The sequence below is a fragment of the Isoptericola sp. NPDC058082 genome (assembly GCF_042885055.1).
GTDB lineage: Bacteria > Actinomycetota > Actinomycetes > Actinomycetales > Cellulomonadaceae > Isoptericola.
On record NZ_JBHVSQ010000006.1, the window covers coordinates 74,347 to 129,026 of the forward strand.

The following is a 54,680-nucleotide window of genomic DNA, read 5'->3' on the forward strand; positions in this document are numbered from 1 at the left end:
GGCATCACCGTCCGCGGCGTCGCGGCGGGCGCGGGCGTCGTCGAGGTCGAGCACGTGCGCGCCCCCGACGCGTCGGCTGCGGGAGGGGCCGGACCCGTCGCGGTCGCCGTCGAGGGTCTCGTCGAGCACGTCGTCGAGCACCGCGCGGGCGGCGGCGAGCCGCTCGGGGTCGAGGGACGCGGTGGGGGCGAGGCGGGCGAGCCGCTCGTCGATACCGGTGGAGCTGCCTGCGGTGCTCATGCGGACCTCCTGGAGGACGCGGCGGAGCGGAGGGCGGTGGTCGCGGCGGCGGGGGCCGCGCCGGGGGCACCGTCGGCGTGGTCGGCGTCGGCGGCCAGCCGGCGTCGGGCGCGGTGCAGCCGGACGTGGAACGTCGCGGTGCTGCACCCGGCGACGTCGGCCGCGTCGGCGGGGGCGAGGCCGTCCCACGCGACGAGGAGGATCGCCTCCCGCTCGCGCTCGCCGAGGCGGGCGAGGCCGCGCAGCAGGGCGTCGCGCTCGACGGCGAGGGCCTCGGGCGCGGCCTCCGGCAGGGGCGCGGAGGCCGCGAGCGAAGCGAGCTCGTCGTCGAGCGTGCGGCGGCGCCGCGCGGCACGGTGGGCGTTGCGCACGAGGTTGCGGGCCACGACCAGCAGCCACGGCAGCGCCGGGTCGGGGACGTCGTCGAGGCGGCGCCACGCCACGAGGAACGTCTCGGAGAGCACGTCCTGCGCGGTGTCCGGGTCGGTGTGCCGCCACAGGTACGCCTGGACGCGGACGGCGTGCGCGCTCCACAGCGCGGACAGTCGTTCGCGCCGGTCGGCGGCGTCGTCGGGGGTGCTCACACGACGTAGTGTCCCGGCCGGGCGATGACTTACGCGCGAGTTCCGTCATCCGGTGCGAGATCGGTCCGGAGGTGGACCGAGCTCGCACCGGATGACCGATCTCAGGCCGTCAGGCGGGGCGTTCCCCGGGCTTCACGGCGAGCACGGGGCACTCGGCGGTGAGCAGGATGCGCTGCGCGACGGAGCCCATGAGCAGCTTGCCCACGGGGCTGCGGTGCCGCAGCCCGACGACGACGAGCCGGGCGGACAGCTCGGCCGCGACGTCGAGCACCTGCTCCGCGACGTCGCGCCCCATCTCCTGCCGCACGACGTGCGGCAGCCCGGTGCTCCGCAGCCGTTCGGCGAGGTCGGCGAGCCCGGCGGGGGCGGCGAACCGCTCGTCCACCAGGGCGTCGCCGCGGGTGCCGTTGACGACGGCGACGCCGCGCCCGCCCTCGGCGGCCCAGGCGATCGCGTGCTCCAGCGCGGCGGCACCGAACTCGTCGGGCGTCCAGGCCACCACCACCCAGCCGTCGGCGGGGGGCGGGGTCTGCTCCTGCCCCGGGGTCGTGGTCATCGGGCGCTCCCTTCGGTCACGGTCTCGTCGTCCGCCTCCTGCGTGTGCTCCGCCTCCGCGACGATCCGCGACTCCGTCCGCGACCGCCACCGCGACAGCAGCGGCCGGGTCAGCAGGACCAGTGCCAGCACCGCGTAGATGGCGATCGCCAGCGGCTCGCTCCACAGGATGGCGGGGTCGCCGCCGGAGATGGTGAGCGCCTCGCGCAGCTTGGTCTCCATGAGCGGGCCGAGGATGACGCCGAGGATGAGCGGCAGCACGGGGAGTCCGAACCGGCGCATCGCCATGCCGAGCAGGCCGAACACCAGCAGCAGGGCGATGTCGAACGGGTCGAGGTTGGTGGCGTAGGCGCCCAGGCAGGCGAAGAACAGGATGCCCGCGTACAGCTGGGGCCGCGGGATGCGCAGCAGCCGCGCCCACAGCGGTGCCAGCGGCAGGTTGAGCACGAGCAGCAGCAGGTTGCCGACCAGCAGGCTGGCGAGCAGCGTCCACACCATGTCCGCGTGCTCGGTCATGAGCTGCGGGCCGGGCTGGATGCCGTACCCCTGGAGCGCGGACAGCATCACCGACGCCGTCGCGGTCACGGGCAGGCCCAGCGCCAGCATCGGCACGAGCATGCCCGCGGCCGACGCGTTGTTCGCGGCCTCCGGCCCCGCGACGCCCTCGATGGCGCCCCGGCCGAACTCGTCCTTGGCGTCCGCCCTCCGGCGGGCGACGCCGCGCTTCGCCAGGCTGCGCTCGGTGACGAACGACAGGAACGTCGGCAGCTCGGCGCCGCCCGCGGGCAGCGCGCCGAACGGGAACCCGTACGCCGTGCCGCGCAGCCAGGGCTTCCAGGACCGGCGCAGGTCCTCGCGGCCCAGCCACGGCTGCCCGACCGGCACGACGCGCGCGGGCTTGCGACGCAGGTGCGCCGCGACCCACAGGGCCTCGCCGAGCGCGAAGATGCCGACGGCCACCACCACGATGTCGAGCCGGTCCACGAGCTGCGTGACGCCGAACGTCAGGCGCGGCTGCCCGGTGTTGAGGTCGAGGCCCACCAGGCCGATCGTCAGGCCCACGAACAGCGACATGAGGCCGCGCAGCGGGCTCGCGCCCAGCACCGTCGCCGTCATGACGAGCGCCAGCACCATGAGCGCGAAGTACGACGGCGCGCCGATCTCCACGGCGACGTCCGCCAGGGCCGGCGCGAACATCGCGACCAGCAGCGTGCCGATCGTGCCCGCGACGAACGACCCGACCGCGGCGGTCGCCAACGCCTGCGCGCCCCGCCCGGCCCGCGCCATGAGGTTGCCCTCGAGCGCCGTCATCACGGACGCGGACTCGCCGGGCGTGTTGAGCAGGATCGACGTCGTCGACCCGCCGTACATGCCGCCGTAGTACAGCCCGGCGAACATGATGAACGCCTGCGTGGGCTCCAGCCCGAACGTCACGGGGAGCAGCAGCGCGATCGCCATCGCCGGCCCGATGCCGGGCAGCACGCCGACGAAGGTGCCGAGCAGCACGCCCACCGCGGCGTACAGGAGGTTCATGGGGGTGAGGGCGGCGCCGAGGCCGTCCCACAGCAGTCCGAGGTTCTCCATCAGTCCCGCCCCCTCACAGGATCCCGTCGAGGACGCCGGGCGTGAGCGGGATGCCCAGCCCGACGACGAAGCCGTACCAGCTGGCCACGGCGAGCACGAGGCCCACCAGCACGTCGCGGATCACCGTGCGGCTGCCGAGCGCCCACGCCGACCCGGCGAAGAGGACGGCGCCCGCGAGCGCCCACCCGAGCCAGCTCACGGTGGCGACGGTCAGCAGGATGACTCCGACCAGCTTCAGCACCGTGGGCCAGTCGGCCGGGGTCGTGACGTCGACGTCCTCGCCCGCCTCCGGCTCGGGGCGCGAGCCGCGCGCCGTCGCGACGGCCAGCAGCACGCTCGTCACCGCCAGCCCCACGCCGATGACGAGCGGGAAGACGCGCGGCCCCACCGGGTCGGCGAAGCCCACCTCAAGCTGGATAGCGTCGTAGACGGTGTAGGCGCCGACGACGAGCAGCACGGCCGACAGCCCGTACTGGGCGGCGTCGACGCGTGGGGTGCCCGGGCCACGTGGATCCTCGCCGGCCGGCCCCGCGTCGGGGGTCTCCACCTCGGTGCTCACAGCAGGTTCAGCTCCTTCAGGGTGGTCGACACCCGCTCGTCCTGCTCGCGCAGGAACCGCTCGAAGTCGTCGCCGGTGGTGAAGGCGTCGGTCCAGCCGTTGTCGGCCAGGGCCTGGTCCCACTCGGGCGAGTCGTGCATGCGGGTGAGGTAGTCGATGAGCCGGTCGCGGGCCTCGTCGCTGATGCCGGGCGGGGCGACGACGCCGCGCCAGTTCGTGAAGACGAGGTCGATGCCGGACTCGGTGAGGGTCGGGACGTCGGCGAGGACGTCCCCGGCGACGCGCTCGTCGCCGGAGACGGCGAGCACGCGCAGCTCGCCCGCCTCGATCTGCCCCTCGAACTCGGCCAGGCCGGAGAACCCGACCTGGATCTTGTGCCCCAGCAGGGCGCTGGTCAGCGGGCCGCCGCCGTCGTACGACACGTACCGCAGGTCTTTCGGGTCCACGCCGGTCGCCTTGGCGAGCTGCATGGGGAACAGGTGGTCGGGGCCGCCGGGCGACGACCCGCCGCCCACGACCACGGAGCCCGGGTCGTCCTCCCACGCGGCGACGAGGTCGTCGATGGTCTCGAACGGCGAGTCCGCGGGGACCAGCACGCCCTCCTGCTCCTCGATGAGCTGGGCGATGGGGGTCGCGTCGTGCGGCCGGGCGTCCACTCCGAACGAGTAGGTGGAGCCCACGACGCCGAGCCCGAGCGTCATCAGGAGCCGCTCGTTGCCGGCCTCGCCCATGAGCCGCGACATGGCGACCGAGCCGCCCGCGCCGAGGATGTTGGTGACCTGGATGTCGCCGCCGGTGATGCCGTCGCGGTCCAGGACGCCGACGGCGGCGCGGCCGGTCTGGTCGTAGCCGCCGCCCGGGCTGTTGGGGATCCACATGTCGAGGTCGGTCGAGTCGTCGCCGCGCGTCACTCCGCACGCGGCGGAGACCGCCACGAGGGTCGCGGCGAGGGCGGCGGCGACGGCGGCGCGCACGCCACGTCGTCGGCGGGATGTCGTCGTCGACACCGGGTACTCCAGACTGTCGGTGCTGCGGGGCGGCTGTGCCCCGGGTGAGATCGTCACAGGTACGCGTGGGGCGCGTCATCATTGGGCAACCAAAGGAGGTTGTGGAACTTGCGGTCACGACGCTCGCAGGGCTCCCGGCGCCACCTGACGCTCGGCGGTCAGGTGCTGGCGCTGCAGCTCGCCGTGCTGCTCGTCGTCGTCGCCGCGGCCGCCGTCGTCTTCCTGGGACAGGCCGACGCCGAGTTCCGCGACGACCGCGCGGACCGGCTCGAGGTGGCGGCTGAGGGCCTGGCGGGCATCCCGGCGGTGCAGGCGTCGCTCGCCGCGGACGCGCCCGACACGCAGGCGCTCGCGTTCTACCTGCAGACCCGCGCGGCCTACGTCGACGCCCGCAACGCCTACCTCACCGACCCCGAGGGACGCATCCTCGTCGCCACGGACCCGACCCGCACCGGCGAGCGCCTCGACCTGCCCGACGACGCCGCCACGCGCGCCGGCAGCGGCGACGTCGCCGACGTGGCGGGGAGCTCGATCGCGGCGTGGGTGCCGGTCTACGGCGGCAGCGACCCGGTGCCGGAGCCGCGCGCGCCCGAGCCGGTGGCCGTCGTCGTGCTGGCCGACCCGTACCCGCCGCTGACGGAGCGGCTCTCGGACGCCGGCGGCGACGTGCTCGTGGTGCTGGGCATCGGCACCGCGCTCGCGGCCGCCGGGTCGTGGCTGCTGGCACGCCTGGTGAAGCGGCGCACGCGCGGCCTGGAGCCGGCGCAGATCGCGGCGCTCGCGGACCACCGCGAGGGCGTGCTGCGCTCGATCCGCGAGGGGGTCGTCGTCGTGGGGGACGACGGCGCCGTGAGCCTCATGAGCGACAGCGCCCGCGAGCTGCTCGGCCTCGTCGGGCCGGTCGCAGGGGCGGGCGACGCGCCCGACCCGACGGGCCGCCGCCTGGAGGACCTGGGCCTCGACCCCGCCGTCCTCGACCTGCTGCGCGGCACCGACGAGGTGCACGACGCGGTCCTGGTCGCGGGCGACACGGTGCTGGTGCTCAACCGCCGCCGCGTGCTGCACGACGGCCGCCCGGCCGGCACGGTGACCACGCTGCGCGACCGCACCGAGCTGCTGGCGCTGCAGAGCGAGCTGCACGCGCGCGAGAGCGTCACCGAGACGCTGCGCGCGCAGACGCACGAGTTCAGCAACCAGCTGCACACCGTCTCGGGGCTCATCGAGCTGGGGGAGTACGACGAGGTGGGGCGGTTCGTCGAGCGCCTCACGCGGCGCCGGGCCGACCTGAGCGACGTCGTGACGGCGCGCGTCGCCGACCCGGCGGTGGCGGCGCTGCTCATCGCGAAGGCGACGCTCGCGGACGAGCGGCACGTGGAGCTCGTCGTCGACCCGGGCAGCGCGCTGCCCCGACTGGACCCGGACCTGTCCGCGGACGTGGGGACCGTGCTCGGCAACCTCGTGGACAACGCCGTCGACGCCGCGGCGTGGGCCGCGGGCCCGGACGTGCACGGCGTCGCGGCGCCCGCCATGGTCCGGGTGCGCCTGGCGCTGGACGGGCCCGCGCACGACGTCCTCGTCGAGGTCGCGGACACCGGGCGGGGCGTGCCGCCCGAGCAGGCGGACGAGATCTTCCGGCGCGGGTGGAGCACGAAGCCGCACGGCGCGACCGGCCGGGGCGTGGGCCTCGCCCTGGTGCACGTGCTGGCGCAGCGCCGCGGCGGGAGGGTGACGGTGCACAATGGCGACGCCCGTGCCGGGGAGGGCGGTGCCGTGTTCATCGCCCGGCTGCCGCAGTCGGTCGCGGGCACCGGACGGGCCGACCAGGAGGTGCAGCAGGCGTGAGCCTCGACGTGCTGGTGGTGGAGGACGACTTCATGGTCGCGTCCATCCACCGCCGCTTCGTGGAGCGGGTCCCGGGGTTCCGCGTGGTCGGGGAGGCCCACTCGGGCGCCGACGCGATCGCCGCCGTCGAGGCGCTGCGGCCGGATCTCGTGCTGCTCGACGTGCACCTGCCCGACATGAGCGGCATCGAGGTGCTGCGCCGCCTGCGCGCGGCCGGCCACGACCTGGGCGTCGTCGTCATCACCGCCGCCCGCGAGGCGGACACGGTGCGCGCCGCGGCGGCGGGCGGGGCGGCGCACTACCTCGTCAAGCCGTTCGCGTCCGACGACCTCACGGCGCGCCTCCAGGAGTTCCGCCGCGCGCGGGTCGCGCTCGAAGGGCTCGACGACGACGCCGGCGCGGACATCCAGGCGGACATCGACGCCGTCTTCGCCCGCCCGCCGCAGGCCGCCGCCCCGCGCGAGCCCCTGCCCAAGGGGCTCAGCCAGGAGACCGCCGACGCCGTGCTGGCCGTGCTCGCGGACGGCGCGGAGCTCAGCGCCACCGAGTGCGCCGACGCCGTCGGCGTCAGCCGGGTCAGCGCCCGCCGCTACCTGGAGCACTTCGCGACGACGGGGCGCGCCGCGGTGCGCCTCAACTACGGCACCGCGGGGCGCCCCGAGCGCCGCTACCGGCTGCGCTGAGCCGGCAGCGGCGCTGCGGACACGGTCGTCGGGCCGGGTCAGCCGGCCGCGCTCGGCCCGTACACGGTCACCTCGATGGTGCCGCCGAGGAAGACGTCCACCCGGGAGCACCCGGCCGACTCGTCGGTCACCTCCCTCGTCGGGACCTCGAAGTCGAACGACGCGACCGCCTCGTCGGCGACCGCCCGCGCCTCGTCGGCGGGGAGGCACTCGTCCACCACCCGGTCCCGGAGCGCGCCGATCATCGCGTCCGCGTCCGGCGCGGACAGCCTCTGGTACGGGTCCTCCGACGGGCTGACGGTGAGCGTGCGTTCCCCGACGTTGACCTCGAGGTGGGAGCACGACGGCGAGGTCCCGCTCGGGTCCTCCGAGGCGACGGTCCAGTCCTGCAGGCCGAGCCGGTCGATCTCCCCCTGGGCCCAGGTGGCGCCCTCGGCGACGGAGCGGCACTCGCTCCAGCCGCCGTCGACCGGGTCGACGACGCTCTGCTGCAGCTCGACGACGCCGGTGCCCACCGCCTGGGACCCCTCCAGGCGCTGCACGCCCTCGGGCACCTGGCCGGCGGGGGCCACGACCGTCTGGCCGTCCCACGCGAAGGCGACGGGGTCCTCGATCGGGGGCAGGCCGGCCTCGGCGAGCAGCGTGGTGCAGTCGGCGTACGGGTCGCCGGTGATCCACGAGCCGGCGGCGTCGACGTCCAGCCCTTCGGCGGTGTCCGCGGTCCAGGCGTGCACGCAGGTGACGCCCTCGCCGCTGGAGCCCTGGAACGCCTGGATCGCCGCGTAGGCCACGCCGCCCCCGGTGAGGACTCCGGCCAGGCCGAGCGCCACCGCGCCGCGGCGCCCGAGGCGGCGTCGCCGGGGGAGCGGGTCGCCGGCGGTGGGCAGGGCGGGCGCGGTCGCGCCGTCGGTGCTCGTCATGGTGATCTCCTCGCGCAGGGCGGCGAACGCCGCCTCGTCCACGGCGTCGAGTCGGGCCCGGCGGGCCGGGTCCGCGGCGCTCAGCCGCTTCATCAGGTCGCTCATCACGCCTCCTCGGTTCCGGGGCGGGCAGGTGCCCACCCGCTGATCACCTGTCCGGCCGGGACGGTGCGTTGCGCGGCCCGGTCGGTGCGTCGCACGCCGGGGACGCCGTCCGCCGCGGCGAGCGCGGCCAGCTGGTCGGCCAGCCGCCGTCGGGCGCGGTGCAGCCGGACGCGCACCGCGGCGCGGGAGACGCCGAGCACCATCGCGATCTCGTCCCGCGCGAGCTGCTCCCACGCGACGAGGCGCAGCAGCTCCCGGTCCTCGTCGCCGAGGCGCGCGAGGGCCTGCTCGACGTCGCTGACGTCGTCGTCGGACGGAGGCGGCACGGCCTCGACGACCTCGGCCCGCAGGCGGTCCGCCAGGGCGGTGCGGCGCCTGGTCCCGCGGTGGTGGTTCGCGAGGACGCGGCGCGCCACGCCGAACATCCACGGGCGCGCGTCCGTGCCGGCGGGGACATCCTCGATGCGCCGCCATGCGACGAGGAACGCCTCGGCGACGACGTCGGCGGCGTCCGCGGGGTCGGCGACGCGTCGCACCGCGTAGGCGAGCAGCGGGCGGTGCGTGGCCTCGAAGAGCGCGGTGAAGCGCCCCTCGTGGTCCGGCGGTTCGCGGGTGGGCATGGGCGGTCCTTCCGACCGGGGGACGGTGACGACCGGGACATGTCCACGTCCGGCCCGAGCGTTGCAGGGCGGCCGGGGCGGCGCTACCGGTCCCCGCCGCCGGCGCCCAGCACCCGCGCCGTGATCCGGGGCAGCGCGTCCGCCAGCACGGCGGGCCGCGGCGTCCGGGTGACGAGGGTGACCCGCACGGCCCCCGGCACCGGGGACGGCACGACGCGGTCGCCGGGCGCGGCGTACCAGCGGGCGGTGAGCTCGGGCACGAGGGCCGGGCACCTCAGCTCGCGCGCGATGCGGAGCGTGGCCTCCGTGGTGGGGCCGCGGCGCGGGACGGCGCCCAGGGCCGAGAGTCGCCGGTGCGTGGTCTCGCCGGCCAGGTCGATGAGGCTGTACACGACCGTGCGCCCCGCGAACGGCCGGCGCCCCGCGGCGAGCGGCGCCACGCCGGCGGGCAGCACGACCACCCGTGGCGACTCGCCCAGCGGGGTGCGCTGCAGGCCGCGCGGCACCACGATCTGCTCCGCGACGGTGACGATCGCGGCGTCCAGGGAGCCCTCGTGCACCTGCCGCACCAGGGTCGGGCCGTGGTCCACCTCCGGCAGGACCGTGACGTCGGGCAGCTCGAGCTCGACGGCGGTGAGCACCATCGGGCTGAGGGCCTGGATGGTGCCGACCGACAGGGTCGGCGCGGCGACGGCGGCGAGCACCTGGTCGGGCAGGTCGTCCAGGTCGGCCAGGAGCCGCGCGGCCAGGCGCGCGAGCTCGCGTCCGGCCGGGGTGGGCCGGGCGCCGGTGGTGTCGCGGTCGAACAGCGGCGTGCCGAGGCGGCGCTCCAGGGCGGACAGGCGGCGGCTCGCGGACGGCTGCGCGACGAGCAGCTCGCGCGCCGCGGCGCCCACGGAGCCGTGCCGCGCGACCGCCTCGGCGAGCAGCAGGTCGTCCACCGTCAGACGGGAGGTCATGCCTCCAGCGTATGAGCGAGGCGCCCGCGCCGCCGTCTACCGGCGGCGGCCGCCGGTGCGGAGGATCGAGGCATGCGACGTCCCCTGCTGATCCTCACCGCGATCACGTTCCTCACCTGGGTGGGGGCGCGGATCACCGCCGTCGCGCTGCCGCTCGTCGCGCTCGCCGAGACGGGGGAGGCGTGGGCCACGGGCCTCGTGGGCGGCATGTCGGGGCTGCCGCTGCTGACGGTCGGCTGGTGGGGCCGCGGCCTGCGCGAGCGGCTGGTGTCCGGCCGGGCGCTCGCCCCCGTCATGCTCGTGCAGGCCGCGGGGCTCGCGATCGTGCCGCTCGCGGCGCTCGTCGGCCAGGTGGGCGCGGTCAGCCTGTGCGCGTCCGGCCTCGTGACCGGCGTCGCCGGGGCGCTGCTCGGGCCGGCCGAGCGCGCGCTCGTCGCCGACCTCGCGGACGTCGGACGGCACGGTGGCGGGGCAGGAGGGGCGGGCGCGTCCGCCGCGCGCTGGCTCGCGTGGCAGGACCTCGCCCATCGCGTGTCGATGATCTTCGCGCCGCCGCTCGGCGCGTGGCTGGTCGTGGCGTGGGGCGCGGAGCCGCTGCTGTGGTGCCAGGCCGCCGTGGTGCTGGTGGCCGCGGCGGCGATGCTCAGGGTTCCGCGGGCGGACGGCCGCGCGCCGGCGCGGGGCGAGGAGGAGCCGACGGCGGTGCTCGCCGTCCTGCGCGCGCACCCGCAGGTCGCGGTGGGGATCGCCGCGGCGGGCGTCGGCGGGCTGTGCTGGTTCGGCTTCAGCCTCGGGCTGGCGGTCCTCGGCGTGGAGCACGGGATGCCCGGCGCGCTGATCGCGGCCGGGATGAGCGGCTACGGGGCGACGTCGGTCGCCGCGTCGCTGGCGGCGCCGCTGCTCGTCGACCGGCTGCCGCGCCTCGCGACGGCGGTCGGCACCTGGGCCGTGCTCGGCCTGTCGTTCGCGGCGCTCCCCGCGGTGGTGCCGAGCGTGGTGGGCGTCGCCCTCGTGTCCGCCGTCGGCGGGCTGGCGACGCCGTTCGGGATCGCCGCGCTCAACGCGCTGATCAGCGAGCGCACCTCCGGGGCGGAGCGGCGCGCGGCGTTCACGGCGGAGACCGTGCTGCACTCGGGCGGCGCCTCGCTCGGGCTCCTCGTGGGCGGCGCGGTCATCGGCGTGGTGGGCGCGGGTCCGGTGCTCGTCGTCGTCGGCGGGGTGCAGGTCCTCACCGGCGGCCTCGGGTTGCTGGCGGCCCGGTACCTCGGCGCCCGCGGTCGGACGCCGGCCGCCACGCCGGCCGCCGCCGTCAGCGGCTGAGCGGCGCCGCGTCGGGCCCGGGGCCGTCGAAGGCCTCCCGGGCCGCCTCGACGTCGGGCAGGACGGACGCGGACCAGGCCAGCAGGGCGTCCACGAGGTCCTGGAGCGTGCTGCCGAGCCCCGAGACGCGGTACTCGACGGCGACCGGGCGGGAGCTGAGGAGCCGTCGCTCGACCATGCCGTTGCGCTCGAGCCGCCGCAGCGTCGCGGTGAGCGACTTCTGGGTCACGGCGGGGATGCTGCGGCGCAGCTCGTTGAACCGCTGGGGCCGCTCGCAGAGCGACTCGAGCACCTGCAGGGACCACTTGTCGAGCACCTGGTCGAGCAGCTCGCGGTGGGCAGGGGCCAGGGCCGGGGCGGTCTCGTTCACGACACCTAGTCTCGTTGAAGTGGCCTGAGGAGACCAGGTAGACACGGGATACCTGATCGCCCCACCGGAAGGACGTCCCGTGACCGTCGACCTGCGCACCCCGCCCGGCATGCTCCACCCCGTCCCGTACCACCACGTCGCGATCGGCGTGGGCTCCCGGCACGTGCACGTCGCCGGGCAGGTCGGCCGCGACGCCGACGGGTCGCCGGCGGCCGTCGGCGACCTCTCCGGCCAGGTCGCCCGGGCGCTGCGCCACACCGCCCGGGGGCTGGCCGGCGCCGGAGCGGGGTTCGGCGACGTGGTCCGCCTGCGCTTCCTCGTCGTCGGCTGGCGGCCGGAGAGGTACGGCGACCTCGTGGCGGGGATCGAGGAGGTCGTCGAGGAGCTCGGCATCCCGCAGCCGTGGCCGCCCGCCACGCTCGTCGGCGTGGAGAGCCTGTTCGAGCCGGACGTGCTCGTCGAGATCGAGGCCGACGCCGTGCTCGACTGAGGGTCGGCGGGTGCCGGCCGGGTGCCGCGGACGCGCCAGGCCGTCGGTGGCGGCGCGGGATGAAACCCTGGGGGCATGCGTCTCCTCCTCCTGCGACACGGCCAGACCCCCTCCAACGTGGCGGGGCTGCTCGACACCGGTGCCCCCGGCCCCCGGCTGACCCCGCTGGGCGAGCAGCAGGCGGCCGCCGTCCCGACCGCGTTGCAGGAACGGCGGATCGACGCCCTCGCGGTGTCGTCGCTGGTGCGGACCTCGGACACCGTCGGCCCCCTGGCCGCCGCCCGCGACCTGCGCCCCACGGTGCTCGACGGCCTGCGCGAGGTGGAGGCCGGCTCCCTCGAGATGTCGTCCGACCTCGCCGACCACCACACCTACCTCGAGACCGTGTTCGCCTGGTCCCGCGGCGACCGGTCGCGACGCATGCCCGGCGGGCCCGACGGCGACGCGTTCCTCGCCCGGTTCGACGACGCGGTCGCCGCGCTCGCGGCGCGCGACCACGACGTCGTCCTCGCCGTCTCCCACGGCGCCGCCATCCGCTCGTGGTCCGGCGCGCGCGTCCGCGGCCTGGACGTCGAGGAGCTGGCGCACACCCCGCTCGCGAACACCGGCCTCATCGAGGTCGAGGGGGACCCGGGGTCGGGCTGGCGGCTGGTGGACTGGCACCGCGAGCCCGTCGGCGGCGCGCTGCTCGACGCGGTCGTCGCGCACGACCCGACCGGCGAGCCGGTCGACGACTGACGGGTCCGTCACGCTCACCGCACCAGGCCCGCGGCGAGCGTGACGAGCATCCCGAGCCCCAGCAGCACGAGGAAGCCGCCGGCGGCCCTGGTCAGCCACGGCAGCAGGCGGGCCAGGCGCGCGAGCGCCCGCTCGGAACCCAGCGCGACGGCGACGAACAGGTCCCACGCCAGCACGACGGCGACCATCCAGGCGCCGTAGAGCGCGCGGGTGCCGGGCGACGCGGCGGTGAGGGTGGCGGCGAGGCTGACGTAGAACAGCGCGTTCTTCGGGTTGAGCAGCCCGGACGCGAGCCCGAGGCCGAGGTTCCGCGTCCACGAGCCGCGGCCGAGCCTGGCCGGTGCGGCGAGCTCGACGTCGACCCGGGCGCGCACGAACGCGATCCCCATGACGACGAGGAACACGCCGCCGGCGCCCTGGACCACCAGGAGCGCCGCCGGGTTCGTGATCGCGGACAGCCCGCCGAACGCCACCGCGACGAAGACGCCGTTCGCGCAGGCGATCCCGACGCACGCGCCGCTGGCGCTGCGCCAGCCGCTGGTCATCGTGGTGCGGGCGATCAGGAAGAAGTCGGCCCCGGGGATCAGCAGGGCGAGGAAGTGCGCGACGGCGACGGCGAGGAACTGCTCCATGCGGGCATGCTCGGGCGAGCCCGCCGTCGCGGTCTTGGACGAAATTGCACCTGGACGGACCGGGGCGCCGCCGCCCGCCCGAGGGCAACCGCCCGGCGCGGCGTCAGCGCCGGTAGGCGCCGGGGGTGGCGGCCACGTGGGCGCGGAACACGCGGTGGAAGTGGCTTTGGTCGGCGAACCCGAGCGCGTGCGCGGTCTCGGCGAGCGGCGTGCCCGCGCGCAGCATCGCCCGCGCGGCGGTGACCCGGTCGTTGTGGCGCCACGCCACCGGGGTGAGCCCGGTGGCCCGCTTCATCGTCCGCACCAGCGCGTACCGGTCCATCCCCGCGACGGCGGCCAGCTCGTCGAGGGCCGGGTTCGACGCGTCGTCGTGCAGCCGGGCCAGCACCGGTCGCAGACGTTCCAGCAGCGCGTCGTCCGTGGTGGGGGCGATCCGGCGGTGGGGCGACGCCGTCGCGCACGTGCGCAGGGCCTGGCGGAGCGCCTCCTCGACCCGCGCGCCGTCCACCCGTCTCCCGTCGCCCGGTGCGAACAGCAGGTCCTCCACGGCGCGCACCCGGTGGTAGGCGCCGGGGTCGCGCAGGACGGTGATGCCGGCCAGGAGGGCGTCCGCCCCGGCGGGCAGCAGGCCCGCGACCCAGTCCTGGTCGGCGTGGATCATCCCGTACTCCCAGCGACCCCGGTCGGGGTTGCAGGAGTGCACGTGACCGGCGGGCACGAGGATCACGTCGCCGGCGGAGAGCGGCAGGGGAGCGCCGTCCGCACCGGTGAACGTCGTCGTGCCGGCGTCGATCAGTCCGACCGAGAACCGGTCGTGCGAGTGCAGGCGGTAGCACGCGGCGTCCTGGCAGGACCGTCGCGCCTCCAGCTGCGGCAGCGCCGCGTCGTGCCAGAACTCGGTCATCGACGCCGACCGTACGGCATCTGGCGGCCGGCTCGGTCGCCCGCACCCTGCGCGGCCGGCGGACGAGGGGTGCCAGCATGCTCTGCATGACGACGGTGACGCTGCGCCCGATGACCCCGGCCGAGTTCGACGAGTGGCAGGACGCCCTGGCGGCGGACTACGCGGCGGAGCAGGTCGCGGCGGGCCGCTGGCCGTACGAGGGGGCGGTGCGGCGGGCCCGCGACGAGTCGGCGCGGCTCCTGCCGCGGGGACCGGCGACGGAGGGGATGCTCGTCAACCTCGCCGTCGACGCCGACGGGGAGCCGGTCGGGCGCAGCTGGGTGGCGCTGGACCCGCCGCACACCACGGCGGGGATCGCGTTCCTCTACGACATCGAGGTCGTCGAGTCCCGGCGCGGTCAGGGCCTGGGGCGTGCGCTGCTGGCCGCGACGGAGGAGGCCGCCCGGCAGGCCGGCGCCACCGCGCTGGAGCTGAACGTCTTCGGCCGCAACGCCGCCGCCGTGTCGCTCTACGACTCCGCGGGGTACGCCGTCGTCACGCAGCAGATGCGCAAGGCGCTCTGAGGCGGGCGCCCGGGAGCACGTGGGTGCTCAGGGGTGCGGGCGCAGGTCCATGCCCATCACGGTGCGGGCGGGGACGGCCCCGGTCGTGTCGTCGGCGACGTGCCGCATGCCGAGCTTCTCGGCGACCCGACGGGACGCCGCGTTGTCGGGGTGGACGATCGCCACGAGCTCGCGCGCCCTCAGGGTGTCGCGTGCGAAGTCGCGGCACGCGGCGGCGGCCTCGGTCGCGTATCCGCGCCCCTGCAGGTCGCCCCGGACGTGATAGCCGACCTCGAGCCGGACCTCGGCACCGACGCGCTGCCACGTGAGCCCGCAGTCGCCGACGAAGGTGCCGTCGAGGGTCTCCAGCAACCAGAGCCCGTACCCGTGGCGGGAGTAGTTCTCCTCGTTCCAGGCGATCCACGCCGCCGCCTCGGCGCGGGTCTTCGGGGCGGGGTAGTACGCCATGACGTCGGGGTCGCCGAGGAGCGCGGCCATCTCGTCGAGGTCGTCCGCGCCCATCGCGCGGAACCTCAGGCGGGCGGTGGGCGGGGGCGTCCTGTCGCGGGTCACCTGGCGATTCTCGTCGGGACCGTACTCCGCGCGACACTGGGGGGAGCACTATCTGCCAAGACGAGGAGTACCAGGTGCCCCAGGGAACAGTCCGATGGTTCGACGCCGACCGAGGGTTCGGCTTCATCGACCTCGGGAACGAGGCCGAGGACCTCTTCGTGCACGCGTCCGAGATCGTCGGCGAGGACGGGCCGAAGCAGCTCCGCGAGGGTCAGGCCGTCGAGTTCGAGGTGGGCGAGGGCGACCGCGGCCCCCAGGCGCGCCGCGTCCGTGTCACGGGCGAGCGGTCCGCCGACGCGCCCGTGGGCGTGCTCGGCACGGTCGCCTGGTACGAGCCGGCCAAGGGGTACGGCTTCGTCACGCCCGACGACGGTCGTGGCGAGATCTTCGTGCACAGCTCGGCGATCGTCGGGGGCGGGGTGATCTCCGAGGGCCAGCGGGTGGCGTTCATGGTCGTCGAGGGGGAGAAGGGACCGCAGGCGGACCACCTGCTCCCGCTCGCCGCGGAGGCGGCGCGGGCGGCCTCCGACGGCGCGGACGGCACCGTGTCCTGGTTCGACGACACCAAGGGCTTCGGGTTCATCGCTCCCGACGCGGGCGGCGGTGACCTCTTCGTCCACGTCAACGCGCTCGGCCCGGGCCTGACCTCGCTGTCCGAGGGCGCGCGTGTGACGTACGACGTCGTCGAGGGCGACAAGGGGCCGAACGCCCGCGACGTGCGGCTCGTGCGCGGCTCCGGCTCGCACGCGGGGCGCGACCGGGACCGCGACCGTGACCGGGGCCGGCCGGGCCGTCCCGCGGCGTCCGGCGGGCCCGTGCGCGGAGGTGAGGGCACCGTCGCGCGCTACGACGCGGACCGCGGCTTCGGCTTCATCACCCCCGACGCCGGGGGTGCGGACCTGTTCGTGCACGTGTCGGTCGTGCAGGGCGGCGAGTACCTGGAGGAGGGCGACCGGGTCCGGTTCAAGGTGCGCCAGAGCGACCGCGGACCGCAGGCCGACCGCGTCGAGCTGATCTGAGCGCCGCGCCGTTCTGGTGGCGACCCTGCTGTTCGCTCACGGCGAACAGCAGGGGCCACCTGGGGGAATATCGGCGCCCCGAGCAAGGTTGAGCCATACAGACTCAACTTTGGCGCCCGCGGTTTGCGAGGCGGGGACGCCGAGATTTACGTTGAGTGCAGTTGACTCAACCTCGGGCGCACAGGCGTCCGGACGTACGCATGGAGGCAGCACACATGGCTCGAGCAGTCGGTATCGACCTGGGTACCACCAACTCGGTGGTCGCCGTCCTGGAGGGCGGCGAGCCCACCGTCATCGCGAACGCGGAGGGGTCGCGCACGACGCCGTCCGTCGTCGCGTTCTCCAAGACCGGCGAGGTCCTCGTCGGTGAGGTGGCCAAGCGTCAGGCGGTCACCAACGTCGACCGCACCATCTCGTCGGTCAAGCGCCACATGGGCACCGACTGGTCGGTCGAGATCGACGACAAGAAGTACACCGCGCAGGAGATCTCCGCGCGGGTGCTCGGCAAGCTCAAGCGCGACGCCGAGGAGTACCTGGGCGAGCCCGTCACCGACGCGGTCATCACGGTCCCGGCGTACTTCAACGACGCCGAGCGCCAGGCCACGAAGGACGCCGGCCAGATCGCGGGCCTCAACGTGACGCGTATCGTCAACGAGCCCACCGCGGCGGCCCTCGCCTACGGCCTGGAGAAGGGCAAGGAGGACGAGCTCATCCTGGTCTTCGACCTGGGCGGCGGCACGTTCGACGTCTCGCTCCTCGAGGTCGGCAAGGACGAGGACGACTTCTCCACCATCCAGGTGCGCGCCACGTCCGGCGACAACCGCCTCGGCGGCGACGACTGGGACCAGCGCATCGTGGACCACCTCATCAAGCAGGTGAAGAACAGCGCGGGCGTCGACCTGTCCAAGGACAAGATCGCCCTGCAGCGTCTGCGCGAGGCGGCCGAGCAGGCCAAGAAGGAGCTCTCGTCCGCGACGAGCACCACCATCTCGATGCAGTACCTGTCGATGAGCGAGAACGGCCCCGTCCACCTGGACGAGAAGCTCACGCGCGCGCAGTTCCAGCAGATGACGCAGGACCTCATCGACCGGACCAAGGCGCCGTTCCACGCGGTGATCCGCGACGCCGGCATCTCGGTCTCCGACATCGACCACGTCGTGCTCGTGGGTGGTTCCACCCGCATGCCCGCCGTGACCGAGGTCGTCAAGGAGCTCACCGGCGGCCGCGAGCCCAACAAGGGCGTCAACCCGGACGAGGTCGTCGCCGTGGGCGCGGCCCTGCAGGCCGGCGTCATCGGCGGCGAGCGCAAGGACGTGCTGCTCATCGACGTCACCCCGCTGTCCCTCGGCATCGAGACCAAGGGCGGCGTGATGACCAAGCTCATCGAGCGCAACACGGCCATCCCGACCAAGCGCAGCGAGATCTTCTCCACGGCGGAGGACAACCAGCCGTCCGTGGCGATCCAGGTCTTCCAGGGCGAGCGCGAGTTCACCCGCGACAACAAGCCGCTGGGCACCTTCGAGCTCACCGGCATCGCCCCGGCGCCGCGGGGCGTCCCGCAGATCGAGGTCACCTTCGACATCGACGCGAACGGCATCGTGCACGTGTCCGCCAAGGACCGCGGCACGGGCACCGAGCAGTCGATGAAGATCACCGGCGGGTCGGCCCTCCCCAAGGAGGACATCGACCGCATGGTGAAGGACGCCGAGGAGCACGCCGCCGAGGACAAGAAGCGTCGCGAGGAGGCGGAGACCCGCAACCAGGCCGAGGCCTTCGCGTACTCGATGGAGAAGCAGATCGCGGACAACCGCGACAAGCTCCCTGCCGAGGTCGTGACCGAGGTCGAGGCCGACATCGCCGGCGTCAAGACCGCCCTGGAGGGCGAGGACGCCGACGCCGTGAAGTCCGCGTACGAGAAGCTCGGCGCGTCCTCGCAGAAGATCGGCCAGGCGCTCTACGCCACGGCCGAGCAGGAGCAGGCCGCGGGTGACACCCAGGCGGCCGAGGACGACGCGGCCGCTGCCGCGGGCGCGACCTCCGCTCCCGACGAGGACGTGGTCGACGCCGAGATCGTCGACGACGAGGACGACAAGAAGTGACGGACGAGAACCAGCGGTCGGTCCCCGAGCCCCCGGAGAACTCCGAGGGCTCGGGGGAGACCCCCTTCCAGTTCACCGACAAGCGCAAGGTCGACCCGCAGTCGGGCGAGGCGCGTGCCTCCGAGCCCGCCGCCGCGGGGGAGGGCGACGACCCGCTCGCCGCCCTCGACTTCGAGCCCGAGGGCGAGGCCGCCGAGAGCGCCGAGGTCCTCGCGGCCAAGGCCGAGGCGGCCCAGCACCTGGACGCGCTGCAGCGCGAGCGGGCGTCGTTCACGAACTACCGCAACCGGTCGCTGCGCGACCAGGAGGCGGCGCGGACCCAGGGCACGCAGGACGTGCTCGCCGCGCTGCTGCCGGTGCTCGACGACATCGAGCGCGCCAAGCAGCACGCCGAGCTGAGCGGGCCCATGGCGGCCATCGCGGAGAAGCTCGACGCGTCGCTGGCGCGGTTCGGCATCGAGCGCTTCGGCGCGGTCGGGGAGGAGTTCGACCCGAACGTCCACGAGGCGCTCATGCACAACGTGGACCCCGAGGCGACGGGCACGACCGTCGCGATGGTGGTCGAGCCCGGTTACCGCATCGGCGAGCGGGTCGTCCGAGCCGCCCGCGTGGGCGTCGTCGGCCCCGAGTGACACCACCCGCGAGATCGACCTGCCCGTCGTGAGACCGACCCTTCGAGGGCCGCTCTCGCGACGGGCGGGTCGATCTCGCGGACAATGACAGGAAGGAGGGCGTCGTGACAGGTCAGGACTGGATCGAGAAGGACTTCTACTCCGCTCTCGGCGTCCCCAAGGACGCGGACGACGCGGCCATCAAGAAGGCGTACCGCAAGCTCGCGCGCCAGTACCACCCGGACCAGAACCCGGGAGACGCGTCGGCGGAGGCGAAGTTCAAGGAGATCGGCGAGGCGTACGCCGTGCTGTCCGACTCCGAGCAGCGCCAGCAGTACGACGCCGTGCGCGCCATGGCCGGAGGCGGTGCCCGCTTCGCGGCAGGCCCGGGCGGCGGTGGCGGCAACGGGTTCGAGGACGTCTTCGGCTCGATGTTCGGCGGCGGCGCCGGCCCGAACGTGCGCTACCAGCAGTACCCCCAGGGCGGCGCGGGCGGCGGAGGCTTCGAGGACATCCTCAGCTCCATGCTCGGCGGCCAGGGCGGCTTCCGCAGCGGCGGCCGGCAGCGCGCCGGCTTCACGACTCCGCAGAAGGGCCCGGACGTCGCGGCCGAGACCACGCTGCCGTTCCGCACGGCGGTGGAGGGCGCCACCGTCGAGTTCACGGTGGACGGCCGCAAGGTCAAGACCAAGATCCCCGCCGGCGTGAACGACGGCCGCAAGCTGCGCATCCGCGGCAAGGGGCGTCCCGGCTCGGGCGGCGGCGACGCCGGCGACCTCGTGGTCACCGTGCACGTCGCGCCGCACCCCGTCTTCACGCTCGACGGCGCGAACCTGCGCATGACGGTCCCCGTGACCTTCGCGGAGGCCGCGCTGGGCACGACGGTCGAGGTGCCGACGCTCGACGGGCACACCGTGCGGCTCAAGGTGCCGGCGGGCACGCCCACCGGGCGGGTGCTGCGGGTCAAGGGCCGCGGCGTGAGGACCACGAAGACGCAGGGCGACCTGCTGGTCACGGTCCAGGTGGCCGTGCCGCAGAAGCTCAGCAAGAAGGCGAAGGAGGCGCTCGAGGCGTTCGCCGCCGAGAGCGACCACGAGGACGTGCGGGCGGGGCTCGCGCAGCGCGCGGCGGAGTGACGCCGCGGCGAGGCGCGGGCTGACCGGCCGGAGGCACCGAGCGAGGGAGGTAGCGATGGTCACCGAGGACGCGCCGGTGCTGACCGTGTCGCAGGCGGCCCGGCTGGCCGGCATGCACCCGCAGACGCTCCGGCAGTACGACCGCCTCGGGCTGGTCACGCCGCGCCGGACCCCCGGGCGCGGCCGCCGCTACTCCCAGCGCGACGTGGCACGCCTGCTCGAGGTGCAGCGGCTCGCGCAGGTGGAGGGCATCAACCTCGCCGGGATCCGACGGATCCTCGACCTGCAGGAGCACGTCGCCCAGCTCGAGGGCCGGCTCGCGGCGCTCGCGATGCAGCCCGGCGGCCGGGTGTTCACGGCGGGCTCGACGGGCGACGTCGTCGTCGTGCGCCGCGGCCAGCGCGTGCGCCGCGCGGAGCGGTCCGACCTCCGGGCCGACATCGAGGCCGAGGAGGGCGCGCTGGTGCTGTGGCGCCCGCACCGCCGCGGCTGACGTCTTTTCGCAACGCAATTCTTCGCTAATTCATGGTGCAATAGGTAAGGTATTCCTTATTCGATACGCCGTGAATTCGATCCCGCATTCGCTGTGCATTTCCGTGCGAGAGGAATATCGTGGTCGAAGGCGGCGAGAGCCGGCGTCGAGCGGCGAGGAGCGCACCATGAGCACGCTGATGGAGATGCCCGAGGTCACCGAGTGCACCGTCGAGGGCTGCGGCTACAACCACGACCACGGCTGCCACGCCGGGGCGGTGACGATCGCGGGGCACAGCGGCGACGCGGCGTGCGCCACCTTCATCCCGCTGAGCGCGAAGGGCGGCCTCGAGAAGGTCGTCGCCCACGTGGGCGCGTGCCAGCGCGGCGACTGCGTCCACAACACCGACCTCGAGTGCGCGGCGTCGGCCATCCGCGTCGGCCCCGGCCCGGACGACGAGAGCCACGCCGACTGCCTCACGTACGCCCAGCACTGACGCGGCACCTGACCGGGGCCGTGCCGGGCCGGTACGGCTAGCGGGCCAGCTGCGTCAGCAGCTCGACGGCGGCGGCGTGCGACGTCGGGAGGCGCTCCACCCACACCCGGGTGGGGCGCCTCAGCGCGTCTCCGAGGCCCATGAGCGCGGCGTTGCGCTCCACCACCCCGCGGGTGGCCTTGGCCAGGTCGGGCACCCCCGTGTCGCGCCGCGCGAGCACGACGAACACGCCGTCGGTGAGGGCGGCCATCGGGTGGCCCTCGCCGTAGACCTGCTCGAGGGCGCGGCCGACTGTCGCGGAGCGTGCGGCGCGGTCCCACGGGGCGAGCCCGTCGACGGCGACGTCGACGACGACGAGGCAGTGCGTGTCCGGCACGTCCTGGTCGGCGCCGACGGCGGCGCCGTAGGTCTCCCGCAGCCGCTCGGCCAGGTACTCGCGGGTGGGGAGCCCGGAGCTGGGGTCGCGCAGGGCGCCGAGCGCCGGCTCGGCGTCGCGGCCGCGCACCCACCCGACGGCGACGGCGCGGACCGCGTCGGGGTCGGCCGGGTGATGGGCGGAGCGGTACAGGCACTCGAGGTCGTCCAGCGTCTCGCCCAGGCCGACGCCGGCCCGTCCGCGCGCGGCGCCGAGCCGGTGGGCGGCGGCGTGGGGGGACCGGCCGTCGTCGAAGGCCTCGACGAGGGCGTCCACGGCGGGGTGGTACCAGTCGTCCGGGCGCAGCCACACCTCGGCGAGGCTCGTCGCGCGCCAGCGGTCGATCACGTCCGAGACGTGCTCGGGCGCGTCGGGGGGCCCGCTCGTGGACCGGTTCATGATGAAGGGACCGCCATGGGCAGCCATCATGACGCAGTTGTGGCCGACTTTCATCGGTAGGTGCCCCGGGATAGCCCTCTCCGCTGCCTGAGGCACGGAATCCCGCGGATCTCGGCCCAAAGTTCACCCCGCGAGCAGGTGCTCCCGGCGCGTAAAGTACGGGGGTCTGCGTGTGGCCTTCGCGCAGCATCGGGTGCAGAGCGAGGTCGGCCATGACGGACGTCTACGTGGGGTCGGACGACTCGGCGCGCAGTGACGCCGAGCTGATCCTCGACGTGCGCGGTGGGGACCTCGAGGCGTTCGGGGCCCTCTACACCCGGCACCTCCCGGCGGCGCGGGCCGTGGCCCGGCAGTACGTCCGGTCGGCGGCCGACGCGGACGACCTGGTCTCCGAGGCGTTCCACCGCGTGCTCGACGTGCTCCAGCACGGCGGCGGCCCGGACGCGACGTTCCGGGCCTACCTGCTCACCGTGGTGCGGCGCCTCGCCGCCGACCTCGCGCGGGGCGTGAAGCGCACCCGCCCGACGTCCGACGACGGCACGTTCGAGGCCGCGCTCGGCCTGGTCGACCCCACCGACGTCGCGACGTTCGAGGGCTTCGAGCACTCCGTCGTGAAGAACGCCTACCAGGCGCTGCCGGAGCGCTGGCAGGCCGTGCTCTGGTACACGGAGATCGAGGGACGCGCGCCGGCGGAGGTGGCCCCGATCCTCGGCCTGACCCCCAACGGCGTGTCCGCGCTCGCCTACCGCGCCCGAGAGGGGCTGCGGGTCGGCTACCTGCAGGAGCACCTCACGCACGCGCCCACCGACGGCTGCCGGGTGGTGAACCCGCTGCTCGGCGCGTACGTGCGCGGCGGCCTCGCCCGGCGCGAGGTCGCGAAGGTCGACGCGCACCTCGAGACGTGCGGGGAGTGCCGGTCCCTCGTGCTCGAGCTCGGGGACATCGCGCACGGCATGCGGGCGGTCGTGGCGCCGCTGATCGTCGGGATCGCGGGCCTCGCCGTCGTGGGAGCGCTACCCATCGGTGGCGCCCTGGGCGGGGCCGTCGCGACCGGGAGCGTGGGGGCCGGCAGCGCCGTGGGCGCCGGGAGCGTCGGGAGCGTGGGGGCCGTCGCGGGCAGCAGCACGGCCGCGTCGGGCACCGTCGGCACCGCCACGGTCGGAAGCGCGGGCATCACCGGTGGCGCGGGCGTCACGGGAGGGGCCGCCGGCACGACGGCGGCGGCGACGGCGGGCACGACGGCAGGCGCGACCGCCGGCACCACGGCAGCAGGTGCCGCCACGGCGACCGCCGCCACCGCGGGCACGACGGCCGCCGCGACGGCGGGCACGGCCGCCGCGGTCGGCACGGCGAGCGTCGCCGCGGCGGCCAGCGCTGTCGCCGTCGCGACCGTCGGGGTCGTCACCGTGCTCAACGCGCTCGGCGGCGGCGACGAGCCGCCGGCGGTGCCGCCGGCGCCGGTGACCGTCCAGGGCGCACCGTGGACCCCGCCCGGGGAGCAGCCCGGCGAGGGTGCGGTGCAGCCCGCCGAGGACGATGCCGCCGACCCGCCGGAGCCCACCGCCGACCCGACGAGCCCGGTCAACCTGCTCGGCACCACGCTCTTCGCCCCCGTCGCGGACCTCACGGTCACGGCCGCCGCGGCGCCGCTCGAGCCCCGCGCGCCGCAGTCCCTGGTGCTCACCGTCGGCAACACGGGGAAGGCGGCGGCGAGCGCGACGGTCGTCGAGGTCGCGCTGCCGGACGGCGTCGACCTGGCGACGCCGCAGGCGCCGGCGGGCGCGGCCCTCGGCGACGTGCTCGCCGCCGACGCCCTGTCGTGCACCCCGGGGGACACCACCGGGAGGACGGCGCGCTGCACCGTCGGCACGCTCGAGCCGGGCGCGACCCGCGACGTCTCGGTGCCGGTGCGCGCCCACTCCGGCGGCAGCTACGCGATCGGTGTCGCGGTCTGGGCCGACGGCGTGGGGCGGGAGAACATCGCCCTGCCTCCCACCACCGTGCGGCCCTACGGCGCGGAGCTCACGGCCTCGAGCGGCGACGCCGTCCCGGTCTCGAACCCGGGCGCGGCCTGGGTGCCCGTCGCGGTGCGGAACACCGGCGACCAGCCGGCCGCCGCCTGGTCGGTGCAGCTGGGCGTGCCCGCGGGGCTGCGGCCGGTCACGACCGACGGCGACCTCGTGTGCGTGCCCGGCACGGGCGACTCCGCGGCCGGCGCCGTCTGGACCTGCGTGGCCCGGCCCGACGCAGCGCCGCTGGCGCCGGGCGAGCAGCGGACGGTCCGGCTGCGCGTCGTGGCGGACGGCTCCGCCGCGCCGGGCCCGATGACGGTCTCCGCCGCACCCCAGCTGCCGGGATCCCCGCACACGGTGGGCGGCAACGCGGCGGTGACGGTGGCGCAGTCGTGGGCGGGCGCGGCCTCGGGGGCGCGCGCGGTCGAGGCCCGCTGCACCGCCGTCGGCGGCGTGAGCACGGCCTCCTCCGTGGTCGAGGGCACGTACGTCAACCTCACCGACCAGAGCCTCGCGGTGCGGCTCGACGCCGCCGGCGACACCGCCGCGGCGGCGCAGGAGGTCGCGCCCGGCGCGTCGGTCACCGTGCAGGTGCCCGACGGGCTCCGGGTCCCCGCGGGCGCCGCCACGTGGACGGTCGCGACGACCCTCGGCGGCGAGACCTACCGCACCACCGTGCCCGCCGGGACGCACGGTTCCGCGGAGTGCTACGACCCGAGCTGGGCCGTGTCGAAGTCCGCCGAGACCGTGAACGCCGACGGCCGCCTGCAGGTGCGCGGCACGCTGACCAACACCAGCGACGAGTCGATGCGGGTCGGGATGACCGCGGCCGGCGTCAGCACCGAGCAGAAGCGGCTCGCGCCGGGGGAGAGCGCCACCTTCGTCGCCGCCACGGACCGCTCGTCGCTCTCCGCGGGCGCCGCCGAGTTCCAGCTGTACCGCTGGGTGGCCGACCGCGACGGCGACGAGCCCGCGCAGGGCGTGGTGCCCGCCGTCGCCCCGACGGCGTCGTACGCCGCCGCGACGCTCGCGCCCGCCGTCGGCGGGCCGGTGACGCTCGCCGCGACCGAGTGCCGGTTCGACGAGTCCGCCGACACGTCGTGGCGCACCGTCACCGTCCCCGTGGACAACAGCGCCTCCACGCACGCGGTGCGGTTCGCGGTGGCCGACGGGGCGGGCGACGGTCGTGCCGCGACGGTCGCGGCCGGCGCCACGGGCACCCTCACGGTGTCCGTGCGGTGGGGCACCCGCAGCCTGGCGGTCACCGCCGACGGGCGCGACCTCGCCACGGTGGACGTGCCCGGCTTCGAGAGCTGCGCCACCGTGGCCTGGCCCGGGTCGGTGGACGTGGCCGTCAGCACGCGGTGCGTGGAGGACCGCGCCCAGGTGGTGGTCGACGTGCGCAACGGTGGCGGTGTGCCCTGGAAGGCGCGCCTCGCGGGCGGCGGCGACGACACCTCCGTCGAGCCCGGCTCCGGCGCCAGGCTCACGACGGCTCCCGCAGGGCTGACGGCGGAGGCCGGCCACGTCACGGTGCGGCTCTCCCGCGAGATCGAGCAGCGCACGCGGTCGGTCGAGCGGACCTTCGAGCACGACGCCGTGTCGTGCGTCGTCGTCGACCCGCAGGCGCGGCTGGACCCGGGTGCCGTGCAGGTGGAGAAGGAGCGCGGGCGCTCGACGTCCACCCGGGCGGTGTCGGTGGTGCTGGACAACACCGGCTCCTCGGTGCCGCAGGACTTCGCGGTGCGCGGTTCGAACGGCGCGTCTGTCGACGTGACCGTGCCCGCCCGGCAGAGCCTGACCGCTGACGGCGGCACCGTGCGGGGGCGTGACGGTGCCACCTACACCGTGGGCGCCGGCGACTGGTCCGTCGAGCTCGCCGTCGAGCCCTTCACGGGCACGACCGGCTGGTGCGCCGCCCGGGTCCGCTGGGGCGGCGGGTACGAGGTGGGCGACGTCGCCTCGTGGCACGGCGCGAACTACCGCTACGTCGGGCGCGGTGCCCAGGAGCAGGCCCAGGAGAAGGCCGAGGAGAAGGCCCAGAAGCGCCAGGACGGGGACCGCGGCCGGGGCCACGGGTGGGGCCGGGCCTGGGAGCGGGTCGGGGACTGCGAGTACCGCTGAGCCGTCCCCGGGGCGTCCCGGGCGGGACGCGTCAGACGATGCCGTACAGCCGGTCCCCGGCGTCGCCGAGGCCGGGCACGATGTACTTCTGGTCGTTGAGCCGCTCGTCGACGGCGGCGACGACGATCTGGACGTCCACCCGCGAGCCGATCGCCTCCTCGAGGACCTTCAGCCCCTCGGGCGTGGCCAGCAGGCACACGGCGGTGACGTCGCGGGCGCCGCGCTCCAGCACGTAGTCGATGGCCGCGACGAGCGTGCCGCCGGTGGCGAGCATCGGGTCGAGCAGGAAGACCTGCCGGTCGGTGAGGTCGTCGGGCAGGCGGTTCGCGTAGGTGACGGCCTCGTACGTGGACTCGTCGCGCTGGAGGCCGAGGAAGCCGACCTCCGCCGTCGGGATCATCCGCGTCATGCCCTCGAGCATCCCCAGCCCGGCGCGCAGGATCGGCACCACGATGGGGCTCGGGTCGCTGAGGCGCACGCCCGTGGTCGTGGTGACCGGGGTGCGGATCTCCTTCGGCTCCGTGCGCACGTGCCGCGTCGCCTCGTAGGCGAGCAGGGTCACGAGCTCGTCGACGAGGAGACGGAACGTCGCCGACGGGGTCTTCTCGTCGCGGAGGACGGTGAGCTTGTGGTCCACCAGCGGGTGGTCGGCGACGTGCAGGCGCATGGCCCCACGGTACCGGCGCGAGGGCCCGGGGCACGTCCCGCGGCTAGCCTGGGCCCTGTGACGTCCGACGCCGCCCCCGGCCCCGCAGGCTCCGGCCTCGCGCTGCCCTGGGCGGACGGCGAGTTCCCGCCGCACACCGTCAGCCGGCGTCGTGCGGTGTGGGACGCGCTCATGGGGCTGGCGCTGCACGAGGCGTCGCACGCGCTGGCCAGCGACGACGTGCCGGTGGGCGCGCTCGTCGTCGACGCGGACGGCCGGCTCGTCGGGCTCGGGCGCAACCGGCGCGAGGAGACCGGGGACCCGACGGCGCACGCCGAGGTGCTCGCGCTGCGGCAGGCCGCCACCACGCGCGGCGAGTGGCGGCTCGAGGGCTGCACGCTCGTCGTCACGCTCGAACCGTGCGTCATGTGCGCGGGCGCGCTCGTCGCGGCGCGCGTGCAGCGGCTCGTCCTCGGCGCCTGGGACCCGAAGGCCGGCGCCACGGGCTCCGTCTGGGACCTCGTGCGCGACCAGCGCGCCAACCACGCGGTCGAGGTGGTCGGCGGGGTGCGTGAGGACGAGTGCGGGGGAATCCTGCGAGACTTCTTCGAGTCCCGCCGCTGACGACGACGCGCGTGCGGGCCGATGAGTCCCCACGACGACGGAGGTCAGCAGGGCATGGACACGACGGCACCCCTCTCGGACGCGGCGGAGGGCACGACGACGGCGCCGACTCTCGCGGACTACGCCCGCCACAGCGCCTTCTCCGACCCGGGCCCGCATGCCGACCTGCTCCGTGCGGTCGGCCCGGACCCGGCGAGCGCCGGCGCCGCGGCGTGCGCGACGATCGTGCACTACCGCGCCGGGAACCCGGAGCTCACCGACGAGCAGTCCGCGGACATCGACCGCCGCTGGCTGTCCTCGATCCTCGACGGCGCCGTCGCCCGGCAGGCCGGTCCGCTGGCCGCGCCCCGCGACCACGCCCGGCAGGTGGCCGGCTGCTGCCGCGACCACACGCTGTTCGCGCTCGGGGTGCTGCGCCAGCACGGCGTGCCCGCCCGGTCGCGGATCGGGTTCGCGGGGTACTTCGAGCCGCCGTTCTTCCACGACCACGTGGTGGTGGAGCACTGGGCCGAGGGGGAGGACGACGGCGCGGGGCGGTGGGTGCGCTGGGACCCGGAGCTGACCCCGGACGGGCCGTGGGACTTCGACGTGCGCGACATGCCGACCGGGCCGGCGTCGCCGTTCCCCACCGCGGCGGAGGTGTGGCAGGCCATCAGCGCCGGGGAGGTCGACCCGGCGTCGTACGGCGTCGCGCCGGGGATCCCTGAGCTGGGCGGCCGGGACTTCGTGCGCGGCTACGTGCTGCTCGAGCTGGCGCACCGGATGCGCGACGAGGTGCTGCTGTGGGACGTGTGGGGCGCGACGCCCGACGACGTCCCCGGCGTCACCGAGCTCTGGGCGCACGAGGCGCGGGCGGACGGCGCCGAGCCGTCGTCCGAGCCGACGTCCGACGAGCTGGACGCGCTGGCCGACGAGGTCGCCGCGCTGCTCGTGGCGGCCGACGCGGGGGACACCTCGGCGGAGGCGGCGCTCGCGGACCGCTACGCCGGCCGGTGGGCCGCGCGCGGACGGGTCACGACGCTCTCGCCCACCGGGCGCGTCGGGATCACGGACCTGGCGAGCCGCACCACGCGGTGGGCCGCGACCTCCTGACGCCACCCGACCCGTCCGGCATCCCGCGCGCCCCGGCGGGCCGCGCGTGAGCATGGGCAGATGGCCGACCCCGGAAGCTCCGCGTCCGCCGCCCCGTCGTCACCGGCCCGCACGGGCCCGATCGCCGGGACGCCCGACCAGCCCGTGCTGCGCCGCATCGCCGCGCTGCTCGCGCCGTACAAGGCCCAGCTGGTGCTGGTCGCGGTGGCGGTGGTGGCGGCCGCCGCGCTGACGAGCGTCGCGCCGTTCCTCACCCGCGCGGTGTTCGACGACGCGCTGTTCCCGACCGACGCCGCGGGCCAGGTGGGCGAGCCCGACCTGAGGCTGCTCGCCTGGCTCGTGGCCGGGCTGGTGGCGATCCCGATGGTGAGCGCGCTGATCGGCGTCGGGCAGACGTACCTCACCACCCGGATCGGCAACGGCGCGATGGCGGACCTGCGCGTGGCGCTGTTCGAGCACCTGGAGAAGATGGAGCTCGCGTTCTTCACCTCCACCCGCACCGGCGACATCCAGTCGCGGCTCGCGAACGACGTCTCCGGCGTGCGCAACGTGCTCACCTCGACGGCGACGACGATCCTGCAGAACGTCGTCACGGTGGCCGCCGCGTTCGTGTCGATGCTGCTGCTGAGCTGGCAGCTGACGATCATCACGCTGGTGCTCATGCCCGTGTTCGTGGTGATCCAGGTGCGCGTGGGGCGGCGGCGCAAGCGGCTCCAGCGCCGCACGCAGGAGTCGCTGAGCGAGATGACGGCCATCACCGAGGAGTCGCTCGGCGTCTCGGGCGTGCTGCTGGCGAAGGTGTTCAACCGGTCCGACGTCGAGGTGGCGCGCTACCGGCGGGAGAACCGCCGCCAGACGCGGCTCCAGGTGAAGAACGCGATGACCGGGCAGACGTTCTTCTCGATCGTCTCCACGTTCTTCGGCCTGACGCCGGCGATCGTGTACCTGGTGGCGGGGCTGCTCATCAACGGCGGCACCCTCATCGGCGGCGAGGTGCTCACCGCCGGCACGATCGTCGCGTTCACGACGCTGCAGTCGCGGCTCCAGCAGCCGCTCGTGGGCCTCATGCGCGTCACGCTCGACGTGCAGACGTCGTTCGCGCTGTTCTCGCGGCTGTTCGAGTACCTGGACCTCGAGCCCGCCATCACCGACCGGCCGGACGCGCGGGTGCTCGACAAGGCCGCCACGCGCGGCGAGGTGGAGCTGCGCGACGTGTGGTTCCGCTACCCCGAGGCGCGGGACGTCTCCGCGCCGCCGGCGCGGCCGGGCGGCGGACCGCGCCCCGCCGGGCGACGGTCCGGGCGCGGGTACCGCGCGCTCGAGGTGCCCGTGGTCGCGACGCTCACCGACCCCGCCGCCACCTACGTGATGTCCGCGGCGTCGGCGCCCGGGCTGGCCGCGGCGGTGCCCGTCGAGGACGACCCGCCGTCGCACGACCGCCCGGCGGGCACGGGCGGCGACGCCGAGGGCTGGGCCCTGCAGGGCGTGTCGCTGCGGGTGCGGCCGGGCCAGCTCGCCGCGCTGGTGGGGCCGTCGGGCTCGGGCAAGACGACGCTCACGTACCTGGTGCCGCGGCTGCACGAGGTGACGCGCGGCGCGGTGCTGGTCGACGGCACGGACGTGCGGGACGTGACGCTCGGCAGCCTCGCCGACGTCGTCGGGATGGTGACGCAGGAGCCGTACCTGTTCCACGGCACGATCACGGAGAACCTGCGCTACGCCCGCGCCGACGTCACGGACGCGGAGATCGTGGAGGCGTGCCGCGCGGCGAACATCCACGACCGGATCATGAGCTTCGCCGACGGGTACGAGACGGTGACGGGGGAGCGGGGCTTCCGGCTGTCGGGCGGGGAGAAGCAGCGGCTGTCGATCGCCCGCGTGCTCATCAAGGACCCGCGGATCCTCATCCTCGACGAGGCGACGTCGGCCCTCGACACCGCCACCGAGCGACTCGTTCAGGGGGCGCTGGAGCGGGCGATGGCCGACCGCACCACGTTCGCTGTCGCGCACCGGCTGAGCACGATCATGAACGCCGACGTGATCTTCGGGATCGCCGACGGCCGCCTCGTCGAGCACGGCACGCACGCCGAGCTGCTGGAGCGCGGCGGGCTGTACGCGCGGCTCTACGCGGAGCAGTTCGGCGGCGGCACGGTGGAGGCGCGGCTCGAGGACTGCGTGCGGTTCGCCGACGGGACCACGATCCCGCGCCGCGGCGTGCACCCGCGCCCGGACGTGCGCGTCTGAGGAGCCCGCCCGGGACGCGGGCTACAGCGCCGGGACGCGGACGCCGAAGACGTCGCGCAGCGCGCGCCGCGCGGCGTGCCAGCCGCCCATGCCGTGCACACCGGGGCCCGGAGGCGTCGACGCCGAGCAGAGGTACACGCCTCCGGCCACGCGGTAGGGGTTCGCGCGGGGCGTGGGGCGCGCCAGGATCTGCCACATCGTCGCGGCGCCGGCGGAGATGTCCCCGCCGACGTAGTTCTGGTTGTGCTCCGCCATCGCGGCGGCGGGGATCGCGCGCGCACCGACGACGACGTCGCGGAACCCCGGCGCGAAGCGTTCGATCTGCGCGGTGACGGTGTCCGTGACGTCGACGTCGGACCCGGCGGGCACGTGCGTGTACGCCCACAGGGGGCGCAGCTCCCCGTCGCCGGACACGACGCGACGGGACGCGTCGACGACCGTCGGGTCGCTGACCAGGCACAGCGGGTGGTCGGCGTGCCGGCCGGCGGCGACCGCGTTCTCGGCCGCGGCCATCTCCGCCCGGGTGCCGCCCACGTGCACGGTGCCGGCCCGGCCGACCTCCGGGTCCGCCCAGGGCACCGGGCCGGACAGCACGTAGTCCACCTTGGCGGCCGCGTTGCCGTACCGGAACCCTCCCAGCGCGCGGCGCAGGCCCGGCGGGACGGCGGGGCCCAGCACGTCGAGCAGGGTGCGCGGCGTCGTGTCGAACAGGACGGCGCGGGCGGCGGGCAGGTCCGCCGGGGTGCGTACCCGGTGACCCGTCACGACCGTGCCCCCGTGCGCCTCCAGGTCGGCGACGAGCGCCGCCACGATCGCCCCGGACCCGCCGCGCGGGATCGCCCACCCGCCGCCGAACCCGCGAGGTCGAGGCGAGCGCCCGAGGTCGAGGTCCGGGGCATCGACCTCGGGCGCCCCGCCTCGACCTCGGCGCGCGGGGGTAGCGTGGGCGAGGGCGCCGAGCAGCAGAGAGGTGCCGGCGGCGGACAGCGACGGCAGCCGGGTGATGGTGTGCGCGGCCACGCCGGTGAGCAGCGCGGGCGCTGCCTCGCCCGAGAAACGGGCGCCCCACGCCGCCGTGCCCTGCTCGAGCAGCGCCAGGGCGAACCGGACGGCGGCGGCCGTGGCCCGCAGGGGCGAGCCGCCGTCGAGCACGCCGGGCGGCACGGACCGGTGGTCGCCCATCGCGACGGCGACGACGGCCTCCCACTGCTCGGCCAGCGGGCCGAGCAGGGAGCGCCAGGCGGCGCCGTCGGGTCCGAGGCGCTCGGCCGTGCGCTCCAGGTCGTGGTACGCCACGGCGGCCCGCCCTCCGGGCAGCGGCTGCGCGTAGGACACCTCGGGCGTGAGGAGCTCGACGCCGTGCGCCCGCAGGTCGAACGCGCGGAAGAACGGGGACGCCCACGCCATCGGGTGCACCGCCGAGCACACGTCGTGCACGACGCCGGCGGGCAGCCCCGCGAACAGGTCGCCGTGCTCGCCGCCGGGCTCGTCACCGGGCGCGAGGGTGCGTGCCCCGCCGCCGACGGTCGCGTTGGCCTCCAGGACCGTCACGGACAGCCCGGCCCGGGCGAGGGTGACGGCGGCGGCGAGGCCGTTGGGGCCCGAACCGACCACGACCGCGTCCAGCATGCTGCCTCCCTCCGGCCGCCGCCGCGCGCCCGCCGGCGTGGGGTTTCCCCACCGTGACGACGTGGGTGCGCTGGCTGTCCGGCCGATCCCTCGCAGCCTAGTCTCGAGGTCATGACCAGCACGGACGCCGCCCCGGCCCTGAGCTCGCGGGCCGCGCTGCTGCGCGCGCCGGTCGACCCGGCCACGGGCCGCGCCGTCGCGCAGCTCGCCGTGGGGACGGTGTGGCTGGCGAGCGCCGGCGTGGTCGTGTGGGTGCTGGTCCTGGTGTCGTCGGCCCTCGTGCCGGTCCTCGGTCTCGGGCTGCTCGCGCTCGGCGTGACGCTGCCCGCCGCCCGCTGGTTCGCCGCGCTCGAGCGGGAGCGGCTCGCCGCCCAGACCGGCGTCGTCGTGCCGGGGCCGCCGCTCGGCGCGGCCGGGCTGCCGCGGTCGTGGGCCGCCCTGCGGGGCACGTTGCGCGACGGGCGGGCGTGGGCGGCCGCGGGGTACGCGTTCGTCGCGATGCTCCTGTCCGTGGCCTTCCTCGCCGCGGTCGTGGCCCTCGTCGCGGGCGCGGTCGCGCTCGTCGTCGTGATGGCGCGCGGCGGGGTCGGCGCCGTCGGCGGCGAGGCCGGCATCGCGTGGCCGGTCGCGCTGGTCGGCGCCGCCGTCGGCGCGGTGCTGCTGCTGTGGCTCGGGGCGGCCGTCGCCCAGGCGGGCACGGCCCTCGTCCTGGGGCTGGCGCGGGCGTGCCTCGGCCCGTCCGCGACGGACCTCGCCCGGGCCCAGGCACGCGACGCGGAGCACGCGGCGACGGCGGCCGCCGAGCGGGCCGCCGTCCTCACCGAGACGCGGTCCCAGGCCGTCGCGGCCGCCGACGCCGAGCGGCGGCGCATCGAGCGGGACCTGCACGACGGCGCCCAGCAGCGGCTCGTCGCGCTCGGGGTGGAGCTCGGCGTCGCCCGCCGGCTCGCCGACCGCGACCCGGCCGCGTCCGCCGCGGCCCTCGAGCACGCGCACGGCGAGGTGAAGGCGACCCTCGCCGAGCTGCGCGACCTCGTGCGCGGCATCCACCCCGCCGTCCTGTCCGACCGGGGGCTCGACGCCGCCCTGTCCGCGCTGGCGGCGCGCAGCCCCGTGCCCGTGCGGGTCGAGGCGTCCCCCGACGTCGCGCGGGCCGGCTCCGCGGCGCAGGCCGCGGCCTACTTCGTCGTTGCCGAGGCGCTGACCAACGTGGCCAAGCACGCCGACGCGCGCTCCGTCCGGGTGCGCGCCGACGTCGTGGACGACGGTGCGGGCGACGGGTGGAGCGACGGCGCCCGACTGCGCGTCGTCGTCGAGGACGACGGCCGGGGCGGCGCGGAGCCGTCGCCCGGCAGCGGCCTCGCCGGGCTGCGCGGGCGGGTCGCCGCGCTCGACGGCGTCTTCGAGCTCGACAGCCCGCCCGGCGCGGGCACCCGACTGACCGTGGAGGTGCCGTGCGCATCGTGATCGCCGAGGACTCCGTGCTCCTGCTGGACGGGCTGACCCGGCTGCTCGCCGCCGAGGGCCACACGGTGACCGGCCACCGCACGGCGGACGAGCTCGTCGCCGCCCTGTCGCGGCCCGGCGCCGCGCTGCCCGACCTGCTCGTCACCGACGTGCGGATGCCGCCGTCGCACACCGACGAGGGTCTGCGCGCCGCGCTGCACCTGCGCAGCCTGCACCCGGACCTGCCGGTCCTCGTGCTGTCGCAGTACGTGGAGCAGCGGTACGCGTCCGAGCTGCTGGCCCGCGGCGCGCACGCCCTCGGGTACGTCCTCAAGGACCGGGTGGCCGACGTCGACGCGTTCCTCGACGCCGTCGACCGCGTGGCCGGCGGCGGCACCGTCATCGACCCCGAGGTGGTCACGCAGGTCATCGCCCGCAGCCGCCGCTCCGACCTGGACCGGCTCACGCGCCGCGAGCGGGAGGTGCTCGCGCTCATGGCCGAGGGCCGCTCCAACACCGCGATCGCGGACCGCCTCGTCGTCGGGATGCCCGCCGTCGAGAAGCACGTCACCAGCATCCTCACCAAGCTCGGGCTGCCGCCCGACGCCGACGACAACCGCCGCGTGCTCGCCGTGCTGCGGTGGCTCGACGAGAACGGAGCACGACCATGACCTCCACCGGACCAGCCACCGGACCAGCCCCCGTGCCCGCCCCGCAGGAGCCGCACCGCGGCCCCGTCGGGCGCGCGCTGCTCGTCACCGGCGTGGTCGTCGGGCTGCTCGCCGTGGCCTGGGGCGCGCTGTTCCTCGTGGACCGGGCGGTCGCGACCACGACCACGCAGCACGAGACGTACGCCGCGGTCGGCACGGTCGAGCTGGTCGCGGACGGCGACGTGACCGTCAAGGCCGCCGACGGCGGCGGCACCGGGGGGAGGGTCGAGGTCGACCGGATCGCGCGCCAGGGCCTCACGAGCCCCACGTACCGCGCCGACGACGGGGCCGACCGGCTGGTCGTCACCCACGAGTGCCGGCGCTGGCAGTGGATCCCGGGCCGGTGCGCGGGGGAGCTCGCCGTCACCCTCCCCGCCGACACGACGCTGGTGGTGCGCACGTCCAACGGGGACGCCGTGGCCGCGGGCGTGGTGGGCGACACGGAGCTGCGGTCGAGCAACGGCGACGTCGCGGCGTCCGCCACCGGGCGCCTGGACGCCGGCTCCAGCAACGGCGACGTCGTCGTCGACCGGGCCGCGGGTGACGTCGTCGCGGCGTCGTCGAACGGGTCGATCGAGGTGACGGGGGTCGAGGGCAGCCTCGACGCGGACACCAGCAACGGCCGGGTCGACGTCTCCGGCGTGACCGGCGACGTCCGGGCCGAGTCCAGCAACGGCGACGTCACCGTCGTCGGGGACGGCGAGCCCGTGCGGCTCACGATCGAGACGTCGAACGGGGAGCAGACCACCGAGGGGCCCACGGACCCGGACGCCGACCGCGCCGTGGAGGTCCGGTCGTCCAACGGGGACGTCGCCTACCTGGTGCGGTGACGCGGGCCTGATGCGGGCCTGATGCGGGCCTGACGCGGGCCTGATGCGGGCCCGGCGTCGCCGCGCGGCGGATATCGTCGTCGGCCATGGGGATCTTCTCGCGCCGGACGCCGGCCTCGTCCAGCCCTGCCGAGCCGTTCGAGCTGCTGGTCGACACCGTCTTCGCCGTCCCGACGCGGGGCCACGTGCTCACCGGCACCGTGACGTCCGGGCGGGTGCGCACCGACCAGGCCGCGGTGCTGCACCTGCCGACGGGGGAGCACGCCGTGACCGTCACGCGGATCGACGTCCGGCGCCGCAAGGCCGACGTGGCCGAGGCGGGTACCGAGGCCGCCGTCTACCTCGGCGGGCTGGGGCGTGGTGCGCTGCCGGTCGTCCCGGGCGGCGACGGCAGCCTGATCGACGCCGAGGGCGTCAGGGGCTCGCGGCTGGTCGCGGCCCGGTAGCCGCAGCCCGTCGCCGTCAGAGCCGGTCGGCCAGCGCGACGAGGGTCTCGGTGACGCCGTCGTCCACCTTGAGCGTGGCGAGCGGGTCGCCGCGCGTCTCGCCGCGGTTGACGATGACCACCGGCTTGTCGGCCTTGGCCGCGTGCCGCACGAACCGCAGGCCGCTCATCACGGTGAGCGACGTGCCCGCCACGAGCAGGGCGTCGGCGTCGTCCACCAGCGCGTACGCGCGCTGCACCCGCTCGCGCGGCACGTTCTCGCCGAAGTACACGATCTCCGGCTTGAGCACCCCGCCGCAGAACTCGCACGCCGCCGGGACGAAGTGGCTCGTCTGCTCGATGACGGCGTCCGCGTCCGGCGCGGTCTCGATGTCCGCGACGGTCGCCCCGTCGTCGAGCACCGACTCGACGAAGCCCGGGTTGAGCGCGTCCAGCCGTTCGGCGAGGTGCGCGCGGCTGATGACGCGCCCGCACTGCAGGCAGATCACCCGGTCGTAGCGGCCGTGCAGGTCGATGACGTGCCGCGAGCCGGCGTCCTCGTGGAGCAGATCCACGTTCTGCGTGATGACGCCGCGCACCACCCCGCGCTCCTCCAGCCGCGCGAGGGCGCGGTGACCCGCGTTCGGCTCCGTGCGGTGCACCACCTGCCAGCCCACGTGGTTGCGGGCCCAGTAGTGGCGGCGGAACGCCTCGTCGGCCACGAACTGCTGGTACGTCATCGGCGCGCGCTTCGGCGAGTCCGGGCTGCGGTAGTCCGGGATGCCCGAGTCGGTGGACACGCCCGCGCCCGTCAGCGCGGTGACCGTGCTGCCCTGGAGCAGGCGGACCGCGTCGTCGATCGTGCCGTGGTGCACGACGGCGTCGGGCGGGAGCTCCCACCGCCGGTCCTGGTACGTCGGGGCGAGCGGACGGGGCACGGGTTGCACGCCTTCGAGCGTACGACGGCGCGGCCGGGCCCACCGGTCCCGCGAGGTAGCACGAGGTCCCGCGAGGTAGTCCGGCCCGCGTCGAGGTAGTCCAGATCCCGCCGAGGTAGTTCTGACGCGAGCTCGGGACTACCTCGGCGGGATCTGGACTACCTCGGCGGGATCTGGACTACCTCGGCGGGATCCGGACTACCTCGCGGTCAGCTGGTGGTGGTCGACGACGACTGGTCGGTCTGGCCGCCCTGGTCGGTCGAGCCGCCGGGAGCGGCTCCGCCGGGTCCGCCGCCCATGCCGCCCGCGGGGGCCTCGCCCGCGGTGGCCGTGCCGACCTCCTCGCCGTCGGCGGTGAGCGTGTACGCGCCGCCGTCGGTGATCTCCGGGCCGGAGTACACGACCGACTGGGCCGTCTTCGACAGCGTGATCGTCGCGACCTCGGTCCCGTCGGCGTCGACGACCGCCACGTCCGTGCCGGCCTCGAGCGTGGCGTCGGCGGTCAGCGCCACCCAGCCCCGCGTCGAGTCCTCGTCGAACGCCTCGGCCATGCCCGACGACCCGACCGCCAGGACGGTGCCGCCGGAGACCGTGCTGCCGCCCGAGGAGTCGAGCGCGCCGTTGCCGCCGTTCGTCGGGCCCTCGACGACGACGTCGCCGCCGCTGATCACGGTGACGCCGTTGGAGTCCAGGCCGTCGCCCTCGGCGTCCACGTGCAGCGTGCCGCCCGTGATCGTGAGCGACGCACCCTCCTGGACGGCGTCCATGCCGCCGCCCCCGCCGCCCTGGGGCGCCTCGCCCTGGGGCATCTGGCCGTCCGTGGGCGGCTCTCCCGTCGGCATCTCGCCGTCGGTCGGCGGCTCCGGCGCGGTGCCCTGGTCCTGAGCGGCCTGGTCCTGAGCGGCCGGGTCCTGGGCGGCCTGGTCACCCTTGCCCGTCGCGGAGTCGTCGGCGGCCGTGTCGTCGGCGGTCGAGTCCTCGCTGGCGGTGTCGTCCTCCGCCTCCTTCACCGTGGCGTTCAGGCCGTCGTCGGACGACGTGATGTCCACGTCGCCGCCGGAGATCGCGATGGTCGCGGCCTCCAGGCCCTCGACGGACTCCTCGATGGTCAGGGTGCCGTCCGTGATCGCGATGTCGGTGAACGCCTGCGCGCCGTCGTCGCCCGCCGCGACGGTCACGTCGCCGCCGGTCAGGGCGATGTAGCCGGACGTGGCGTCGTCGTCGGCGTCGGACTTCAGCCCGTCGCCGCCGGACGTGACGTCGATCGTGCCCCCGCTGACGACGAGGTAGTCCTTGCCGCGGATCGCGTCGTCCACGGCGTCGACGGAGACGGTCCCGCTCGCGATGACGAGCCCGTCCTTGCCGGTGATGCCGTCGTTCGCGTTGCCGACCACGTCGAGCGCGCCGCCGCCGGAGATCGCCAGGTCCGCCGTCGAGTACAGCGCGGCGTTGGCGGCGTTGTCGGAGGTCGTGTCGGCGTACTCCTCGGCGTCCTCGAGCCGGTTGGTGGAGCCGTCGGCGAGGACGACGGACACCTGGTCGGCGTCCTGGACGTCGATCGCGGCGCCGGTCGAGCTGGTGACGTCCGCGCCGTCGAGCACGAGGCGCACGACGCCGTCGGCCGACGCGTCGACCACGACCTGGCCGTCGTCGAGCGTGCCGGAGAGCCGGTACGTGCCGGGCTGCGTGATCGTCACGGTGGAACCGTCGACGGTGACGCCGTCGCCGGAGGCGGACGCCGAGTCGCCGTCGAGGGTGACGGCGACCTCGTCGGCGGTGTCCCAGGACTGGTCGGCGAGGGCCGCGGTCTCCGCGGACGAGAGGTTCTCGTCGAGGACCTCCTGCGCGGACCGGCCGGAGTTGTCCGTCGCGGCGACCTGGGCGGTGGTGGTGCCGGAGCCGTCCGACGCCGCGGACGTGGTGGAGCCGGCGCTGCACGCGGCCAGCGCGCCGACGGTCAGGGTCCCGGCGGCGGCGAGCGCCACGGCTCGGGTCGAGACGGTGCGGGTCCAGAGGGTCTTCCTCGGGCGGGGGATGCGCATGGTTCGGGCTCTTCTCTGGTGGGGATCGGTGGTGAGGTCAGGCGGCGCCGAGCCGCTCGCGCCGCAGGCGGCGCCAGGGGTGGTCGGGCAGGTCGGGTCGCAGGGTGGCGAGCCCGGTCGCGTACTTGGAGATGCGGTCGGGGCGGTGGCCGGCGCGCCACAGGGCGCGGTCGGCGGACGACGGCGCGGTGCCGGCCTTGGTCTCGACGACGACGAGGTCGCCGACGTCGGCGGTGCTGCGGTCGGTGGCCTCCGGGCCCGCGAGCCGCCACCGCAGGCCGGTGTCGAGGGTCACGCGGGCGTCGGGCAGCAGCACGGTGGTGCGCCGGTACGCGGAGCGCAGCACGGGGGCGAGGTGCGCCGACGGGGGCGCGTCGAGGTGGGCGGCGGCGAGCCGGTCGTCGACGAAGTCGAGGCCCTCGCCGGCCAGCGGCGTCGCGAGCTGCCACGGCCGCCGCTCCTTCACCGTGACGCCGCGGGCGGCGCGCGTCTTCACCTCGAGGAACGTGGCGTTCCCCGTGTCGACGTAGGTGCGGGTGCGGACCTTGAACCGCCGGCGACGGCGGCGCGCGGCCAGCCGGAACGTCAGCAGGTCGGCCGTGTCGTAGTAGGTCGACGCGTACGTGAACGACCGGTCGCCGGCGATCTCCAGCACGCGCGGGCCGTGCGCGGCGAGCGTGGCGAGCATGGCGGCGACCTCGGCGGGGGTGAGCACGTACTTGCGGTCGACACGGGTCTGGAGGGCGGCGGTGGCGTCGAGCTCCGCGAGGGAGACGGGCGCGGCGCCCTCCAGGCCCCGGGCGACGACGGCCGCGGCGCTCACCGGGTCACCGCCAGCGTGTCGGGGGCGGCGACGGGCGCGACGGCCGGGCGGGCGGGCCGGTCGCCGTCGCGCGGCAGGTCGTACCGGACCTCGACGCGCGTCGTGTCGTCCGCGAGGTCGAGCTCCTGCACGGAGACGGACCGCACGCGGGCGCCGAGCAGCGCCTCGAGGTGGGCGGTGAGCTCGGCGCGGTCGACGACGGCGCGGTCGAGCACGATCGTCTGCGAGCCGTGCCGTGCCAGGAGGCGCGGGTGGTCCGCGACGGCCATGACGACGAGGATCAGCGCCGAGCCGGCGACGCCGAGCCAGCCGGCCGACGTGCCCAGCCCGCCCAGGAGCCCCAGCGCGAGGGCGGCGAAGTAGTACGCCACCTCGCGCTGGGAGAGCTCGTCGGACCGCAGCCGGATGATCGACAGCACGCCGAACAGCCCGAGGCCGAGGCCGGCGGCGACCGAGGCCGACGCCAGCACGGCCGACACCGCCAGCACGCCGACGTTGACGCCGAGGTACGCGACCACGAGGTCGCGGCGGCGGTGCCGGGGGAAGTAGAGCGCGAACGTCAGGATCGACACGGCGACGAGGTCGACGGCGTACAGGGCTGCGGGAGGCATGCGGGCTCCGGGGGGACGGGGACCGGTCGTGGTCCGTGGGTGGGAAGGACACCCAGTCGACACCCCCCGTTCAGGTGGGCGCTGAGGGCGTCCTGGGAATCGGCTGCGAGCGGTGGGCGGTCGCTGGGAGCACCGCCGAGCAGCCCTGGACATGCGTGCAGACGCGCGCCGTGCGGATGATCGGACGTGACGCGGCAGACAGGACGACGGCGGCCCGCGGCCGCCGGACCGGCGGTCGTCGTGGTGCTCACGATCGTGCTGGGCACGACGGGGTGCGTCGCCGGCCGGCAGGAGCCCGGCCAGGCGACGGCGGCCGTGGCGGACGCGCTCGCGGAGGCCGGGTCCGCGGGCGAGACGGCGCGGATCGCCGTCGGCCTGCTCGACGAGGGCCGGGTCACCGGGCCCGTCGCCGACACGGTGCTGCTCGACCAGCTGCGGGTGCTCGACGACGCGGAGTCGGCGCTGACGACCCTCGTGCCGCCCGACGCGGCGTCGTCCGCGCGGCGCACGACCGGGCTGGACGCCGTCGGCGACGTCACGGACGCCGTCGTGGCGGCGCGCAGCTGGGTGGCGGCGCGCTCCGGGGGCGACCTCGCCGCCGACGAGGGCGTGCCGGCGTCGGCCGACGACCTGCTGTCCGGGCTCGCGACCGCCCTCGACGCCACCGACGCCGCCCTGGCCGAGGCGGGCGGGCCATGAAGAAGCTGCTCGCCGCCGCGCTCGGCATCCTCACCGCCATCGGCGGGTTCGTCGACATCGGGGACCTGGTGACCAACGCCGTCGTCGGCTCCCGGTTCGGCATGTCGCTCGCGTGGGTCGTGGTGCTCGGCGTGGTCGGCATCGTCCTGTTCGCGAGCATGGCCGGGCGGGTCGCGGCGGTGAGCGGCCGCGCGACGTTCGAGATCGTCCGCGAACGGCTCGGCCCGCGCGCCGCGGGGGGGAACCTGCTCGCGTCGTTCGCGATCAACCTCCTCACGCTCACCGCGGAGGTCGGGGGCATCGCGCTCGCGCTGCACCTGGCGAGCAGCGTGGAGCCGCGCCTGTGGATCCCGGTCGCGGCGCTCGCGGTGTGGCTCGTGCTGTGGCGCGTGAAGTTCCAGGTCATGGAGAACGTCGCAGGCCTCATGGGGCTGCTGCTCGTGGGGTTCGCCGTCGCGCTGTTCCAGCTCGGCCCGGACTGGGGCGAGCTGCTGCGCCAGGCCGTGCCGCCGTCGCCGCCGGGCACCGAGCACCCCGCGTCGTACTGGTACTACGCGGTCGCGCTGTTCGGCGCGGCGATGACGCCGTACGAGGTGTTCTTCTTCTCCTCCGGCGCCGTCGAGGAGCGGTGGACCGCCAAGGACCTCGGCACCAACCGGGTCAACGTGCTGCTCGGCTTCCCCCTGGGCGGCCTGCTGTCGCTCTCCATCGCCGCGTGCGCCGCCGTCGTGCTGCTGCCGGCGGGGATCGAGGTGTCGTCGCTGTCGCAGATCGTGCTCCCGGTCGCGCAGGCGGGCGGCGTGCTGCTGCTCGCGGTCGTCATCCTGGGGATCGTCGCCGCGACGTTCGGCGCCGCCCTGGAGACGGCCCTGTCCAGCGGCTACACGCTCGCGCAGTACCTCGGCTGGTCGTGGGGGAAGTTCCGCCGGCCGGCGCGGGCGGCGCGCTTCCACCTCACGATGATCGTGGCGCTGCTGCTCGCCGTCGGGATCCTCATGACCAGCGTCGACCCGGTGGCGGTGACGGAGATGTCGGTGGTGTTCTCCGCCGTCGCGCTGCCGCTGACGTACGTGCCGATCCTCGTGGTCGCGAACGACCCGGAGTACATGGGGGAGCACGTCAACGGGCGGGTGGTCAACGCCCTGGGCACGGTGTACCTGGTGGTCGTGGTGGTCGCCGCCGTCGCGGCGATCCCCCTGATGATCGCGACGGGAGCGGGGTCATGACCGAGCCGAGGGGAGAGGTGCGCCTCGTCGACGCCCGCCTGCACCTGCTGAGCCGGCAGGTGCTCGACTCGGACGGCGAGCCCGTCGGCGTGGTCGACGACCTGGCCCTCGCGGGCCCCGGCGGGGGCGATGTCGAGGCGGGCCGCGAGGTGCACGTCGACGCGATCCTCATCGGCCCCGTGCTGGCGACGCGGCTCTTCGGCGGCCGCGTGCCCGACAGCCGGCTGCCGCGCATCGCCTGGGACGACGTCGGGCACGTCGGGACGGCGATCGAGCTCACCGTCCCGTCGGACCGCCTCGACGCCGTGTGGGTGGAGCGCTGGGTGCGCGACCGCCTGATCGGGCGCATCCCCGGCGGCCGGCACGACCCGGAGGCCGGGGCATGAACGTCGGCGACCTCCTCGACGCGCGCGTGCTGGGGCCCGACGGCGCGCCCGTCGGCGTCGTCGTCGACGTCCGCCTGGCGCTCGAGGTCGTGGACGAGCCCGAGGACGGACCGGGCGCGGGGGAGGACCGTGAGGAGGCGGGGCACGACGCCCCGCTGAGCGCGCAGGCGCGTCGCGACGCCGTCGGCGGCGCGCGCCTGGTCGGGCTGCTGGTCGGGCCGCGAGGCGCCGGGTCGTTCCACGGGTACGAGCGCACCGACGTCCGTTCGCCGTGGCCGATCCCGCAGCTCGTGCGCCGCCGCCACCGCGGCACCTTCCTCGTGCGGTGGGAGGACGTGGCGGCCATCGAGGCCGACCCGGTGGCCGACGACGCGACCCCGCGCCTGCGCCTCGCGCCGGGCTACGCCGAGCTGCCGGCGGGGCTGGGATGACCCGATGGTGGGGCCGGGGAGCCGCGGGCCTGCACCAGGTCTGGGTGCGGCATCCTCGCTGGTCGCTCGCGTTCCGGGGCGCGGTGGCCGCGGCGCTCGCCTGGCTGGTCGGGGTGGTCGCGCCGGCGCCGTTCTCCGACTACCCGTACTACGCCCCGCTGGGCGCCGTGATCGCCACGACGAGCACCCTCGCCCGGTCGGTGCGCGAGTCGGTGCAGACCGTGGGGGCCCTGCTGCTCGGCGCCGCCATCGCGCTCGCCGTCGACAGCGTGCTCGTGCCCGGCGTGCTGTCGGTGGCGCTGGTGGTGGGCCTCGCGCTGCTCTGCGCGGGCTGGCGGGTGCTCGGCGCGCAGGGGACGTGGGTCGCGAACTCGGCGATCTTCGTCCTCGTCCTCGGCCAGGGGGAGAGCGCGGAGTACGTCGGTGCGTTCGCCGGCCTGGTGGTGGTGGGGGCGGCGATCGGGACCGGGGTCAACCTCCTGCTGCCGCCGCTGCTGCTCGCGCCGTCGGCCATCGCGCTGGGGGCGCTGCGCGACGCCCTCGTGGAGCAGCTGGACGACCTGGCAGCCCGGCTGGACGACGAGGGGACGCTCGACCCGGACGAGTGGGAACGACGGCGACGTGCCCTGTTCCCGACGATCGAGGGCGCGCGGGCGGCGGTCGCCCGGTCGGGGGAGGCGTCCCGTGGCAACCCTCGCGCCCGGCGGCACGGCGAGCGCGCCCGGTCGCAGGCCCGGCAGGCGGAGGTGCTCGGGACGGCGGCCGAGGTGGTCGACGAGGTCGTGCGGCTCCTGGTCGACTGGGAGCGCACCGGGCGCGACGAGGTCGCGCTGGGCCCGCGGCTGCGCCCGGAGCTCGCGTCGGCGCTGCGCTCGTTCGCCGACGCCCTGCGCGAACCGGAGGACGACGGCGGCCCCGACGACGCCGTGGACGCACCTCCGGTCACCTCTGCCGACGATCCTGGTGCGGCGTTCGCCCGGTCGCTCGACCGTCTCCGCGACGTCGTGCGCGACGCCCGCGAGCGCTCCGGCGGCGACCATCTCGTGGCCGGTGCGCTCGTCGTCGTGCTGCGCCGCGCCGCCGACGTGCTCACCGCCTGAGCGCTCACCTGCCACGACGCCACGCGACTGCGGGCAGGGGCCGCCGGTGTCACGGTGTGGGTCATGCGGGTCGTCGTGGTGGGGCAGACGGGGAACGTCGGGACGGCGGTGCTGCGCGCGCTGGCGGACGAGCCGGAGGTGACGTCGCTGCTGGGCGTGGCGCGGCGGCTGCCGGACCGGACGGCCGAGCCGTACCGGCGCGCGGAGTGGGCGACCGTGGACCTGGCGGGCGGCGACGAGGAGGTCGTCGTCGAGCGGCTCACGGGCCTGTTCCGCGGCGCCGACGCCGTGGTGCACCTCGCGTGGCTGATCCAGCCGAACCGGGACCGCGACCTGCTGCGCACCGTCAACGTCGAGGGGACGCGGCGGGTGGCGCGTGCCGTGGTCGAGGCCGGGGTGCCGCACCTCGTCGTGGCGTCCTCCGTCGGCGCGTACGCGCCGGTCGACGACGACGTGCCGCGCACCGAGGACTGGCCCGCCGACGGCATCGCGACCTCCCACTACAGCGTCGACAAGGCCGCCCAGGAGGACGTGCTGGACGACCTGGAGCGCGCGCACCCGGAGGTCACCGTCGCGCGGCTGCGTACCGCACTCGTCTTCCAGGGCGACGCGGGCGCCGAGGTGACGCGGCTGTTCGTGGGCCGGCTGCTGCCCGTCGGGCTGCTGCGGCTCGGTCGCCCGCCGCTGCTTCCGTTGCCCGCCGGGCTGCGGCTCCAGGCCGTGCACGCCGACGACGCCGCGGACGCGTACCGGCGCGTGCTGCTGCGCCGTGCGGGCGGCGCGTTCAACGTGGCCGCCGACGACGTGCTGCGCGGCGACGACCTCGCCCGGCTGGTGGACCATGGCCGCCTGGTGCAGGTGCCGCCCCCGGTGGTGCGCGCGGCGGTGTCGCTCGGCCACGCGGCGCGCGTCGTCGTCGCCGACCCGGGCTGGGTGGACATGGCCATGGGCGCCCCGGTGATGGACACGACGCGGGCGGTCACGGAGCTCGGCTGGCGGTCGCGGACGTCGGCGGCCGACGCGCTCCGGGAGGTCGTGGCGGGCATGGCCGAGGGGCGGGGGCTGGGTTCCGCACCGCTGCGGCCGGCGGCCACCCGGCCCGCCGGCGCGTCCACGCTGCCCCTGCGCGGAGCGCGCCCGGCGGTGCCCCCGCAGGTGGACCGGGAGCTGCTCGGCCTCTACCTGTCCGACCACCTCACCGGCGCCACGGCAGGCCTCGGGCGGATCGAGCGCATGGTGGGCGACTACGCCGACCTGCCCCTGCACGCCGAGCTGGTGGAGGTGGCCGAGCAGATCCGCGGCGAGCGCGAGCTGTACGTGCGGCTCCTGCAGGAGCTCGGCCTGCCGCGTCGGCGTCACCGCCAGCTGCTGGCGGGCGTGGCCGAGCGCGTCGGGCGGCTCAAGCTCAACGGCCGGGTGGTGGAGCGGTCGCCGATGTCGGTGGTGCTGGAGGCCGAGCTCATGCGGTCGGCCGTCGTGGGCAAGCTGGGCGGCTGGCAGACCCTGGAGGAGCACGCCGCCGAGCTCGGCCTCGACCCCGCCCAGTTCCGCGGGCTCGCCGAGCGCGCGCAGCGCCAGCTCGCCACCCTCGACCGCCTGCACGAGTACGCGCGTCGGCGGGCGTTCCGCGCCGACGACGCGCCGACGGGCTGATCCCTACGACGCGGCGTCGGCCCAGGGGTCCAGCACGACCTTGATGCAGCCGTCCTCCTTGCGCTGGAAGGCGCGGTACGCCTCCGGCGCGTCCTCCAGCGGGAGGCGGTGCGTGCGCAGGTCGAGCACCCCGAGCGGGTCGGCCAGGTCGGCGGCGAGGGGGAGCAGGTCGTCGGTCCACCGCCGCACGTTCGCCTGGCCCGTGCGGATCGTGAGCTGCTTATCGAAGATCTGCATCAGGGGCAGCGGGTCCTTCGCGCCGCCGTAGACGCCTGAGAGCGACACCGTCCCGCCACGCCGCACGAGGGCGCACGCGGCGAGGAGCGCCGCGAGCCGGTCGGCACCGCCCTTCTCCGTCAGCGGCGCGGCGAGCACGTCGGGCAGCAGGCCCACGAGCTTCTGCGTCGTCTCGGCCAGGGGCGAGCCGTGCGCCTCCATCCCGACGGCGTCGATCACGGAGTCCGGCCCGCGGCCGTCGGTGAGGTCGCCCACCGCCGTGCGGACCCCGCGCTCTCCCGGGTCGAACGGGATGACGCCGTGCCGCTGCGCCATGAGGCGCCGCGCGGGTACCGGGTCCACGCCGACCACGGTGCTCGCCCCGCGGTGCAGGGCGACGCGGGCGGCCATCTGGCCGACGGGCCCCAGCCCCAGGACGACGACGCTGCCGCCGTCGGGCACGTGCGCGTACTCCACCGCCTGCCACGCGGTGGGCAGGACGTCCGAGAGGTAGAGCCAGCGCTCGTCGGGCGTGCCGTCGTCGGGCACGACGACCGGGCCGTACTGCGCCTGAGGCACCCGCAGGTACTGGGCCTGCCCGCCCGGGACCTGGCCGTACAGCCGCGTGTACCCGAAGAGGGCGGCGCCCTTGCCCTGGTCGCGCACCTGCGTCGTCTCGCACTGGCTCTGCAGGCCGCGCTCGCACATCCAGCAGCGCCCGCAGGCGATGCCGAACGGCACCACCACGCGGTCGCCGACGGCGAGGTGCCCGACGTCGCTCCCGACCTCCTCGACGACGCCCATCGCCTCGTGGCCCAGCACGTCGCCGGCGTCGAGGAACATCCCGAGCACGCCGTACAGGTGCAGGTCGGACCCGCAGATCGCGGTGGACGTCACGCGGACCACCGCGTCGGTCGGTTCCTGGATCCGAGGATCCGGGACGTCCTCCACCCTCACGTGCTCCTTGCCCTGCCAGGTCAGTGCGCGCACCGTTCGCCCCTTCCACCCTCGACGGCGGGGAACCGGATGCCGCGCTGCTGGACACCCGGCCCGCGGCAGCCGCGGTGGGTCGCCGCACCGTCGATCGTGGAGTCCATCGGACATGGTCGCCACCGGGGCGCACCCCGTCCCCAGCACCCGCCGCTGTCGTCCCGTGCCGAAGCGGGCTACGGTCGAGGGGAGTCATGAGGCGGCTCATCTCTAGCGGCGCGAGCCACGACGGGAGGATCCACATGACCGACACCACGTCATGGGACATCGAGGGCACGCTTGCCCTCGGCACCAGCCATCCGGTGGGTCGGTACCGGCACGACCTGTCCACCGGCCTGTGGTGGTGGTCCGACGAGACCTACCGCATCCACGGTTTCGAGCCGGGTGAGGTGGTCCCCACCACCGAGCTGATCCTGGCGCACAAGCACCCCGACGACCGGGACCGCGTCAGCCAGGTGCTCCGTCATGCCTGCACGACCGGCGAGCCGTTCAGCAGCGTGCACCGCATCATGGACGCGCACGGCGACGAGCGGACCCTGGCGGTCGTTGGCGAGGGGCGCACCGACCTCACGGGCGCCGTCTGCGAGCTGGTCGGCTACTTCACCGACGTCACGCCCGCGGTCGCGCGCATCGCCGACGTCCGGGCGACGGCGAGCATCCGCGCGTCCGCCGCGCACCGGGCGACGATCGAGCAGGCCAAGGGCGTCGTCATGTGCGCGCTCCGCACCGACCTCGAGGGCGCCTTCGAGTGGCTCCGGGAGGCCTCGAACCACTCCAACCTGCCGCTGCGCGACATCGCGGCGCAGATCGTGGGGCTCGCCGCCGACGGCAACGGGGACATGCGCCAGGTCGCGGAGGCGATGGCCGACCTGCTGACGAACCGTTCCGAGCGCCGCACGCGGTAGCCGCGCTCACCGGGCCCCGGGGACGTGCCGGGGCTCCCGCATCGCCTGCGCGACGTGGCCCCCGAGGTACCCGCCCGCGCCGATGGCGCCCATGCCGGCGAGGCTGAGCAGCGTGCCCAGCCCGGTCTTGCCGGCACGCCGGGCGCGCCACGAGGCGAGCGCCAGCAGCGTGCCGACCCCGTTGCAGGTGGCGTGCACGACGGCCACCCGGCGGGCGGGCACGCTCAGCGCGCGGTAGTCGGCGAGGCCGGTCAGGGCCGTCGGCGGGGCCGCGAGCAGCCCCAGGCCGACCAGGCGACGGGCGGCGTCGGCGTGCCTTTGAGGGCGGGTGAGGTCGAGCGCGACCGCGCTCGTCCACAGCCCGATCGGCAGGTCGGTGAGCACGCTGTGCACGGGGTGGCCGACGGAACGGCCGCGGAGCTCGTCGCGCACGCGGCCGGGCGAGGGCACGACCGCGCGGGAGATCCGGTCGTACAGGCCCGCCAACGGGTCGAGGCGCTCCGCGCGCTCGAGCTCGGCGGCGAGGCGCGGCAACGTCCGGTCGGTGGGCGGGGGTGCGGGCTGGTGGGCGGGCATCGTGCCTCCTCCTGGAGTCGACGCCACTCCTCGACGCCACCCCTCGACCGTAGGACGGGTGCCCGGTGCTCGCCGTCGAGCGCCCGGGTGCGGGGAGACCGGACCCACCCCAGGCTGGGACGACGTGCCGAGACCGAGGAGGACACGCATGAGCGAGCACCCCACCGAGCGGAACCGCGCGGACGAGGACGACCCGAGCCGCCAGGCCGAGCGCGAGCGGGCGGCGCACGACGGCGACGGCAAGGCCGCCGACGTCGGGGCGGTGCCCGGCGAGAAGCCCAAGGACGACCCCGACGAGGAGGGCGAGGACCGTTTCGACGCCGGATGAGGCGGGCCCGGTGGACGTCCTCGGACGCCGGCGTTAGCGTGAAGGTCCGGCGTCAGGAAGCGGCACCGACCCTCCCACTTCGGAGGTCACGATGACGACGACAACTCCCGCCGGCACCGACCACCTCGTCTCGGCGCTCGCGGTCGGCACCCACCTGCTCACGGGCTCCTACCGGGCCGAGGCAGGGACGGGACGCTGGTGGTGGTCCGACGAGGTCGACGCGATGCTCGGCCACCAGCCCGGAGCGCTCGAGCCCGGTCCGGAGACCCTCGAGGCCAAGCTGCACCCGGACGATCGCGATCGCGTGGTGCACGACGCCGCCCGCGCGCTCGGCTCCGGCGGACCGGTCGTGACGGCCCGGCGCGTCGTCGACGCCCACGGCCGCACGCGGACCCTGCTGGTCACGGCGCAGGCCCGCCGCGTCCGCGGCGACGGGCCGCCCGAGGTCGCGGGCTACGTCGTCGACGTCACGCCGGTGCAGCGCGAGGCGGTGCAGCGCGACGTGCGCCGCGCCCTCGACAGCGCCTTCGTCTCCGCCGCCGCCATCGAGCGCGCCAAGGGCGTGCTGATGGCCGTGCACGGCGTGGACGAGGACACGGCGGAGAACCTGCTCACCGAGGCGGCGGGCGCCACCGGCGCCACGCTGCGCGAGGCCGCCACGCAGCTGATGGCGCACCTGGCCGCCGGCGAGGGCTTCGGCCGCGGTGCGAAGCAGGCCGTCCGGGAGGCCCTCGAGGCCGTGCGGCCCGCCAAGCGGCCGCACGTGCACGAGGCGCAGCTCGCGCGCCGCCGGGCCGCGTGACGCCGGACCGCACGCACGACCCACGACCCACGACCCGAGGAGGACAGCATGGCCGACGACCAGCAGTCGTTCCCCGCCCAGCAGCAGGAACCACCGGGGCTCACCAGCGCGATGACCCCGACCCCGGACCACGGGGAGCAGAGCTATCGAGGCTCCGGCCGGCTCGACGGGCTGCGCGCCCTCGTGACCGGCGGCGACTCCGGCATCGGCCGGGCCGTGGCGATCGCGTTCGCGCGCGAGGGCGCCGACGTCGCGATCGGGTACCTGCCGGAGGAAGAGGAGGACGCCCAGGAGACGGCGCGCTGGGTACGCGAGGCGGGCCGGAAGGTCGCGCTGCTGCCCGGTGACCTCACCGACGAGCCGACGGCGCGCGGCCTGCCCGACCGGGCGGCGGCGGAGCTCGGCGGCCTCGACGTCCTCGTGAACAACGCCGGGTTCCAGATGGCGCGGCGCGACTCCGTGGAGGACATCACCACCGACGAGATCGACCGGGTGCTGAAGACCAACCTGTACGCGCTGCTGTGGGTCACGCAGTCGGCGCTGAAGCACCTGGGCGAGGGGTCGAGCATCATCAACAACTCGTCCATCCAGGCGTACGAGCCGTCGTCGTCGCTGCTCGACTACGCGTCGACCAAGGCGGCCATCAACAACATCACGGTGAACCTGGCGAGCGAGCTCGGGGCGCGCGGCATCCGCGTGAACGCCGTCGCCCCCGGCCCGATCTGGACGCCGCTGCAGCCTGCCACGCAGCCGGAGGAGAAGCTGCAGAAGTTCGGCCAGGACACGCCCCTCGGTCGCGCCGGGCAGCCGGCGGAGGTCGCGCCGGCGTTCGTGTTCCTCGCCTCCCCGCGCGACGCGAGCTACGTCTCGGCGACCGTCGTCGGCGTCACGGGCGGCAAGCCGGTGTTCTGAGCGGAGCTCCGACGGTGAGGTGACGGCGTGGCGCTGCACGTGCCGGACGGCCCGGTCACGCTCGACGACGTCCCCCGGCTGCGGTCGCTGGGGGACGTCGTCGAGCTGCTGCCCGTCGCGACCCCGCTGTACGTGCGGTTCAGCGCCGGCCCGGTGGCCGACGCCGCCGCCGAGAGCCGTGACCACGAGAGCGGTTGCCTCCTTCCGGGCCTCAGCGTGAACCCGCTGGACCCGGAGCCGTGGTGGGACCGCCCCGTGGAGCACTGGGTGGCGCGGCAGCTGTGCCAGTACGCGCACCTCATGACGCCGCAGCGGTTCCCCTGGGCGCTCACCGGCGAGCTCGCCGGGCGAGGGCCGGACTGCGAGCCCTTGCTGGTCGCCGCGGTCCCCGTCGCGTCGATCGACCGCGCCGTCGTGGACGAGGCGGCCGCGCTCTACGCTCGCGTCTTCGACCCCGGCAACGACGGCACCTGAACCGGCCGGACCCCGTCTGACCTGCGGCCGAACCGTGCAGGGCCTGGCCACACCGTGCTGTCCACGCTATTGTGCAGGAGCCCGAACAAATCCTGATCCGGGTGCGCCCGGAGGAAGCAACGAGGCTCCCGATGAGACACCGACCGTCCCCGCGCCGCCACGGCGCCCTCACCCTCGCCGCGGCCGCCGCCGTCGTCGGGCTGACCGCCGGAGGCGCCTCCGCCGCCCCCGCGCCGTCGACCCCGCCCCTGCCCGGCGCGGCCTCCGTGCACGACGCCGACGGCGTCAACGGCTTCAAGACGCCCGCCTACTTCCCGGGCTGGGGCCCGCAGGACGTCGGGTTCGAGGTCGCCGACCTCCAGCGCTCCGGGGCGGTCGAGGACCTCACCCACCTCAACTACGCCTTCGGCAACGTCACGACCGACCTGGTCTGCGACATCACCGACCGCGTCGACCCCGACGAGGGCGCCATCGACCCGGAGACCGGACTGCCCGAGGGGCACATGGAGGGCGACCCGCTCAACGACTACGTGCAGCTCAAGGGCGCCGGCCAGGCCGTGGACGGCGTCGCCGACGGCGCGGGCCAGGCGCTGGCGGGCAACTTCAACCAGCTCAAGAAGCTCAAGGCGGCGAACCCCGGCCTCAAGGTGCTGATCTCCCTGGGCGGCTGGACCTGGTCGGACAACTTCTCCGAGGCGGTCAGCAGCCCGGAGAACCGGCAGCGGCTGGTCGACTCGTGCATCGACCTGTACCTCGACGGGAACCTGCCCGTCGTCGACGACCCGGAGCACGGCGTCAAGGGCGGCGACGGCGTCGCGGCGGGCATCTTCGACGGGTTCGACATCGACTGGGAGTGGCCCGTCGTGGGCGGGGAGCACCCGAGCGACCACCCGGAGGAGGACAAGGAGAACTTCCTGTCCTTCGCGGAGCTGCTGCGCGCCGAGCTCGACGCGCGCACCGCCACCACCGGCGAGGACTACCTCATCACCGGCTTCGCGCCCGCGTCGTGGGCGGGCCGCACCGAGGGCGGCTGGGTCGACCCGCGGCTCGCCGCCGTCGTCGACTTCCTCAACATCCAGGGTTACGACTACGTGGGGCCGTGGCAGGCGGGCAGCACCGGCCACCAGGGCAACCTGCACGAGTACCCCTCGTACGACGACCCGAGCCAGTCGGCCAACTGGGGCCTCGCCGCCGACGGCCTCATGAACGCCTACAAGAACGCCGGGTACCGCGGCGATCAGCTCGTGCTCGGCCTGGCCGCGTACGGGTACGGGTGGAAGGGCGTCGACGACCCGACGCCCGGCGCGCCCGCCAGCGGCGGCTCGCTGCCGTTCACGTACTACGCGCAGCTCCAGGACCGGTTCGCCGAGGGCGGCTTCACCGAGCACTACGACGAGCAGGCCGGGCAGAGCTACTACTTCAACGGCGACGAGTGGTGGACGCTCGACACCCCGCGCTCCGTGACGGCCAAGGCCGAGTGGCTCGCCGAGAACGGCTTCGGCGGCGCCTACCTGTGGGACATCGCCGGCGACGCCGACCGCGACCTCAGCTCCGCACTGGTCCGCACCTTCCAGGCCGCGACGCCCGGGCCCCTCGTCGAGGGCGACGGCGCCGCCCCCTGGTACCCGACCGGCGTCTACACGACGGGCGACGTCGTCTCGCACGACGGCGTCGAGTACGCCGCGAAGTGGTGGACGCGCGGCGTTGCCCCCGCGTCCGTGGCGGCCAAGAAGGACCCGTGGAAGGTCGTCGGCCAGCACGGCGACCACCCCGTCGCCGCCGAGGACTGCGGCCCGGCCTTCGACGCGGGCAAGACGTACTCCACCGGTGACGTCGTCTCCCGCGCCGGCGTGAACCACACCGCCCAGTGGTGGACCCGCGGCGAGCTGCCCGGCAGCGACGTCAAGGGAGCGTGGGACGCCGGAGCGCCCTGCGTCTGACGCCTCCGCATGAGGTAGTGCCTCCCGTCGCCAGGTAGTGCGCGCCGCGTACGACCGGCGTACGGGAGGCCCTACCGGACGGCCGCGGACGGCGGATTTCGGGTCTGCCGGTTCGTTGGGTATCCTCGGTGGGCCGGTTCGTCCGGCGAGGTAGCGTGTCCGAGCGGCCTAAGGAGCACGCCTCGAAAGCGTGTGTGGGTGAAAGTCCACCGTGGGTTCAAATCCCACCGCTACCGCCACCCGAAGGGCCCCACCCGCAAGATTCTGCGGCTGTGGGGTCCTTCGTCGTTCCCCGTACTCCTTTTTCACTCCGTTTTGCGGTTCTTCGTCAGCCCGGTGGGGACCGACGAGAACCGTCAGGAGCGAAGTGACCGCAGCCATGCTCTCGCCGCTCCGCCGAAGGGCTCTGCCTCCGACTGCACCAGAGGCAGCAACGCTTGCGCGACCTCGCTTGCGGTCATCACCTGGCTGTCGGTGAGGTGCCCGGACAGAGCCAGCTCGTCGAACTCGTCCTGGTCGACGATGCCGGCGCGGCCGTCGGCGCTGCGAAACAGGTCCAGCTCCAGGTCGACGTAGGACCACACGCCTCCATCGAGCCTCGGCGGTGTGCAGACATCGATCGTGAGGTCGGTCGTGTCGGTGAACCAGAAGGCGGGCAGCCACCAGGCCCCCTCCGCGATCAGCCAGACAGCATCGTGTTCCTGAGGTTCCTCGCGGCGTCCATCGGGTTGACGGACCGGGTTCCCGCTCCGCGCGCCAAGCCAGGTGCCGTGTTCGTCCTGGCCGAGATGTTCGACCGGCCAGCTGAACCGCTCCGCGCGGGTTCCGTCGATCAGCGAGACCTTTTCCTTAGACATCCTCAGCATGGGGTCCATTCTGTCCGTCCTCTACCGGTTCGAGATGCCCTTCCTGTTGTCGCAGCGGGACGCCCGACGTCGACGCCTGGGTGACGAGCTGGTCGATCACCGTCCGCAGGTCCGGGGCGACGTGGGTCCGCTTCACGTAGTGCCGCACCGTGGTGCCCTCGTCGGCGTGACCGAGCAGCGCGGTCGCGTTGGCGATGGTGGTCGAGTTGGCGACCTGCGTGGCGACGGTGCGGCGGAAGTCGTGCGGCGTGACCGTCGTGCCGATGGCGGCCTGCGCGTCGCGGAGCTGGTCGCGGATCCGGCTCGGTGCGCGCGGCGTGGCGTTCGTCGACGGGAACACGAGGTCGTCCGGCCCGCCGTCGAGCCCGAGGTCCAGCGCCTCGGTGATGGCGGCGACGACGAAGGCCGGCAGCGTGATCGTGCGGCGCGATGTGTCCGACTTGGGCTTGGACTGCCGCAGCAGCCGCCCCTCGACGCGGACGACGGTGCCGGTCACGGTGAGCGTCGGGATCAAAGCCTCGAGGTCGAGGTCCGCCTCCCGCAGTGCCAGACACTCACCGATCCGCAGCCCGGTGCCGAGCATCGTGTCCACGATCTGCGGCAGCAGCGTGATGTTCCGCCGACCGCGAGGGAGCGCGGGGCGGTTCTCCCACTCCCGCACGGCCTTGCGCAGCAGGGCGATGTCCTCCAGCCCGAGCGCACGGACCTCGTCACGTCGCGGCTTGCGCACCGTCACGGCGTCCCGCACCGGGTTGAACGGCGCCGCCCCGTACCGGACGCACATCATCATCACCTGCGACAGCACGTTGCGGGCCTGCCGGGCGGTGTCGAACTTCCGCGCCGCACTCAGCGCCATGAGCACCCGGTTTACCGCGACCGGCGTCACCTCCCGCACCCGCAGCGCCCCGAACGCCGGACGCAGGTCCCGCTCCAGCACGCCGAGGTACGTCGTCAGCGACTGCGGCGTGATCTGACCCTCGACCCGCTTCTCTGACACCCACTGGTCGAAGACGACCGTCATCCGGGACTCCGGCGTGATGGCGGCGCCACCGCTGGTCGTGCCGTCCGTGCTTGCGCTGTGCAGCTTGTCCTCCAAGCGACGCTGCG

General features: G+C 75.3%; 56 protein-coding genes and 1 tRNA gene (2 of these 57 only partly in view). 33 read left to right on the forward strand and 24 right to left on the reverse strand.

Annotated elements, in window-relative coordinates; translation table 11 throughout:
* The 6 genes from ACFVS0_RS10405 to ACFVS0_RS10430 form a co-directional block, all read right to left on the reverse strand.
* Positions 1 to 240, reverse strand: partial view of a hypothetical protein gene (locus ACFVS0_RS10405; protein WP_430587902.1) — the start only. The gene continues 1,119 nt to the left of window position 1, outside the view; the window shows 240 of its 1,359 coding nt (coding positions 1-240); it begins with the start codon at positions 238 to 240; its stop codon lies beyond the left edge, outside the window.
* A complete protein-coding gene (locus tag ACFVS0_RS10410) occupies positions 237 to 824 on the reverse strand; it encodes an RNA polymerase sigma factor (protein WP_430551436.1) in 588 nt (195 codons plus the stop codon). Before ACFVS0_RS10410 ends, ACFVS0_RS10405 begins: the two co-directional genes overlap by 4 nt.
* A 109-nt stretch (positions 825 to 933) precedes the next feature.
* Entirely contained in the window at positions 934 to 1,380 is a 447-nt protein-coding gene (locus tag ACFVS0_RS10415) for a universal stress protein (protein WP_430587903.1), read from the reverse strand.
* Positions 1,377 to 2,963, reverse strand: a complete 1,587-nt coding sequence (locus tag ACFVS0_RS10420; RefSeq protein WP_430563357.1) for a tripartite tricarboxylate transporter permease — start codon at positions 2,961 to 2,963, stop codon at positions 1,377 to 1,379. The genes ACFVS0_RS10415 and ACFVS0_RS10420 overlap by 4 nt, the downstream gene beginning before the upstream one ends.
* A gap of 13 nt (positions 2,964 to 2,976) precedes the next feature.
* Positions 2,977 to 3,522 (reverse strand): tripartite tricarboxylate transporter TctB family protein, encoded by a 546-nt coding sequence (locus tag ACFVS0_RS10425; protein ID WP_430587904.1) that lies wholly within the window; start codon positions 3,520 to 3,522, stop codon positions 2,977 to 2,979.
* Entirely contained in the window at positions 3,519 to 4,496 is a 978-nt protein-coding gene (locus ACFVS0_RS10430; RefSeq protein WP_430551432.1) for a Bug family tripartite tricarboxylate transporter substrate binding protein, read from the reverse strand. The genes ACFVS0_RS10425 and ACFVS0_RS10430 overlap by 4 nt, the downstream gene beginning before the upstream one ends.
* 141 nt (positions 4,497 to 4,637) lie before the next feature.
* Between ACFVS0_RS10430 and ACFVS0_RS10435 the strand changes: the two genes are divergently transcribed.
* Both ACFVS0_RS10435 and ACFVS0_RS10440 read left to right on the forward strand, forming a co-directional pair.
* Entirely contained in the window at positions 4,638 to 6,371 is a 1,734-nt protein-coding gene (locus ACFVS0_RS10435; protein ID WP_430563354.1) for a sensor histidine kinase, read from the forward strand.
* Positions 6,368 to 7,054, forward strand: a complete 687-nt coding sequence (locus ACFVS0_RS10440) for a response regulator (RefSeq protein ID WP_430551430.1) — start codon at positions 6,368 to 6,370, stop codon at positions 7,052 to 7,054. Before ACFVS0_RS10435 ends, ACFVS0_RS10440 begins: the two co-directional genes overlap by 4 nt.
* 38 nt (positions 7,055 to 7,092) lie before the next feature.
* On the opposite strand, the gene ACFVS0_RS10445 is transcribed toward ACFVS0_RS10440, so the two are convergent.
* From ACFVS0_RS10445 to ACFVS0_RS10455, 3 genes are all read right to left on the reverse strand, one after another.
* Positions 7,093 to 8,079, reverse strand: a complete 987-nt coding sequence (locus ACFVS0_RS10445; protein WP_430587905.1) for a hypothetical protein — start codon at positions 8,077 to 8,079, stop codon at positions 7,093 to 7,095.
* Positions 8,079 to 8,699, reverse strand: coding sequence for an RNA polymerase sigma factor (locus ACFVS0_RS10450; RefSeq protein ID WP_430587906.1), 621 nt, complete (start codon positions 8,697 to 8,699; stop codon positions 8,079 to 8,081). The genes ACFVS0_RS10445 and ACFVS0_RS10450 overlap by 1 nt, the downstream gene beginning before the upstream one ends.
* 83 nt (positions 8,700 to 8,782) lie before the next feature.
* A complete protein-coding gene (locus tag ACFVS0_RS10455; protein WP_430587907.1) occupies positions 8,783 to 9,658 on the reverse strand; it encodes a LysR family transcriptional regulator in 876 nt (291 codons plus the stop codon).
* Positions 9,659 to 9,730: 72 nt separating this feature from the next.
* On the opposite strand from ACFVS0_RS10455, the gene ACFVS0_RS10460 reads away from it, so the two are divergent.
* The gene (locus ACFVS0_RS10460; protein WP_430587908.1) at positions 9,731 to 10,978 is read left to right on the forward strand and encodes an MFS transporter; all 1,248 of its coding nucleotides are present in this window, start codon (positions 9,731 to 9,733) and stop codon (positions 10,976 to 10,978) included.
* Here the strand turns inward: ACFVS0_RS10460 and ACFVS0_RS10465 are convergent.
* Positions 10,968 to 11,348: a winged helix-turn-helix transcriptional regulator gene (locus ACFVS0_RS10465; protein WP_430563349.1), complete on the reverse strand. Its 381-nt coding sequence runs from the start codon at positions 11,346 to 11,348 to the stop codon at positions 10,968 to 10,970. The two genes, ACFVS0_RS10460 and ACFVS0_RS10465, sit on opposite strands and share 11 nt — an antisense overlap.
* A 79-nt stretch (positions 11,349 to 11,427) precedes the next feature.
* On the opposite strand from ACFVS0_RS10465, the gene ACFVS0_RS10470 reads away from it, so the two are divergent.
* Positions 11,428 to 11,838, forward strand: a complete 411-nt coding sequence (locus ACFVS0_RS10470) for a RidA family protein (protein ID WP_430563348.1) — start codon at positions 11,428 to 11,430, stop codon at positions 11,836 to 11,838.
* A gap of 75 nt (positions 11,839 to 11,913) precedes the next feature.
* Positions 11,914 to 12,576, forward strand: a complete 663-nt coding sequence (locus ACFVS0_RS10475) for a histidine phosphatase family protein (RefSeq protein ID WP_430551423.1) — start codon at positions 11,914 to 11,916, stop codon at positions 12,574 to 12,576.
* A gap of 14 nt (positions 12,577 to 12,590) precedes the next feature.
* Here ACFVS0_RS10475 and ACFVS0_RS10480 read toward each other — a convergent pair whose 3' ends face one another.
* Both ACFVS0_RS10480 and ACFVS0_RS10485 read right to left on the reverse strand, forming a co-directional pair.
* On the reverse strand, positions 12,591 to 13,208 hold the full coding sequence (locus ACFVS0_RS10480; RefSeq protein WP_430551422.1) for a LysE family translocator: 618 nt from the start codon (positions 13,206 to 13,208) through the stop codon (positions 12,591 to 12,593).
* A 103-nt stretch (positions 13,209 to 13,311) separates the two neighbouring features.
* Entirely contained in the window at positions 13,312 to 14,112 is an 801-nt protein-coding gene (locus tag ACFVS0_RS10485) for an AraC family transcriptional regulator (protein ID WP_430587909.1), read from the reverse strand.
* An 86-nt stretch (positions 14,113 to 14,198) separates the two neighbouring features.
* Here ACFVS0_RS10485 and ACFVS0_RS10490 point away from each other — a divergent pair, with 86 nt between their 5' ends.
* Positions 14,199 to 14,675: a GNAT family N-acetyltransferase gene (locus tag ACFVS0_RS10490; protein ID WP_430587910.1), complete on the forward strand. Its 477-nt coding sequence runs from the start codon at positions 14,199 to 14,201 to the stop codon at positions 14,673 to 14,675.
* A 27-nt stretch (positions 14,676 to 14,702) separates the two neighbouring features.
* Here the strand turns inward: ACFVS0_RS10490 and ACFVS0_RS10495 are convergent, their stop codons facing one another.
* Positions 14,703 to 15,227, reverse strand: a complete 525-nt coding sequence (locus ACFVS0_RS10495) for a GNAT family N-acetyltransferase (protein ID WP_430587911.1) — start codon at positions 15,225 to 15,227, stop codon at positions 14,703 to 14,705.
* Between the two features lie 74 nt (positions 15,228 to 15,301).
* Here ACFVS0_RS10495 and ACFVS0_RS10500 point away from each other — a divergent pair, with 74 nt between their 5' ends.
* The 6 genes from ACFVS0_RS10500 to ACFVS0_RS10525 all read left to right on the forward strand — a co-directional run bounded on the left by ACFVS0_RS10500 (position 15,302) and on the right by ACFVS0_RS10525 (position 21,060).
* Positions 15,302 to 16,246, forward strand: a complete 945-nt coding sequence (locus ACFVS0_RS10500; RefSeq protein ID WP_430587912.1) for a cold-shock protein — start codon at positions 15,302 to 15,304, stop codon at positions 16,244 to 16,246.
* A gap of 215 nt (positions 16,247 to 16,461) precedes the next feature.
* The gene (dnaK, locus tag ACFVS0_RS10505) at positions 16,462 to 18,345 is read left to right on the forward strand and encodes a molecular chaperone DnaK (protein WP_430551418.1); all 1,884 of its coding nucleotides are present in this window, start codon (positions 16,462 to 16,464) and stop codon (positions 18,343 to 18,345) included.
* Positions 18,342 to 18,977 carry a nucleotide exchange factor GrpE gene (grpE, locus tag ACFVS0_RS10510; protein WP_430585210.1) on the forward strand — a complete coding sequence of 212 codons (636 nt, stop codon included), beginning with the start codon at positions 18,342 to 18,344 and terminating at the stop codon, positions 18,975 to 18,977. Before dnaK ends, grpE begins: the two co-directional genes overlap by 4 nt.
* Before the next feature lie 104 nt (positions 18,978 to 19,081).
* Entirely contained in the window at positions 19,082 to 20,092 is a 1,011-nt protein-coding gene (locus tag ACFVS0_RS10515; protein ID WP_430585209.1) for a DnaJ C-terminal domain-containing protein, read from the forward strand.
* Between the two features lie 55 nt (positions 20,093 to 20,147).
* Entirely contained in the window at positions 20,148 to 20,585 is a 438-nt protein-coding gene (locus tag ACFVS0_RS10520) for a heat shock protein transcriptional repressor HspR (RefSeq protein ID WP_430551415.1), read from the forward strand.
* A 166-nt stretch (positions 20,586 to 20,751) separates the two neighbouring features.
* Complete coding sequence (locus tag ACFVS0_RS10525) at positions 20,752 to 21,060, forward strand: DUF1540 domain-containing protein (RefSeq protein ID WP_430551414.1); 309 nt, start codon at positions 20,752 to 20,754, stop codon at positions 21,058 to 21,060.
* A gap of 37 nt (positions 21,061 to 21,097) precedes the next feature.
* On the opposite strand, the gene ACFVS0_RS10530 is transcribed toward ACFVS0_RS10525, so the two are convergent.
* Positions 21,098 to 21,874, reverse strand: a complete 777-nt coding sequence (locus tag ACFVS0_RS10530; RefSeq protein ID WP_430563344.1) for a hypothetical protein — start codon at positions 21,872 to 21,874, stop codon at positions 21,098 to 21,100.
* Between the two features lie 212 nt (positions 21,875 to 22,086).
* Here ACFVS0_RS10530 and ACFVS0_RS10535 point away from each other — a divergent pair, with 212 nt between their 5' ends.
* Positions 22,087 to 26,010: a sigma-70 family RNA polymerase sigma factor gene (locus ACFVS0_RS10535; RefSeq protein ID WP_430587913.1), complete on the forward strand. Its 3,924-nt coding sequence runs from the start codon at positions 22,087 to 22,089 to the stop codon at positions 26,008 to 26,010.
* Between the two features lie 31 nt (positions 26,011 to 26,041).
* Here the strand turns inward: ACFVS0_RS10535 and upp are convergent, their stop codons facing one another.
* Positions 26,042 to 26,677, reverse strand: coding sequence for a uracil phosphoribosyltransferase (gene upp, locus ACFVS0_RS10540; RefSeq protein WP_430551411.1), 636 nt, complete (start codon positions 26,675 to 26,677; stop codon positions 26,042 to 26,044).
* A 57-nt stretch (positions 26,678 to 26,734) separates the two neighbouring features.
* Between upp and ACFVS0_RS10545 the strand changes: the two genes are divergently transcribed.
* From ACFVS0_RS10545 to ACFVS0_RS10555, 3 genes are read left to right on the forward strand one after another with little or no spacing between them, the layout of a single operon-like run.
* Positions 26,735 to 27,280, forward strand: coding sequence for a nucleoside deaminase (locus ACFVS0_RS10545; protein ID WP_430551410.1), 546 nt, complete (start codon positions 26,735 to 26,737; stop codon positions 27,278 to 27,280).
* Positions 27,281 to 27,334: 54 nt separating this feature from the next.
* Complete coding sequence (locus tag ACFVS0_RS10550; RefSeq protein ID WP_430587914.1) at positions 27,335 to 28,372, forward strand: hypothetical protein; 1,038 nt, start codon at positions 27,335 to 27,337, stop codon at positions 28,370 to 28,372.
* Between the two features lie 60 nt (positions 28,373 to 28,432).
* Entirely contained in the window at positions 28,433 to 30,616 is a 2,184-nt protein-coding gene (locus ACFVS0_RS10555; protein WP_430587915.1) for an ABC transporter ATP-binding protein, read from the forward strand.
* Positions 30,617 to 30,637: 21 nt separating this feature from the next.
* Here ACFVS0_RS10555 and ACFVS0_RS10560 read toward each other — a convergent pair whose 3' ends face one another.
* Positions 30,638 to 32,245: a phytoene desaturase family protein gene (locus tag ACFVS0_RS10560; RefSeq protein ID WP_430587916.1), complete on the reverse strand. Its 1,608-nt coding sequence runs from the start codon at positions 32,243 to 32,245 to the stop codon at positions 30,638 to 30,640.
* A gap of 111 nt (positions 32,246 to 32,356) precedes the next feature.
* Between ACFVS0_RS10560 and ACFVS0_RS10565 the strand changes: the two genes are divergently transcribed.
* From ACFVS0_RS10565 to ACFVS0_RS10580, 4 genes are all read left to right on the forward strand, one after another.
* A complete protein-coding gene (locus ACFVS0_RS10565) occupies positions 32,357 to 33,712 on the forward strand; it encodes a sensor histidine kinase (RefSeq protein WP_430587917.1) in 1,356 nt (451 codons plus the stop codon).
* Positions 33,700 to 34,362 carry a response regulator gene (locus ACFVS0_RS10570; RefSeq protein WP_430587918.1) on the forward strand — a complete coding sequence of 221 codons (663 nt, stop codon included), beginning with the start codon at positions 33,700 to 33,702 and terminating at the stop codon, positions 34,360 to 34,362. Before ACFVS0_RS10565 ends, ACFVS0_RS10570 begins: the two co-directional genes overlap by 13 nt.
* On the forward strand, positions 34,359 to 35,231 hold the full coding sequence (locus ACFVS0_RS10575) for a DUF4097 domain-containing protein (RefSeq protein WP_430587919.1): 873 nt from the start codon (positions 34,359 to 34,361) through the stop codon (positions 35,229 to 35,231). Before ACFVS0_RS10570 ends, ACFVS0_RS10575 begins: the two co-directional genes overlap by 4 nt.
* Positions 35,232 to 35,317: 86 nt before the next feature.
* Positions 35,318 to 35,677, forward strand: a complete 360-nt coding sequence (locus ACFVS0_RS10580) for a hypothetical protein (protein ID WP_430587920.1) — start codon at positions 35,318 to 35,320, stop codon at positions 35,675 to 35,677.
* Positions 35,678 to 35,693: 16 nt separating this feature from the next.
* Here ACFVS0_RS10580 and ACFVS0_RS10585 read toward each other — a convergent pair whose 3' ends face one another.
* From ACFVS0_RS10585 to ACFVS0_RS10600, 4 genes are all read right to left on the reverse strand, one after another.
* Positions 35,694 to 36,602 carry an NAD-dependent protein deacetylase gene (locus ACFVS0_RS10585; RefSeq protein ID WP_430587921.1) on the reverse strand — a complete coding sequence of 303 codons (909 nt, stop codon included), beginning with the start codon at positions 36,600 to 36,602 and terminating at the stop codon, positions 35,694 to 35,696.
* A 200-nt stretch (positions 36,603 to 36,802) separates the two neighbouring features.
* Positions 36,803 to 38,635 carry a carbohydrate-binding domain-containing protein gene (locus tag ACFVS0_RS10590; protein WP_430587922.1) on the reverse strand — a complete coding sequence of 611 codons (1,833 nt, stop codon included), beginning with the start codon at positions 38,633 to 38,635 and terminating at the stop codon, positions 36,803 to 36,805.
* 37 nt (positions 38,636 to 38,672) lie between these two features.
* Entirely contained in the window at positions 38,673 to 39,458 is a 786-nt protein-coding gene (locus tag ACFVS0_RS10595) for a polyphosphate polymerase domain-containing protein (protein ID WP_430587923.1), read from the reverse strand.
* Entirely contained in the window at positions 39,455 to 40,069 is a 615-nt protein-coding gene (locus ACFVS0_RS10600) for a DUF4956 domain-containing protein (RefSeq protein WP_430564370.1), read from the reverse strand. Before ACFVS0_RS10600 ends, ACFVS0_RS10595 begins: the two co-directional genes overlap by 4 nt.
* 186 nt (positions 40,070 to 40,255) lie before the next feature.
* Here ACFVS0_RS10600 and ACFVS0_RS10605 point away from each other — a divergent pair, with 186 nt between their 5' ends.
* From ACFVS0_RS10605 to ACFVS0_RS10630, 6 genes are all read left to right on the forward strand, one after another.
* The gene (locus tag ACFVS0_RS10605; protein WP_430564371.1) at positions 40,256 to 40,768 is read left to right on the forward strand and encodes a hypothetical protein; all 513 of its coding nucleotides are present in this window, start codon (positions 40,256 to 40,258) and stop codon (positions 40,766 to 40,768) included.
* Entirely contained in the window at positions 40,765 to 41,994 is a 1,230-nt protein-coding gene (locus ACFVS0_RS10610; RefSeq protein WP_430587924.1) for an NRAMP family divalent metal transporter, read from the forward strand. Before ACFVS0_RS10605 ends, ACFVS0_RS10610 begins: the two co-directional genes overlap by 4 nt.
* On the forward strand, positions 41,991 to 42,380 hold the full coding sequence (locus ACFVS0_RS10615) for a hypothetical protein (protein ID WP_430564373.1): 390 nt from the start codon (positions 41,991 to 41,993) through the stop codon (positions 42,378 to 42,380). The genes ACFVS0_RS10610 and ACFVS0_RS10615 overlap by 4 nt, the downstream gene beginning before the upstream one ends.
* The gene (locus tag ACFVS0_RS10620; protein WP_430587925.1) at positions 42,377 to 42,811 is read left to right on the forward strand and encodes a hypothetical protein; all 435 of its coding nucleotides are present in this window, start codon (positions 42,377 to 42,379) and stop codon (positions 42,809 to 42,811) included. Before ACFVS0_RS10615 ends, ACFVS0_RS10620 begins: the two co-directional genes overlap by 4 nt.
* Positions 42,808 to 43,911, forward strand: a complete 1,104-nt coding sequence (locus tag ACFVS0_RS10625) for a hypothetical protein (protein ID WP_430564374.1) — start codon at positions 42,808 to 42,810, stop codon at positions 43,909 to 43,911. The genes ACFVS0_RS10620 and ACFVS0_RS10625 overlap by 4 nt, the downstream gene beginning before the upstream one ends.
* 63 nt (positions 43,912 to 43,974) lie before the next feature.
* Positions 43,975 to 45,564, forward strand: a complete 1,590-nt coding sequence (locus tag ACFVS0_RS10630; RefSeq protein ID WP_430587926.1) for an NAD-dependent epimerase/dehydratase family protein — start codon at positions 43,975 to 43,977, stop codon at positions 45,562 to 45,564.
* A 3-nt stretch (positions 45,565 to 45,567) separates the two neighbouring features.
* Here the strand turns inward: ACFVS0_RS10630 and ACFVS0_RS10635 are convergent, their stop codons facing one another.
* Positions 45,568 to 46,770 carry an alcohol dehydrogenase catalytic domain-containing protein gene (locus ACFVS0_RS10635; protein ID WP_430587927.1) on the reverse strand — a complete coding sequence of 401 codons (1,203 nt, stop codon included), beginning with the start codon at positions 46,768 to 46,770 and terminating at the stop codon, positions 45,568 to 45,570.
* 242 nt (positions 46,771 to 47,012) lie between these two features.
* Here ACFVS0_RS10635 and ACFVS0_RS10640 point away from each other — a divergent pair, with 242 nt between their 5' ends.
* Entirely contained in the window at positions 47,013 to 47,675 is a 663-nt protein-coding gene (locus ACFVS0_RS10640; RefSeq protein WP_430564377.1) for a PAS and ANTAR domain-containing protein, read from the forward strand.
* Between the two features lie 6 nt (positions 47,676 to 47,681).
* Here the strand turns inward: ACFVS0_RS10640 and ACFVS0_RS10645 are convergent, their stop codons facing one another.
* A complete protein-coding gene (locus ACFVS0_RS10645; protein WP_430587928.1) occupies positions 47,682 to 48,251 on the reverse strand; it encodes a DUF2231 domain-containing protein in 570 nt (189 codons plus the stop codon).
* A 148-nt stretch (positions 48,252 to 48,399) separates the two neighbouring features.
* Between ACFVS0_RS10645 and ACFVS0_RS10650 the strand changes: the two genes are divergently transcribed.
* The 6 genes from ACFVS0_RS10650 (at position 48,400) to ACFVS0_RS10675 (ending at position 52,946) form a co-directional block, all read left to right on the forward strand.
* On the forward strand, positions 48,400 to 48,579 hold the full coding sequence (locus ACFVS0_RS10650; RefSeq protein WP_430564379.1) for a hypothetical protein: 180 nt from the start codon (positions 48,400 to 48,402) through the stop codon (positions 48,577 to 48,579).
* 91 nt (positions 48,580 to 48,670) lie between these two features.
* Positions 48,671 to 49,381 carry a PAS and ANTAR domain-containing protein gene (locus ACFVS0_RS10655; RefSeq protein WP_430551388.1) on the forward strand — a complete coding sequence of 237 codons (711 nt, stop codon included), beginning with the start codon at positions 48,671 to 48,673 and terminating at the stop codon, positions 49,379 to 49,381.
* A gap of 48 nt (positions 49,382 to 49,429) precedes the next feature.
* Positions 49,430 to 50,293 (forward strand): SDR family oxidoreductase, encoded by an 864-nt coding sequence (locus tag ACFVS0_RS10660; RefSeq protein WP_430587929.1) that lies wholly within the window; start codon positions 49,430 to 49,432, stop codon positions 50,291 to 50,293.
* A 27-nt stretch (positions 50,294 to 50,320) separates the two neighbouring features.
* On the forward strand, positions 50,321 to 50,767 hold the full coding sequence (locus ACFVS0_RS10665; protein WP_430564381.1) for a DUF6098 family protein: 447 nt from the start codon (positions 50,321 to 50,323) through the stop codon (positions 50,765 to 50,767).
* Positions 50,768 to 50,898: 131 nt separating this feature from the next.
* Positions 50,899 to 52,707, forward strand: coding sequence for a glycosyl hydrolase family 18 protein (locus ACFVS0_RS10670; protein ID WP_430587930.1), 1,809 nt, complete (start codon positions 50,899 to 50,901; stop codon positions 52,705 to 52,707).
* A 149-nt stretch (positions 52,708 to 52,856) separates the two neighbouring features.
* Positions 52,857 to 52,946, forward strand: a tRNA-Ser gene (locus ACFVS0_RS10675).
* Positions 52,947 to 53,063: 117 nt separating this feature from the next.
* Here ACFVS0_RS10675 and ACFVS0_RS10680 read toward each other — a convergent pair.
* Both ACFVS0_RS10680 and ACFVS0_RS10685 read right to left on the reverse strand, forming a co-directional pair.
* Positions 53,064 to 53,573, reverse strand: coding sequence for a DUF402 domain-containing protein (locus ACFVS0_RS10680; protein ID WP_430587931.1), 510 nt, complete (start codon positions 53,571 to 53,573; stop codon positions 53,064 to 53,066).
* Positions 53,557 to 54,680: the 3' portion of a tyrosine-type recombinase/integrase gene (locus ACFVS0_RS10685; RefSeq protein WP_430587932.1), read on the reverse strand. The gene runs 148 nt beyond the window's last position; only the last 1,124 of its 1,272 coding nucleotides appear in the window; its start codon lies off the right edge, out of view; it ends in the stop codon at positions 53,557 to 53,559. Before ACFVS0_RS10685 ends, ACFVS0_RS10680 begins: the two co-directional genes overlap by 17 nt.

Coding starts and splice junctions, on each gene's coding strand:
- ACFVS0_RS10415 (WP_430587903.1), bottom strand. CDS start 1,380: ATGACCACGACCCCGGGGCAGGAGCAGACCCCGCCCCCCGCCGACGGC.
- ACFVS0_RS10420 (WP_430563357.1), bottom strand. CDS start 2,963: ATGGAGAACCTCGGACTGCTGTGGGACGGCCTCGGCGCCGCCCTCACC.
- ACFVS0_RS10445 (WP_430587905.1), bottom strand. CDS start 8,079: ATGAGCGACCTGATGAAGCGGCTGAGCGCCGCGGACCCGGCCCGCCGG.
- ACFVS0_RS10450 (WP_430587906.1), bottom strand. CDS start 8,699: ATGCCCACCCGCGAACCGCCGGACCACGAGGGGCGCTTCACCGCGCTC.
- ACFVS0_RS10455 (WP_430587907.1), bottom strand. CDS start 9,658: ATGACCTCCCGTCTGACGGTGGACGACCTGCTGCTCGCCGAGGCGGTC.
- ACFVS0_RS10460 (WP_430587908.1), top strand. CDS start 9,731: ATGCGACGTCCCCTGCTGATCCTCACCGCGATCACGTTCCTCACCTGG.
- ACFVS0_RS10475 (WP_430551423.1), top strand. CDS start 11,914: ATGCGTCTCCTCCTCCTGCGACACGGCCAGACCCCCTCCAACGTGGCG.
- ACFVS0_RS10480 (WP_430551422.1), bottom strand. CDS start 13,208: ATGGAGCAGTTCCTCGCCGTCGCCGTCGCGCACTTCCTCGCCCTGCTG.
- ACFVS0_RS10485 (WP_430587909.1), bottom strand. CDS start 14,112: ATGACCGAGTTCTGGCACGACGCGGCGCTGCCGCAGCTGGAGGCGCGA.
- ACFVS0_RS10490 (WP_430587910.1), top strand. CDS start 14,199: ATGACGACGGTGACGCTGCGCCCGATGACCCCGGCCGAGTTCGACGAG.
- dnaK (WP_430551418.1), top strand. CDS start 16,462: ATGGCTCGAGCAGTCGGTATCGACCTGGGTACCACCAACTCGGTGGTC.
- ACFVS0_RS10520 (WP_430551415.1), top strand. CDS start 20,148: ATGGTCACCGAGGACGCGCCGGTGCTGACCGTGTCGCAGGCGGCCCGG.
- ACFVS0_RS10525 (WP_430551414.1), top strand. CDS start 20,752: ATGAGCACGCTGATGGAGATGCCCGAGGTCACCGAGTGCACCGTCGAG.
- ACFVS0_RS10530 (WP_430563344.1), bottom strand. CDS start 21,874: ATGAACCGGTCCACGAGCGGGCCCCCCGACGCGCCCGAGCACGTCTCG.
- ACFVS0_RS10535 (WP_430587913.1), top strand. CDS start 22,087: ATGACGGACGTCTACGTGGGGTCGGACGACTCGGCGCGCAGTGACGCC.
- upp (WP_430551411.1), bottom strand. CDS start 26,677: ATGCGCCTGCACGTCGCCGACCACCCGCTGGTGGACCACAAGCTCACC.
- ACFVS0_RS10550 (WP_430587914.1), top strand. CDS start 27,335: ATGGACACGACGGCACCCCTCTCGGACGCGGCGGAGGGCACGACGACG.
- ACFVS0_RS10555 (WP_430587915.1), top strand. CDS start 28,433: ATGGCCGACCCCGGAAGCTCCGCGTCCGCCGCCCCGTCGTCACCGGCC.
- ACFVS0_RS10560 (WP_430587916.1), bottom strand. CDS start 32,245: ATGCTGGACGCGGTCGTGGTCGGTTCGGGCCCCAACGGCCTCGCCGCC.
- ACFVS0_RS10565 (WP_430587917.1), top strand. CDS start 32,357: ATGACCAGCACGGACGCCGCCCCGGCCCTGAGCTCGCGGGCCGCGCTG.
- ACFVS0_RS10575 (WP_430587919.1), top strand. CDS start 34,359: ATGACCTCCACCGGACCAGCCACCGGACCAGCCCCCGTGCCCGCCCCG.
- ACFVS0_RS10580 (WP_430587920.1), top strand. CDS start 35,318: ATGGGGATCTTCTCGCGCCGGACGCCGGCCTCGTCCAGCCCTGCCGAG.
- ACFVS0_RS10590 (WP_430587922.1), bottom strand. CDS start 38,635: ATGCGCATCCCCCGCCCGAGGAAGACCCTCTGGACCCGCACCGTCTCG.
- ACFVS0_RS10600 (WP_430564370.1), bottom strand. CDS start 40,069: ATGCCTCCCGCAGCCCTGTACGCCGTCGACCTCGTCGCCGTGTCGATC.
- ACFVS0_RS10610 (WP_430587924.1), top strand. CDS start 40,765: ATGAAGAAGCTGCTCGCCGCCGCGCTCGGCATCCTCACCGCCATCGGC.
- ACFVS0_RS10615 (WP_430564373.1), top strand. CDS start 41,991: ATGACCGAGCCGAGGGGAGAGGTGCGCCTCGTCGACGCCCGCCTGCAC.
- ACFVS0_RS10620 (WP_430587925.1), top strand. CDS start 42,377: ATGAACGTCGGCGACCTCCTCGACGCGCGCGTGCTGGGGCCCGACGGC.
- ACFVS0_RS10625 (WP_430564374.1), top strand. CDS start 42,808: ATGACCCGATGGTGGGGCCGGGGAGCCGCGGGCCTGCACCAGGTCTGG.
- ACFVS0_RS10630 (WP_430587926.1), top strand. CDS start 43,975: ATGCGGGTCGTCGTGGTGGGGCAGACGGGGAACGTCGGGACGGCGGTG.
- ACFVS0_RS10640 (WP_430564377.1), top strand. CDS start 47,013: ATGACCGACACCACGTCATGGGACATCGAGGGCACGCTTGCCCTCGGC.
- ACFVS0_RS10645 (WP_430587928.1), bottom strand. CDS start 48,251: ATGCCCGCCCACCAGCCCGCACCCCCGCCCACCGACCGGACGTTGCCG.
- ACFVS0_RS10650 (WP_430564379.1), top strand. CDS start 48,400: ATGAGCGAGCACCCCACCGAGCGGAACCGCGCGGACGAGGACGACCCG.
- ACFVS0_RS10655 (WP_430551388.1), top strand. CDS start 48,671: ATGACGACGACAACTCCCGCCGGCACCGACCACCTCGTCTCGGCGCTC.
- ACFVS0_RS10660 (WP_430587929.1), top strand. CDS start 49,430: ATGGCCGACGACCAGCAGTCGTTCCCCGCCCAGCAGCAGGAACCACCG.
- ACFVS0_RS10670 (WP_430587930.1), top strand. CDS start 50,899: ATGAGACACCGACCGTCCCCGCGCCGCCACGGCGCCCTCACCCTCGCC.
- ACFVS0_RS10680 (WP_430587931.1), bottom strand. CDS start 53,573: ATGCTGAGGATGTCTAAGGAAAAGGTCTCGCTGATCGACGGAACCCGC.